This is a genomic window from Colwellia sp. SU-HH01172 (genome assembly GCF_057553355.1).
Window position 1 is genome coordinate 57672 of the sequence record NZ_BAAJMB010000008.1, and the last position, 57671, is coordinate 115342.

The 57671-nt window shown below is 38.5% G+C and carries 52 protein-coding genes (2 of these 52 cut by a window edge); 30 read left to right on the forward strand and 22 right to left on the reverse strand.

Annotated elements, in window-relative coordinates; all coding sequences use genetic code 11:
* Positions 1–106, forward strand: the end of a protein-coding gene (locus AC27JP_RS17750) for a hypothetical protein (RefSeq protein ID WP_487117265.1). Its footprint begins 3272 nt before the window's first position; the window shows 106 of its 3378 coding nt (coding positions 3273–3378); its start codon lies beyond the left edge, outside the window; it ends in the stop codon at positions 104–106.
* A gap of 83 nt (positions 107–189) precedes the next feature.
* Here the strand turns inward: AC27JP_RS17750 and AC27JP_RS17755 are convergent, their stop codons facing one another.
* Entirely contained in the window at positions 190–858 is a 669-nt protein-coding gene (locus AC27JP_RS17755; protein WP_487117266.1) for an alpha/beta hydrolase, read from the reverse strand.
* A gap of 63 nt (positions 859–921) precedes the next feature.
* A complete protein-coding gene (locus AC27JP_RS17760; RefSeq protein WP_487117267.1) occupies positions 922–1473 on the reverse strand; it encodes a TetR/AcrR family transcriptional regulator in 552 nt (183 codons plus the stop codon).
* A 110-nt stretch (positions 1474–1583) separates the two neighbouring features.
* Between AC27JP_RS17760 and AC27JP_RS17765 the strand changes: the two genes are divergently transcribed.
* From AC27JP_RS17765 to AC27JP_RS17775, 3 genes are all read left to right on the forward strand, one after another.
* A complete protein-coding gene (locus AC27JP_RS17765) occupies positions 1584–2042 on the forward strand; it encodes an HPP family protein (RefSeq protein WP_487117268.1) in 459 nt (152 codons plus the stop codon).
* Positions 2043–2297: 255 nt separating this feature from the next.
* Positions 2298–3971 carry an alpha-amylase family glycosyl hydrolase gene (locus tag AC27JP_RS17770; protein WP_487117269.1) on the forward strand — a complete coding sequence of 558 codons (1674 nt, stop codon included), beginning with the start codon at positions 2298–2300 and terminating at the stop codon, positions 3969–3971.
* Positions 3972–4115: 144 nt separating this feature from the next.
* A complete protein-coding gene (locus tag AC27JP_RS17775) occupies positions 4116–5666 on the forward strand; it encodes a winged helix-turn-helix domain-containing protein (protein ID WP_487117270.1) in 1551 nt (516 codons plus the stop codon).
* Here the strand turns inward: AC27JP_RS17775 and AC27JP_RS17780 are convergent.
* Positions 5633–6526 carry an AraC family transcriptional regulator gene (locus tag AC27JP_RS17780; protein ID WP_487117271.1) on the reverse strand — a complete coding sequence of 298 codons (894 nt, stop codon included), beginning with the start codon at positions 6524–6526 and terminating at the stop codon, positions 5633–5635. The genes AC27JP_RS17775 and AC27JP_RS17780 overlap by 34 nt on opposite strands.
* A 158-nt stretch (positions 6527–6684) precedes the next feature.
* On the opposite strand from AC27JP_RS17780, the gene AC27JP_RS17785 reads away from it, so the two are divergent.
* Positions 6685–7833: an iron-containing alcohol dehydrogenase gene (locus AC27JP_RS17785; RefSeq protein WP_487117272.1), complete on the forward strand. Its 1149-nt coding sequence runs from the start codon at positions 6685–6687 to the stop codon at positions 7831–7833.
* 9 nt (positions 7834–7842) lie between these two features.
* Here AC27JP_RS17785 and AC27JP_RS17790 read toward each other — a convergent pair whose 3' ends face one another.
* Positions 7843–9012 carry a helix-turn-helix transcriptional regulator gene (locus tag AC27JP_RS17790; RefSeq protein ID WP_487117405.1) on the reverse strand — a complete coding sequence of 390 codons (1170 nt, stop codon included), beginning with the start codon at positions 9010–9012 and terminating at the stop codon, positions 7843–7845.
* Between the two features lie 180 nt (positions 9013–9192).
* On the opposite strand from AC27JP_RS17790, the gene AC27JP_RS17795 reads away from it, so the two are divergent.
* On the forward strand, positions 9193–9879 hold the full coding sequence (locus AC27JP_RS17795) for a hypothetical protein (RefSeq protein ID WP_487117273.1): 687 nt from the start codon (positions 9193–9195) through the stop codon (positions 9877–9879).
* Positions 9880–9962: 83 nt separating this feature from the next.
* On the opposite strand, the gene AC27JP_RS17800 is transcribed toward AC27JP_RS17795, so the two are convergent.
* The 5 genes from AC27JP_RS17800 to AC27JP_RS17820 all read right to left on the reverse strand — a co-directional run bounded on the left by AC27JP_RS17800 (position 9963) and on the right by AC27JP_RS17820 (position 14285).
* Complete coding sequence (locus AC27JP_RS17800; protein ID WP_487117274.1) at positions 9963–10454, reverse strand: nuclear transport factor 2 family protein; 492 nt, start codon at positions 10452–10454, stop codon at positions 9963–9965.
* A gap of 96 nt (positions 10455–10550) precedes the next feature.
* Positions 10551–11459 carry a hypothetical protein gene (locus AC27JP_RS17805; RefSeq protein ID WP_487117275.1) on the reverse strand — a complete coding sequence of 303 codons (909 nt, stop codon included), beginning with the start codon at positions 11457–11459 and terminating at the stop codon, positions 10551–10553.
* Positions 11459–12316: an ABC transporter ATP-binding protein gene (locus AC27JP_RS17810; RefSeq protein WP_487117276.1), complete on the reverse strand. Its 858-nt coding sequence runs from the start codon at positions 12314–12316 to the stop codon at positions 11459–11461. Before AC27JP_RS17810 ends, AC27JP_RS17805 begins: the two co-directional genes overlap by 1 nt.
* Positions 12316–12678 carry a GntR family transcriptional regulator gene (locus AC27JP_RS17815; protein WP_487117277.1) on the reverse strand — a complete coding sequence of 121 codons (363 nt, stop codon included), beginning with the start codon at positions 12676–12678 and terminating at the stop codon, positions 12316–12318. The genes AC27JP_RS17810 and AC27JP_RS17815 overlap by 1 nt, the downstream gene beginning before the upstream one ends.
* Positions 12679–12923: 245 nt before the next feature.
* Complete coding sequence (locus AC27JP_RS17820) at positions 12924–14285, reverse strand: serine hydrolase domain-containing protein (RefSeq protein WP_487117278.1); 1362 nt, start codon at positions 14283–14285, stop codon at positions 12924–12926.
* A gap of 180 nt (positions 14286–14465) precedes the next feature.
* Here AC27JP_RS17820 and AC27JP_RS17825 point away from each other — a divergent pair, with 180 nt between their 5' ends.
* Positions 14466–15515 carry an AraC family transcriptional regulator gene (locus AC27JP_RS17825; RefSeq protein ID WP_487117279.1) on the forward strand — a complete coding sequence of 350 codons (1050 nt, stop codon included), beginning with the start codon at positions 14466–14468 and terminating at the stop codon, positions 15513–15515.
* 87 nt (positions 15516–15602) lie between these two features.
* On the forward strand, positions 15603–16721 hold the full coding sequence (locus AC27JP_RS17830) for a nuclear transport factor 2 family protein (protein WP_487117280.1): 1119 nt from the start codon (positions 15603–15605) through the stop codon (positions 16719–16721).
* 56 nt (positions 16722–16777) lie between these two features.
* On the opposite strand, the gene AC27JP_RS17835 is transcribed toward AC27JP_RS17830, so the two are convergent.
* Complete coding sequence (locus AC27JP_RS17835) at positions 16778–18124, reverse strand: LysM peptidoglycan-binding domain-containing protein (protein ID WP_487117281.1); 1347 nt, start codon at positions 18122–18124, stop codon at positions 16778–16780.
* Between the two features lie 151 nt (positions 18125–18275).
* Positions 18276–19325 (reverse strand): CNNM domain-containing protein, encoded by a 1050-nt coding sequence (locus AC27JP_RS17840; protein ID WP_487117282.1) that lies wholly within the window; start codon positions 19323–19325, stop codon positions 18276–18278.
* A gap of 218 nt (positions 19326–19543) precedes the next feature.
* Here AC27JP_RS17840 and AC27JP_RS17845 point away from each other — a divergent pair, with 218 nt between their 5' ends.
* Together AC27JP_RS17845 and AC27JP_RS17850 are read left to right on the forward strand one after the other, a co-directional pair.
* Positions 19544–19792 (forward strand): helix-turn-helix transcriptional regulator, encoded by a 249-nt coding sequence (locus tag AC27JP_RS17845; protein WP_487117283.1) that lies wholly within the window; start codon positions 19544–19546, stop codon positions 19790–19792.
* A gap of 867 nt (positions 19793–20659) precedes the next feature.
* Positions 20660–20803, forward strand: coding sequence for a hypothetical protein (locus tag AC27JP_RS17850; protein ID WP_487117284.1), 144 nt, complete (start codon positions 20660–20662; stop codon positions 20801–20803).
* Positions 20804–21165: 362 nt separating this feature from the next.
* Here AC27JP_RS17850 and AC27JP_RS17855 read toward each other — a convergent pair whose 3' ends face one another.
* A complete protein-coding gene (locus AC27JP_RS17855) occupies positions 21166–21456 on the reverse strand; it encodes a putative quinol monooxygenase (protein WP_487117285.1) in 291 nt (96 codons plus the stop codon).
* A gap of 61 nt (positions 21457–21517) precedes the next feature.
* A complete protein-coding gene (locus AC27JP_RS17860; RefSeq protein ID WP_487117286.1) occupies positions 21518–22558 on the reverse strand; it encodes a zinc-binding alcohol dehydrogenase family protein in 1041 nt (346 codons plus the stop codon).
* 129 nt (positions 22559–22687) lie between these two features.
* Between AC27JP_RS17860 and AC27JP_RS17865 the strand changes: the two genes are divergently transcribed.
* Positions 22688–23626: a LysR family transcriptional regulator gene (locus AC27JP_RS17865; RefSeq protein ID WP_487117287.1), complete on the forward strand. Its 939-nt coding sequence runs from the start codon at positions 22688–22690 to the stop codon at positions 23624–23626.
* 54 nt (positions 23627–23680) lie between these two features.
* Here AC27JP_RS17865 and AC27JP_RS17870 read toward each other — a convergent pair whose 3' ends face one another.
* Positions 23681–24055: a hypothetical protein gene (locus tag AC27JP_RS17870; RefSeq protein WP_487117288.1), complete on the reverse strand. Its 375-nt coding sequence runs from the start codon at positions 24053–24055 to the stop codon at positions 23681–23683.
* 286 nt (positions 24056–24341) lie between these two features.
* Between AC27JP_RS17870 and AC27JP_RS17875 the strand changes: the two genes are divergently transcribed.
* Both AC27JP_RS17875 and AC27JP_RS17880 read left to right on the forward strand, forming a co-directional pair.
* A complete protein-coding gene (locus AC27JP_RS17875; protein ID WP_487117289.1) occupies positions 24342–25991 on the forward strand; it encodes an SUMF1/EgtB/PvdO family nonheme iron enzyme in 1650 nt (549 codons plus the stop codon).
* A 92-nt stretch (positions 25992–26083) separates the two neighbouring features.
* Entirely contained in the window at positions 26084–26716 is a 633-nt protein-coding gene (locus tag AC27JP_RS17880) for a dioxygenase family protein (RefSeq protein ID WP_487117290.1), read from the forward strand.
* 31 nt (positions 26717–26747) lie between these two features.
* Here AC27JP_RS17880 and AC27JP_RS17885 read toward each other — a convergent pair whose 3' ends face one another.
* Positions 26748–28577, reverse strand: a complete 1830-nt coding sequence (locus tag AC27JP_RS17885; RefSeq protein ID WP_487117291.1) for a winged helix-turn-helix domain-containing protein — start codon at positions 28575–28577, stop codon at positions 26748–26750.
* A 300-nt stretch (positions 28578–28877) separates the two neighbouring features.
* Here AC27JP_RS17885 and AC27JP_RS17890 point away from each other — a divergent pair, with 300 nt between their 5' ends.
* From AC27JP_RS17890 to AC27JP_RS17910, 5 genes are all read left to right on the forward strand, one after another.
* On the forward strand, positions 28878–30080 hold the full coding sequence (locus tag AC27JP_RS17890) for an alpha/beta hydrolase (protein WP_487117292.1): 1203 nt from the start codon (positions 28878–28880) through the stop codon (positions 30078–30080).
* 375 nt (positions 30081–30455) lie between these two features.
* The gene (locus AC27JP_RS17895; RefSeq protein WP_487117293.1) at positions 30456–32804 is read left to right on the forward strand and encodes a YHYH protein; all 2349 of its coding nucleotides are present in this window, start codon (positions 30456–30458) and stop codon (positions 32802–32804) included.
* A gap of 10 nt (positions 32805–32814) precedes the next feature.
* On the forward strand, positions 32815–33354 hold the full coding sequence (locus AC27JP_RS17900; protein ID WP_487117294.1) for a hypothetical protein: 540 nt from the start codon (positions 32815–32817) through the stop codon (positions 33352–33354).
* A gap of 143 nt (positions 33355–33497) precedes the next feature.
* On the forward strand, positions 33498–34976 hold the full coding sequence (locus tag AC27JP_RS17905) for an ATP-binding protein (protein ID WP_487117295.1): 1479 nt from the start codon (positions 33498–33500) through the stop codon (positions 34974–34976).
* The gene (locus tag AC27JP_RS17910) at positions 34973–35659 is read left to right on the forward strand and encodes a response regulator (RefSeq protein ID WP_487117296.1); all 687 of its coding nucleotides are present in this window, start codon (positions 34973–34975) and stop codon (positions 35657–35659) included. Before AC27JP_RS17905 ends, AC27JP_RS17910 begins: the two co-directional genes overlap by 4 nt.
* A gap of 44 nt (positions 35660–35703) precedes the next feature.
* On the opposite strand, the gene AC27JP_RS17915 is transcribed toward AC27JP_RS17910, so the two are convergent.
* On the reverse strand, positions 35704–37791 hold the full coding sequence (locus AC27JP_RS17915; RefSeq protein WP_487117297.1) for a winged helix-turn-helix domain-containing protein: 2088 nt from the start codon (positions 37789–37791) through the stop codon (positions 35704–35706).
* Between the two features lie 229 nt (positions 37792–38020).
* Here AC27JP_RS17915 and AC27JP_RS17920 point away from each other — a divergent pair, with 229 nt between their 5' ends.
* The gene (locus AC27JP_RS17920) at positions 38021–40285 is read left to right on the forward strand and encodes a CocE/NonD family hydrolase (protein ID WP_487117298.1); all 2265 of its coding nucleotides are present in this window, start codon (positions 38021–38023) and stop codon (positions 40283–40285) included.
* A gap of 77 nt (positions 40286–40362) precedes the next feature.
* On the opposite strand, the gene AC27JP_RS17925 is transcribed toward AC27JP_RS17920, so the two are convergent.
* Positions 40363–41058 carry a DNA alkylation repair protein gene (locus AC27JP_RS17925; protein ID WP_487117299.1) on the reverse strand — a complete coding sequence of 232 codons (696 nt, stop codon included), beginning with the start codon at positions 41056–41058 and terminating at the stop codon, positions 40363–40365.
* Positions 41059–41229: 171 nt separating this feature from the next.
* Here AC27JP_RS17925 and AC27JP_RS17930 point away from each other — a divergent pair, with 171 nt between their 5' ends.
* Positions 41230–43212, forward strand: coding sequence for a winged helix-turn-helix domain-containing protein (locus AC27JP_RS17930; RefSeq protein WP_487117300.1), 1983 nt, complete (start codon positions 41230–41232; stop codon positions 43210–43212).
* A 12-nt stretch (positions 43213–43224) separates the two neighbouring features.
* Here AC27JP_RS17930 and AC27JP_RS17935 read toward each other — a convergent pair whose 3' ends face one another.
* Both AC27JP_RS17935 and AC27JP_RS17940 read right to left on the reverse strand, forming a co-directional pair.
* Positions 43225–44355, reverse strand: coding sequence for an alpha/beta hydrolase-fold protein (locus tag AC27JP_RS17935; RefSeq protein WP_487117301.1), 1131 nt, complete (start codon positions 44353–44355; stop codon positions 43225–43227).
* 248 nt (positions 44356–44603) lie between these two features.
* Positions 44604–45518, reverse strand: coding sequence for a permease (locus AC27JP_RS17940; RefSeq protein ID WP_487117302.1), 915 nt, complete (start codon positions 45516–45518; stop codon positions 44604–44606).
* Positions 45519–45642: 124 nt separating this feature from the next.
* Here AC27JP_RS17940 and AC27JP_RS17945 point away from each other — a divergent pair, with 124 nt between their 5' ends.
* Positions 45643–45933, forward strand: coding sequence for an ArsR/SmtB family transcription factor (locus AC27JP_RS17945; RefSeq protein WP_487117303.1), 291 nt, complete (start codon positions 45643–45645; stop codon positions 45931–45933).
* Positions 45934–45958: 25 nt separating this feature from the next.
* Positions 45959–46567: a DUF1294 domain-containing protein gene (locus tag AC27JP_RS17950; protein ID WP_487117304.1), complete on the forward strand. Its 609-nt coding sequence runs from the start codon at positions 45959–45961 to the stop codon at positions 46565–46567.
* 29 nt (positions 46568–46596) lie between these two features.
* Here the strand turns inward: AC27JP_RS17950 and AC27JP_RS17955 are convergent, their stop codons facing one another.
* Complete coding sequence (locus tag AC27JP_RS17955) at positions 46597–47286, reverse strand: DUF3667 domain-containing protein (protein WP_487117305.1); 690 nt, start codon at positions 47284–47286, stop codon at positions 46597–46599.
* 198 nt (positions 47287–47484) lie between these two features.
* Between AC27JP_RS17955 and AC27JP_RS17960 the strand changes: the two genes are divergently transcribed.
* Positions 47485–48435, forward strand: a complete 951-nt coding sequence (locus AC27JP_RS17960) for an MBL fold metallo-hydrolase (protein ID WP_487117306.1) — start codon at positions 47485–47487, stop codon at positions 48433–48435.
* A 165-nt stretch (positions 48436–48600) separates the two neighbouring features.
* Positions 48601–49839 carry an aspartyl protease family protein gene (locus tag AC27JP_RS17965; RefSeq protein ID WP_487117307.1) on the forward strand — a complete coding sequence of 413 codons (1239 nt, stop codon included), beginning with the start codon at positions 48601–48603 and terminating at the stop codon, positions 49837–49839.
* 139 nt (positions 49840–49978) lie between these two features.
* Here the strand turns inward: AC27JP_RS17965 and AC27JP_RS17970 are convergent, their stop codons facing one another.
* Entirely contained in the window at positions 49979–50761 is a 783-nt protein-coding gene (locus AC27JP_RS17970; RefSeq protein WP_487117308.1) for a phytanoyl-CoA dioxygenase family protein, read from the reverse strand.
* 209 nt (positions 50762–50970) lie between these two features.
* Between AC27JP_RS17970 and AC27JP_RS17975 the strand changes: the two genes are divergently transcribed.
* From AC27JP_RS17975 to msrA, 6 genes are all read left to right on the forward strand, one after another.
* The gene (locus AC27JP_RS17975; protein WP_487117309.1) at positions 50971–52047 is read left to right on the forward strand and encodes a DUF2157 domain-containing protein; all 1077 of its coding nucleotides are present in this window, start codon (positions 50971–50973) and stop codon (positions 52045–52047) included.
* Complete coding sequence (locus AC27JP_RS17980) at positions 52047–52847, forward strand: DUF4824 family protein (protein WP_487117310.1); 801 nt, start codon at positions 52047–52049, stop codon at positions 52845–52847. The genes AC27JP_RS17975 and AC27JP_RS17980 overlap by 1 nt, the downstream gene beginning before the upstream one ends.
* A 231-nt stretch (positions 52848–53078) precedes the next feature.
* Positions 53079–53858 (forward strand): nuclease-related domain-containing protein, encoded by a 780-nt coding sequence (locus AC27JP_RS17985; protein WP_487117311.1) that lies wholly within the window; start codon positions 53079–53081, stop codon positions 53856–53858.
* The gene (locus tag AC27JP_RS17990; RefSeq protein WP_487117312.1) at positions 53859–56279 is read left to right on the forward strand and encodes an SEC-C metal-binding domain-containing protein; all 2421 of its coding nucleotides are present in this window, start codon (positions 53859–53861) and stop codon (positions 56277–56279) included.
* Positions 56280–56683: 404 nt separating this feature from the next.
* Positions 56684–57127, forward strand: coding sequence for a peptide-methionine (R)-S-oxide reductase MsrB (msrB, locus tag AC27JP_RS17995; protein WP_487117313.1), 444 nt, complete (start codon positions 56684–56686; stop codon positions 57125–57127).
* A gap of 3 nt (positions 57128–57130) precedes the next feature.
* A complete protein-coding gene (msrA, locus tag AC27JP_RS18000) occupies positions 57131–57628 on the forward strand; it encodes a peptide-methionine (S)-S-oxide reductase MsrA (protein ID WP_487117314.1) in 498 nt (165 codons plus the stop codon).
* A 38-nt stretch (positions 57629–57666) separates the two neighbouring features.
* Here the strand turns inward: msrA and yihA are convergent, their stop codons facing one another.
* A protein-coding gene (gene yihA / locus AC27JP_RS18005; protein ID WP_487117315.1) for a ribosome biogenesis GTP-binding protein YihA/YsxC crosses the window boundary here: on the reverse strand, positions 57667–57671 show its end. The gene runs 643 nt beyond the window's last position; only the last 5 of its 648 coding nucleotides appear in the window; its start codon lies off the right edge, out of view — the gene reads right to left on this strand; it ends in the stop codon at positions 57667–57669.

Here is a 57671-nt window from a genome sequence, read left to right on the forward strand (position 1 = left end):
CAACCGTGGCGATCGATACGTTAATCGCTGTCAAAGCAATTTGGGTGCAGACAACGGCGGTGGTTTTTTCTTTTCTAAAGGCAATCCCCTGATCACCTTTCCATAGTATTTAATGATTTAAATACACAAAAGGACGCTGATATTAGCGTCCTTTTTATTATTTACCTGCATAATTCTACTTATATTAACTCACTTTATCGTGGTATTTTTCAGCCAACTTTTCAACGGTTCAACCCATTGTGGCATCGGCCGATAAAACGCACCATGTTCAAGGCCAGTAGAAATTGCTAGTTCTGAAAAATGTTGCACATTGGGGCTTCTATCGATAATAAATTGACACGAACCAACACCATCTGAGGTTTCATAAATAGAATAAACATTGCCATAAAGTTTGATGCTAGTATCCGCTTTTAGCAGGCCAGCACAGGCAGCTAGAATAATAGTATTCATGTCATTCGACGCGACAATGTTCGATGTGAGCGCCGTTATCTCACCGCCACGTGAAAAGCCTAATACGGTTATATTTTTATAAGGCACACCTTGTTTAACTAACTTATCTATATCAGCCGCTAACCTAATGGCAAATTCTCTTGGCTTTGTAGCTTTTGGTCGGTGGTAAGCAATAAGGTTATACGCATCATCTTGCAAGGCCTGTTTAACCGCAGGAAAGTCATATTTTCCCCAGCGGCCGTGTACAGGTGTTGGATTATCCCCTTCAACAATTAAACCATGAGAGTAAAATACGTAATGGTCATTGGCATCAATTTGTTCAGGGAACTCGCTGTATAGGTTACCTGCCCACCCGTTTAACGATAAATAAATACCCGTTAGTAATATCGCTAATTTTAGTTTCATCATATTGTCTACTTCACTTTAATTTTCAATACTTATCTTGCTCAGTAATCACTAAGCAGAGAGGTTTTAGCCGTCTATATAAGCTAATGCCCAACCAGTGCATTTTTCCGCAGCGTCTAAATCTTGGCTAATATAAGCCGATGTAATCGCCCCTTCTTTCAACATACAAATCAATTCAAATAATGATTGCTCAAAAATCGGCATTTGCGTCTTAAGCATCATTCGTACATTTTCTTTATGTTGTTGACAAAAATAGGAAATACTTTCATTTTTATAAGTAAATTCTGCTGCAGTATTAATAAAATAACAGCCTCTAAAGTCAATCAATGCCGGTACTTGATTATTAAACCACCGCGTTAAAGCGCTAAATAGTTTTTTTATGAACTCTTTATTATCAACTGAATTTTCTACCGATGATTCTAGCCAAGTAATAAAAATATTATGTCTCTGCTCAAGCGTCGCAATGATCAACGCGTCTTTACTGTCAAAATAACGATAAAGTGTTTTCTTAGCGACACCTGAAACTTTCAATACTTCATTTATACCAACCGAGTTGATGCCATTCTTATAAAATAAATCTAAGGCAGTGTTTATTAATAATTGTTGCTTATCACTCATGCTTTTCCTCACTAAATGCATCGATACCTTGACACATGTAGAACACTCTGTCTACCATAGATAAGTAGACAACTTGTTCTACTTATAAAATGATGAGGTAAAAGTTAACAATGAACAATATATTTACTGCGCTATACGCGGGTGTTGGCAGTGCATTGGCTATCGTTATTCTTGCATTTTTAGATAATGCCCAGCTTCAGCACATATGGATCATGGCACCATTTGGTGCAAGCGCAGTACTGGTTTTTGGTGTGCCAGATAGCCCATTGGCGCAGCCTAAAAATGTAATATTGGGGCATTTATTAACTGCCTTTATCGGATTAATTTTTCTAACAAATTTTAGTGTAACCCCTATAACATTAGCGTTAGCGACAGGACTTGGCGTCAGTGCCATGCTATTGAGCAAAACAACTCACCCGCCAGCAGGGGCGAATCCACTACTCATTATGCTCACAGGGCAAAGCTGGAGCTTTTTGCTCACACCGGTGCTTTCAGGTGCAATTGTTATTGTGCTATGTGGAATGTTAATGACAAAACTTAGAGGTAAATTTCTATCTCAAACTCAGTAACAACTTTATGCTGTTACTTAATTTAAATGTTGCGTTAAAAATGCCGTTAAATTCTCAAATAATAAATATAAGGCTGTTATAGCAACTAACTCGTTTACTTCACTGAATTATTTTTTACTTGCAATCAGAATAAAGACCTCGAACAATTACATTTAAAATCATGAGTTTAAGATTTATTAAGAAGTTTTAAGTTAGTTTTTTTGGCAATCGAGTGTAAAAACAGATCACTTTTAATCACTCTGGATTTTGAACATTATGTCATTGCAACACACAGCAAAAGTCTTAGCCTCATTATCAGTTTTAGCTCTTTTTCTAAGCAGTTTTTCGGTCGGTGCACAAACAAAAACCGCGCTATTTTGGCAAAATGCCACCGTCTATTTCATGTTAACTGACCGTTTTAACAACGCTGACCCAAGCAACGATCAGGCCTACAATCGTACAAAAGAAACAGCAAAATTACGGGGCTTCGAAGGTGGTGATATTAAAGGTATCACAGAGAAAATTGAGCAAGGTTACTTCAACCGCTTAGGGGTTGACGCCATTTGGATGACCCCTTTGATTGAACAAGTTCATGGTTATGACGACTCCGATGGGCTGACCTATTCTTATCATGGCTACTGGCCAAAAGACTGGACTGCCGTTGATGCAAATTTTGGTGATGAAAACGATTTAAAGCAGATGATCGAAACAGCTCATCAACAAGGTATTAAAGTATTGCTTGATGTCATCATTAATCATACCGGCCCAAAAACGCAAGCAGACTGGGCTTGGCCAGACAGTTGGATAAGAACGACACCCATTTGCCAATGGCACAATTATCAAGAAAACACCCAATGTGCGTTAGCAACTTCACTGACTGACATTAAAACAGAATCAGAAGCTGAGGTTGAATTACCCCCACAACTTATCAAAAAATGGCAAACAGAAGGCCGCTTAAAACAAGAACTGGCCGAACTAGATCGCTTTTTCGAGCGCACAAAGTACCCACGAGCACCAAAATATTACATAGTAAAATGGCTAACCGATTGGGTACGCGACTACGGCGTTGATGGCTTTCGAGTGGACACTGCAAAACATGTTGAAGCTGAAATTTGGGCAGCACTGAAAAAAGAAAGTGAATTTGCCTTAAAAACCTGGAAACAAAACAACCCACAACAAGTGCAAGATGACTTGCCATTTTATATGGTGGGTGAAGTATATCATTGGGGTATAAACGGTTATGGAAATACCGCAGACGACGGTATCTCTTATGACTATGGTGACAAGCAAGTGAACTTCTTTGAATACGGTTTTGATGCGTTAATCAATATGGGATTTGTTGCCGATGCTGGAAAGCCTATTGAACAAACATTCTCAAGCTACTCAAAAGCGTTGAATAACGAACTTAGTGGCAAAGGTGTTCTTAGTTACATCGGTTCTCATGATGATCAAAATTCATACGACCGCGAACGTAGCCAACCTTTTGAAACGGCCTTTAAATTAATGCTTGCCCCTGGTGGCGTGCAAATTTATTACGGTGATGAACTCGCTCGACCTATGTATGCAGAAAATTCCTATGGTGACGCTAATATGCGCACCCCGATGAATTGGCAGGATCTCAAAACACCAAAAACTCAAGCGATATCGGCACATTGGCAAAAGCTTGGCAGTTTTCGACAACACTATGATGCCGTTGGCTCAGGTACCCATAAACAATTAAGCCAAACACCTTATATTTTCAAACGTGAACTTAGCGGCAGCCCTTCAATACTGGTGGCAAAAGATTTACCTATTGGTGCTAAAACAATTTCAGTATACGAGCTATACGCAGACGGTGAGCAAGTATTTGATCACTACTCTAATACAGCACAGACCGTGCGCAACGGTAGCGTAAAACTTAATAATGAATTTACCTACGCACTTATTGCCAAAGCCAAGGTGAAGATGTAGCACAGGCTTAACAAAAGCGGCAGTTATCAATCAGCAATATTTGATGCTGCCCATTAGCTAAGCAAGAAAAATTGCGCTATTAATTCATAATGATTGTCCGCATAATATTGAATTAATAACTAAAAATTCACCTTATGCTATCGAATGCTTTATCAAATTAATCATTATGTTTTAAATTTACAAACCCGTACATTGTCAGATGCTGATGTCAGCCATCATATTCGCCCTAAAACATTGGCAGTATTAATGTATTTAGCTGAGAGAAGCGGACAAATTATTTCTAAAAATGAACTGCTCGAGGTAATTTGGGACGATGTTAATGTTGATGATGGAGTAATTTTTCAGTCGATAAGAGAAATTCGTCAGCTATTTGCCGACAGCAATATAATTCAAAATCACCCTCGTAAAGGCTATGCTTTCACAGCGGCACTAAATCCTTTGCCTATAGATGAGAACTCAAACGCTAAAAGTAACAACCCTGACGCAAACTCCTCAACAGTTTTTCAACTATATTGGCGTAGGTTCGCCATTGCCTTAACGGTTTTATGTTTGTTATTGCTCGTGTTAGCGCAAATGTTTAATAGTGATAGCCATATCCCTGACATTTCAACATCAGAGGCGGTCACAGCGTTTAAACAAAACATTATTGTGTTGCCGGTAAAACATAAAATTGCCTACGGCGAACATGATTGGGTTTACCTTGGCGGCATGGAACAACTTATCGCGAAACTAAAAGCGCTGCCGAGTACTATTTATATTCATGACGGTATCCGCATTCCGCAACTTATGCGAACCGCGGGGTTGAGCAGAAATTTTACCTCTGCAGAAACCACCAAGCTATTTACCACCACAGGGGCCACGCTGATTATTGAAAGTGAGTTACACGGCAATATTTCTGACTACAAATTAGTCTATAAATTTCATGTTAAAAACGATGTAAAACAAGGGATAATTTTAAATACCGACATTAAATCCGCGCTGGCAGAACTCGCACAAAAGGTTGCCGAATTTACCCAACACCCACTGCAACGTAATGCTGACGAACCAGCAAAAGAATTCAGTGACGCACTGTTTGCGCAAGCCATGATAAATTACGAAAAAGATTGGCATTCTTCTATTAGCTTTTTTGAAAGCTACTTGGCCTTAAACCCAAACTCAGTCATTGCCAGCATCTACCTCAGCAAATTATACCTGTGGAATAAACAATACCCACAAGCACAAACACTGATTAAACAGACGGAAAAAATTGATAACATTAGCCAGAAAAATAAAGCGGAGCTCTATTTAATTAAAGGCCGCATTGCCTCGCAACAAAAATCATGGCAACAAGCTGAGCAGTTTTTTAACCAAGCTAGCTCGGCAATCACAAACCAACCAGAATGGTATACTAAAGCGAGTATTGCTGAGGCTCGAGGTTTAAACTATTTGGCACAAAATTTACTGGTGGAGTCCACAATAGCATTTAACAAAGCGATTGAACTAAATCAAATCACACAAAGCCCAATCGGCACCAATTCAAACAAGCTTCACCTCGCCTATGTGCTACATCAACAAGGAAAACTTGTTGCAGCACAGCATGTTTATCAACAAGCAAAACAACAAATAGAAGCAACACAGCTAGAGTTTCTTTATTCTATGTTAGCAAGCTATAGCAACAAACTTCACACTAAAGATTTAGGCGTAGCATTAAAATGACGTTTAAATTCCCGGCTAAATTGTGATGGGCTAGTATAGCCAACACGCATCGCGGCTTCGGTAGCCTGCATGCCATCAGACGTCAGCAAGTCTTTTGCTTTGTTTAAGCGAATTTTCTTTAAATATTGCAACGGCGTTTCTTTGGTGACCTGACGAAAGGCTTTGTGAAAGCCTGAAACACTCATATGTGCTTGCTCAGCTAAATGTTCTACTGATATGGTTTCTGCGTATTGTTTGTGTAAGGTATCTAATACCCGTGCAATGCGTGCATAATGGCCATCGTGATGCGCTAAATCAAAAAGAATATGGCCATCTTTGCCTACCAATGCTCGATAAACAATTTCTTCAACAATGGCTGGTCCTAAAATGGCAGCCTCAGCATCGCTATGTAACACCGATAATAAGCGCATTACCGCCATATTAAAACTCTCATTTAAGGTGTTCGACTTAACGCCAAAATCTAGCTTACTTCGGTCAACGCTGCCTTCGAGTGCTATCTGCTTTTTCTGCTCGGTAATTTGATTCACTAATTTGTGCAAAGTGTGAGAATCAACATCAATGGCTAAACCTAAAATCGGTAAATTGTTATCGGCAAATGCCTCACACTCGAGTGGCATAGGCACACCAAGCACTAAGTAGTCACCAGGGCCATATTGCACACTATTATCAGCAATATATATTGTTTTTCGCCCTTGCCCCATAACAATAATGCCAGATTGATAAAGCAAAGGTTGGCGATCACTACTATCACTGCCGCGGTAAAACTTCACACCAGGAATCACAGTACGAAAAGAACCATTTAAGTCATTCAAAGACTTTAAGTCGGCATAAGATTGCATAAGCTGCGCCAAAGTTTGCATAATTCATCTAGCACCTAAAAAATTGAAGATTTATTGATTTTACACAAATAGGCAATAAATATCGACTAATTCGCTATTTGATAACCAATATTCAGAGTAATATGCAACACATAAAAGCAATTATGCTTTAACGACCCAATTATTATGTGAGGTAATTCATGGAATTTTCATACGTTAATCCAACTCAAATCCATTTTGGCCAAGGTAAAATTGCCAGCATTAGTGACGCGATTCCCGCTGACAGTAAAGTACTGGTTATTTACGGCGGCGGTTCAATCAAAAAAAATGGTGTTTACCAACAAGTACAAACCGCACTAACTAACCACACTTGGCTTGAATTCTCTGGTGTTGAACCAAATCCAACCATGGAAACACTTGATAAAGCCGTTAAAATTGTTAAAGCCGAAAAAATTGACTACATACTTGCTGTTGGCGGTGGTTCGGTGATCGACGGTGCCAAATATGTTGCCGCAGCAGCCTACTACGACGGTGCTGGTTGGGATATTTTATTAGGCAAGCACACAGTAAAAGAAGCTGTTGCTATAGGCGCAGTGCTTACGCTGCCTGCAACCGGTTCAGAATCAAATGCAGCCTCAGTGATCACTCGTGCTGAAAGCCAAGATAAACTACCGTTCTTTTCGCCAGCTGTACAACCTAAGTTCGCAGTACTTGATGCCGATGCCATGAAAACCTTACCAGAACGCCAACTGATTAACGGTTTAGTTGATGCTTGGGTACATATTTGTGAGCAATACTTAACACTCCCAACCGGTGCTATGGTACAAGACGGCTATGCAGAAGCGTTATTGAAGAATTTAATAGTATTGGCTGAGCAATATGATCAGCGTGAAACACTGCAATGGCGTGAAAACTTAATGTGGACAGCCAACCAAGCGCTAAATGGTTTAATTGGTGCTGGCGTACCGCACGATTGGGCGACACATATGATTGGTCATGAGTTAACGGCACTTTATGGTGTTGATCACGCCCGTTCATTAGCGATAGTTCAACCTTCACTTTTACGCAATCAATTGGCAGTGAAAAAAGACAAACTAGAACAGCTTGGGAAAAATGTTTTTGCTTTAGCTGCTGGCGACGACATGGCTGAGCGCACTATTGCGGCTATTGAAGCGTTTTATCATAGCCTAAATGTTGCAACGCAATTAACTGAACATGGCAGCGATAAGGCAAAAGCCATTGATGATGTTATCACGCAACTTGAAGCTCATAACATGGTTAAACTAGGTGAGCATCAGGCCATTACTTTAACGCAAAGCCGTGAGATATTGGAACTTGCGATAAGTTAATACTGCACCTTAAATAGCTGAGTGAGTATGACTTTTTCTATACTCACTTGGTGTCATACCGGTTTGTTTTTTAAAAACTTTATAAAACGAAGAACGAGCATTAAAACCAACCTGTAAAGATATATCTAAAACACTCGCACTTGATGTTACCAGCAGTGTTTTCGCCTCTTCAACACGCCAATGATTAATAAAATCAAAAAAGCTATAACCTAATGATTGATTAAGAGTTTGAGAAATATAATTTGCGGAAATAGTTAAATGCTTTGCCAATTTATGCAGTGAAATATTGGCATCTAAATATAACTTTTCTTGAACCATACTTGCAGTCAGCTTTTCGGCAATGCGCTGCGCCTGCTCTTGTGCTAATGCTGAACGTTGATATTTTTTATGCTCAACTGTCGTTATTCGCTCTGAGTCACCTGCCGGCAAGGTTTGAGTAAGGTACTGTTCAGTAAAGCCTGGTTTTTGCCGTAAGCCCCAATATGCCATGGTCCAGACAAGTATCAGTAGTAATAAAGCACCAAACCAATAACTAAATAAATCAATATCCCTAAGTAAGGTGAGCATTAAGCCTGAAAAGGCTAAGCACCAGATCATCACAACAATAAATAATACCCAGCTTAACCAAGCCAAATCTCTTTGTTCATGATTGGCAAAGTGCTGCTTTAGTTTAATGCGATAATTTAATAATCGCCGAATAATGCGCTGTAAATAGCACGCTGACTGTAATAACCACACCAACATTGATGAAAACATAAAGAGCACAACCACCAACAAGTATCCTTGTTCAATATCGCTGTCTTTCGCAAAAATCATCGCCATTTGCTCTGCAGATAAACTGATCAGTAAGCTTGTGGTTATTACCCCTAAAACAATCGGCATAATATCGATGAGGTGTTTACGATGCCAACACCAAGCTCTCATCGAGGTAATAGCCTCAACATATAGCCATAGCAAAGGAGCTAATGCCAGAAAAGCGGGAAAAATTAAGGCAATATATAAGTCGTAAAATTCCGGTAGCGCCGAAAAAATTATCGGCCCCAACGCAATCACACCGTTCGCCAGTAGAAATAATGCCAACGGTAAATAAGCCTTGCTTTCACTATATTTAGCCAGTAGTTGTGGAAACGAAAATAGTATTTGCCCAAGTGTCATCATCGTGATGGCTATCGCTAGCATTTCAAACAAATTAAGCCTCTTCGCATAACTAATAACATTCTATTTATACATTTCATTGTACGGCTTCTAATTGAAATAAAACATAATAATGTGTCCGTGCTTATAGTCTCGGACGACAATCGACTCATACATTTGCATGCTTTAGTTAAATTTTATAATAACGATATAAAAGAGGTAAACGTGAATAATTTACATAAGTGGGCAGCAATATCAGCATTAGTGGAAGCCAGTTTATATATTGGAGCTTTTATATTCTTCGGGGCTATTTGGGACTTTCCAAGCCATGGCAGCATAATAACAAAGCTTAGCTATCTCAGTGATAATCACACCAGCCTTTTTATGGTGCATGTGCTGTTATATCTATTATTCGGTGTGCTATTAGCAATTATCGTGCAGTCGATACAAGAACATCTAACTCCGAAGGCTGAGCGCTTAGCAAAGTTAGCCGCTGTGTTTGGCTATATTTGGGTGGCTCTCGTCATCACCAGCGGTATGCTTGCCAATATTGGTTTAGATGTAGTGATTGGCATGGCCGCGACAAAACCAGAGCAAGCATGGATGATATGGTTAGTCATTGATACCGTTGTTGAAGGCATTGGCGGCGGCAATGAAATTGTTGGTGGCTTATGGGTATTGATATTAAGTATCGCAGCAATAAAAACCAGTGAATTTTCTAGAGCCCTGAACTTACTAGGCATATTTGTTGGCGGAGCAGGCGTTATGACTATCTATCCAGCAGAGGTATTTACTGAGATATTTGGTTTAAGCCAAATAATTTGGTTTATTGCCTTAGCGATAGAGTTGTTAAAAAGTCATAAACTATCTACTCAGCTAACTCCTAACCCATCGCTAGTATCCAACGGCTAGCCTTCGCGAAAGCTATATATTGGGTGCTGCCAAATAACAGCACCCAATTTTAATAATGACTAAACCGATAAAATGCAAAGCTGCTATTTATTTTCTCTATGGCCATAGCTCAGTACTCGCGTTACCTGCCATTTTCCGTCATTTTGACGCCAAACCATAACGAAATCAGCCTTGCCGTCACATAGCTTTTTATCGTTTTTGTTTTTATCGCTAGCATATTCAATTTTGCTTTGACAAAAAGTATGCACTCCCTCGGTAATAGCGCCAAAATTTTTGATGGGATGAGCGCGGAAAGACTCTTTGTCAAGCTGACGAGTATAATTGCCACATGCATGTTTTTTAGTATTAGCAATCATGGAGTCACGATCCCAAGTGACACCACCATTATCATGATAAAACTCTACATCAGCTGAAAAATAGCTCGCATGTATAGCCAGCTGTTGCTCATCAGCACAAAGGTTAAAGGCATTAAATAAGTCAGTATCAAGTCGCTGCATTTTTTCCGTTAATGTTGTTTCGGCTGCAGATATCCCGGCCGAAATAATGCAACCAACAAACCATAGGTAATATTTCATCGTATTCCTATTTCCCTTTTCTTATCTAAATTGGACATATAAGCCAATGTAAAGCACTGATTAAAGTGCTTTAACTTGGCTTATATTTATGGGTTCTTAACCGTGGCTTCTATTCGCACGTAACCAATACGTTAAATACATTAAGCCCGCTCCCCCAGCAATAGCAATAATACTGACTTTCGACATCAGCACTTTAATTGGCATTAAGCGCATCGCGCCTTCATGAGTAAAATTATCGCGCAGCGTATCGTTATTAATACCAAAATAATCCGTTAATATTTGAATAAAGAATGATGAGTTTAAGTCAAAATAATGCACGACAAAAGCTTCCACCAAAACTAGCATAATAACGGGTAACACCGCCCATAGAAATGGAGCTTTATTGGCAAACATCGACATCAACATTAACCAAGCAAAAAGTGGAAATAACCATAAAACAAATGGCACTAAGCTTAGCCAAACTAACGCGACATTACTGAAAATATCTAAACCGCCCCAAATATGCCATAACGAAATATCAAAGCCTGCAGAAAGCACGATACAGAAAATAAAGGCTAATATTGCGGCAATAAACAGGGTAAATGTTGCGGCAAGCATAAATATTCCAGGAATAATAACTGCGCCAGTGAACAACTTAGTGCCTATTGTAACGGCATCAGAGATTGGCATTGAGCGCCAAAAGTAGATAGATAAATCTCGTCGCTCATCAAATAAACACACTAAAAAATAATAAAGCTGTATCAGTAAGGCTACGACCATAAACGGCATAAATAAACCTTGAATAGCGGCAAATGAAACGCGCGTAAGCCCTTCATCTATTGTTTGATGTTGTAATTGCGCTAAGAAATCAAGCAAACCACGCCATTGATACTCTTCAATTAAAACCATTTGCAGTAACGGGGCTGCCACCATCATGGCAATAATGATCACCGGCACCCAAAACAGCAGTTTATTAAATTCCCATACTTCCTTTTTAACGCTCATAGTTAATAATGAAATATTCATTACACTGCCTCCTTGGTCATTACCCCAATGAAAATATCAGCTAAGCTTGGAGAGCTGATACTGCCCAAAGGTTTCAATTCATCACTACTCAAACGATCAAACAACATAGTGGTTAAACCCATTAAGCTATTGGTATGTATTGGCTTTAGTTCTTTTGCTTGGCTTAAATGCTCATTAGTAACAGCCAATAATTTAAAGCGCTCACGCATTGCATCAACACTTTCATTCAACACCAGTTGGCCATTTTGTATAAAGGCCACGTCAGTCAAAATATGTTCTATCTCTTCAATTTGATGCGTGGTGACTATGATGCACTTCTCTTCCGAGTAAAAATCTTCCAGCAGATGGTTATAAAATTGATGGCGAGTAAGAATATCTAGCCCTAAAGTTGGCTCATCTAATACTAGTACTTTTGCATCTATGGCCAAAATAAGCGCTAAATGTAATTGCGTTATCATCCCCTTCGATAGGGTTTTTATTTTCGATGCCATATCTATATTAGTTTTTGCTAAGAAACCTTCGGCTTTTTCGCGATTAAAGTTTTTATGAACATCAGCCATATAAGTTAGCGCTTGTTCAACTTTAAGCCACTTAGGCAATACCGCAACATCTGAAATATAGGCAACCTCATTAAGCATTTCAGCACGTTGTGTACGCGGGTTATAACCCAATACATCTATATCACCACTAAAATTTGACAAGCCTAATATCGATTGTAAACAAGTGGTTTTGCCAGCGCCATTTGGCCCAACTAAACCTAATATTTGCCCCGTTTTTACGGTTAAATTTACGTCTGACACCACTTTTTTGCTGCCATAGGTTTTGGTTAAGCCATTAATAGAGATTAATGTTGTCATTATTTCGTCTCCGTTATCGGTTGCAATAAGTCTTCCGTTGATAATTTCAAACGGTTAATTTGCTCAAGAATTTTGGGCCACTGTGCAGATAAGAAGTTTTCTCGCTCACGATTTAAAATAGTGTCTTGCACACCATGTTTTACAAACAAACCTTTACCACGTTGTTTTTCTACAATGTTCTCATCCTGTAGCATCTGATACGCCTTAGAAATAGTAATTGGATTTAATTGGTATTCCGCTGCAACCTTTCTCACAGAAGGTAGCGGTTCGCCCTCGGTGATGTAACCGTCTAGAATTCGTGTGACCACCTGCTGGTACAACTGAATATAGATCGGAGTGTCTGGATCCCATTGTGTTGGCATTATTGTTCCCTTTGATTACTTTTCTATCACTATAGTGTTATACATCACCAACACACCTTGCGCAAATATTTGATTTTGCTTAAATGTAAATAAAGATTTCTAACACTTTGCCAAGACTTTAAATTTAACGCCTGTGCAAATTATCATTAATCTGAACTCAGGGTAATTAGCTTAGGGTTGCTCAGAAAGTAAAACACCGTTATCAACAAGGGTTGATAACGGTGTTAGTGGTGTTAAACCAGCAATTATTGCTTAACGGCAGTTTCCGGTGTTTCAGATAGATTGCTATAAAAATTCATCACTTGTTGGCCTTGAGTGTTTTCATCAATGGTGAAATAACTCAAGCTGCCATCATAATAAAAACCATTATCTGACATAGGGAAAATTTGCCATTTTCGCCCTTCGCCACGCACAGAATAAACTTTACCATCCTCCATAAAGATTTTACGAATATCTCCTGATGGCAACATATAGTCACCCATTAACGGTTGAAGTTGCGCTTTACTTAATGAAATGCTTTTAAAGCTAGGTAAAGGAATTTCAAGGGCAACTGCCGCTAGCATTCTTGCTATTTCGCCAGGATTACCTGAGTCGTAATTATTTAAGACCGCAACGTAAAGATCTTCCGATGGAATGTATAAAGCATTAGTGACAAAGCCATGAATACCGCCACCATGCCCTATTCCATCATATTTATTAAACTTAAACATTCCTAAACCAAAGCCATAATTTGACATACTGCCGTCATTTAATTTTACCGCTGAGGTCATCAGCTGATAGCCTTTTTTAGAAATAAGCTCGCCATTGCGTAATGCTTTAAACCATATATTTAAATCATCAACCGTCGATAGCAACGACCCAGCAGCATGTGGCCACATCATGTCTAGATACTCGGCATTAACATAACCATTTTCACTTTGAGAATAACCACTGGCTCGATTAGGAATAATTTGCAAGCCACCGAAACGACTGTTTTTCATGCCTAATTTGGCAAAAATATCTTGTTCAATAAATTCTGCATAAGTTTTGCCGCTAGCTACTTCAATAATTTTTCCGAGTAGTACATAAGCAGTATTTGAGTAACGATTCGCTTCCCCAACTTTTAATGCCATTGGATGTTCGGCGAAGCGCTTGATCATAGCGTCTAATGTTGTTGGTGTTTTAGACTCCTTTGCCATGATTTTTGCATCTTGCGTATAGTTTGCAATGCCTGACGTATGAGTTAATAAGTGCTTAATAGTGACTTTATTGCCTTCAGTGGGAAAATCAGGAACATATTTATGTAGGTCATCTGATAAAGACAATTTCCCTTGCTCTACCAACATCATGATAGCTGCACCAGTAAATTGCTTGGTAATTGAGCCTAAGCGAAATACGGTATCGGTTTTGATCGGTACTTGTAATTCAATGTTAGCTAAGCCTCGTGCCTGTTTATAAAGCGTGTCGCCATTTTTCGTGACAATAACTGCAACACCTGGTCCGGTGGTTTCAACGTACCTTGCTAATATTTCATCATAGTCTTTTTCATTCGCTGCATTAGCTTGCAGTAATGGTGCCGATATTAATATTGCCGTTAACGCTACTTTTTTTATTATATTAATTTTCATAACTATCCTTATTATAAAGCTTTTTCATACTAACCTAATTTTTCACTTCAACCACTAAATAGATTTTTATAAATGTAACATCTAATAAATAACTAGTAACACCGCCAGTATTTATCTACAGATTTAAGTTCACTCATTTTGAATTTTATCTTAAGATAAATACACTTAACATTTTGCCTAATGACAATGAATATTAGCCAACAACTACTTTTTTTCTTTAGCGCCATCGGGGCATTTAATGGTTTTTTGCTCGCTTTCTATTTGATGGCACAAAAGCCTTTTAAGGTTTCTAATCAGTTTTTAGCGGCTATGCTATTCATGTTAAGTGTAAGAATAGCGAAGTCAGTTTGGTTTTACTTTAACCCTGAATTAGCAAAGATTTTTTTACAGCTAGGTTTATCTGCCTGCTTATTTATTGGGCCTTTGTTGTACTTATATTGTCGGGCATTTTTTGGTCAGCTTAACGAAATGAAAGTTAAGTGGTACTTGCACTTAGCGGGAATTCTCATCACCTTAATAGTATTTGGTAGTCGTTTTCCGTATGAAAGCTACCCAGAACTGTGGGGGGCAATATTTTATAAGGCCATTAACTGGCTTTGGCTGGCCTATATCGTATTGGCAGGCATTCAGATTTACCCACTTTTTACCAAGATCCGCGCCAAACAACACTCACTTAATCACAATGAAATAATACTGCTCAGCAGTTTCATCGGCGTGTCGCTAATATGGCTGAGTTATTTTACTTCTTCCTACACCTCATACATTGCCGGCGCATTATCTTTTTCATTTGTATTGTATCTCTCGGTGATACTCGTCATAGCGCATTTAAAACAGCGACAAAGTAATAGCTACGTGAATAAGAAAATTGCTGCGGCATCAGCGAATGAACTCACCAATAAACTTTTGCATACCATGGAAACCGAGCAACTCTATTGCAATGCAAATTTAACCTTGCCGATGCTCGCGAAAAAACTCCACATACCGGCAGCTACTTTGTCGCAACTGTTGAATGATAACCTCGCGAAATCATTCAGTATTTTCATTAATGAGTACCGAATTACCGCAGCAAAACACTTGTTGTTATCTGATAAAAATTTAAATATGGAAGGTATCGCTGAGCAATGCGGATATAATTCTCAATCTACATTTTATAATGCTTTCAAAAAGTTAACTAATACGACCCCGGCTAAATACCGGCAAAACTTTAAAAAACAAGCTCCTGAATTATAATTTAGGAGTACGGTATTATCATCTGATAATGCTTTTTGTCTATTAATCGCTAACGTACTAGATAAATAAACTCGTTAAGGAAAATAGATGAAAAAACAATTGCTACTACTGTTGCTACTATTAACTTGCCTACCTACTCAAGCAAGTGAAGTGAATGACAGAAAACTCATAATTTCGACCCTAAATAATTACCTTGAAGGGACGTCATACAATAACCAACAGCAAATAAATACTGCGTTTCATCAAGATGCTAAACTCTATTTAGAGAAAAAATCACAACCACTTTGGATAGTTCCTGCGCTTGAATATGCTAGTTGGTTTAAAGAAGAAAATTTAGGTCAGTTTAACGGTCGAATCGGCGAAATATTAGCGATTGATGTTAGCAATAACATAGCGACAGCAAAAGTCGAAATTTTGATACCAGAAGCAAATTCTCGTTTTATTGATTTATTTTTACTAAAAAAACTCGACAACCGCTGGCAAATTATTAGTAAAAGTGCCACGAAACTTGAGAGTAATCGTTCAGGTAACAGAATTCTATTTATCGTTTCCAGTGCCCATTTTCACGGTAAATCAACACTGCCGGCCGGTGTCAGTTTTTCAGAGATAGTTAATGCTTACGAGACTTTCCTAAAAGCCGGTTATACCGTTGATTTCGTTAGCCCTGATGGCGGCGCAATTCCATTATCGTATATCAATACCTCTATGCCCATTCACAAAAAATATTTGTATTCAGCAGACTTTATGCATGCCATTGCCAACACCAAAAAACCAACAGAAATTAAGCCTGAAAACTACAAAGCCGTGCATTATATCGGTGGCAGTAATGCCATGTATGGCGTTGCTAATAACGAAGCGCTGCAAAAAATCACTATGACGATTTATGAAGAATATAACGGTATTATTTCTGCTGTCTGTCATGGCACTGCAGGCATTGTTAATTTAAAAACTAAAGCGGGTAACTATTTAGTGGCAAACAAACGAATAAGTGGCTATCCGGAGTCATACGAAAATCAATCTAGAGCCTACTTTAAAGAATTTCCGTTTTTGATTCAGCAAACCATAGAGCAACGCAAAGGTAAGTTTTTTCATGGCGAACGCAATCAACCCCATGTTGAAGTTGACGGCAGAGTTGTCACTGGTCAAAACCATTTATCTTCAGCGCTTGTTGCACAGCGAATAATTGAAATTCTTGCGAAAGGTTAACTCAGCTTTAATTCCTGCAATCAGCTAACAAACAAGTTAATTGCAGGAAACTCTCTTTACAGCGAAACCTTTAACTTTTGCTTCGGCTGCAGTAGTGAATTACCTGAAAGCTTATTCCAGCGCACTAAATCTTGTACTTTTACTTTATATTTACGGCTGATATCCCAAAGATTATCGCCACTTTTAACTACATGATATCGCCTTTTCGTGCCATATCGAGTAAATTCACTTAGATCAAGCACATGGCTCGTCAACGGTAAAACCAAAGTTTGACCAATGCGTATATTGTTTGAAGCTAATTGATTCAGCTGCTTAATTGCTGCCACTTTAACCGAATGTTTAGCTGATATCTCACTTAAAGTATCACCTGACTTAACAGTATATTGATGCCATCGTAGCCATTCTTTTTGCTTGGTAGACGCCAGTTTATTTTGCAAACTTAAGGCACTAGCTATTGGCACTAATAGTTGGTAATTGTCATCAGGAGGCGTTACCCCGCGATTCAAACCCGGGTTAAGGCGAATTAATTCTTTTGCTTCTATATTCGCCCATTTAGCAGCTAAAGTAATATCTAATTGGCTTTTCAGCGCAATAGTAGTAACCGCAGGAGCATTTTTTATTGGGCTAAAAACATAGTTCAGTTCATCGGCACGTTGTAAAATGTCCACAATGGCTAATAGCTTTGGCACATAGGCCGTGGTTTCTGCGGGTAAATCTAATGACCAAAAGTCATAAGCCTTTTTTGCTCGCTTATTTTTCGCTATCGCTCGACCAACTCGCCCTTCACCAGAATTAAATGCCGCCACGGCATTAAGCCAATCTTGCCCTAGTGTTCGATGAAAAAACTGAAAATAATCCAAGGCGGCATCAGTTGAGGTAACAATATCTCGTCTTCCGTCATACCACCAATTGCGCGTTAAGTTGAAACGCTTGGCGGCTACCGGCATAAATTGCCACAGCCCCGCAGCACTTTTATGTGAGACGCCATACGGTAAATAGGCACTTTCCACAATAGGAAGAAGCGCCAATTCAATTGGCATATTACGACGTTCTATTTCTTCAACTATGTAATAAAGAAAAGGTTCCGCGCGTTCAGATATGGTCACCATAAAGTTAGGGTGTCGTAAATAATAATTGCGCCACTTAGCGACTTCTTTGTTATCAGGAACAACCATGGTCAATTGGCTGCGAATACGTTGCCAAATATCTTTATAAACAATTGGTGCTAGTGTTGCTGCGTGTGGTTGTTTTTCCTCGATAGAATTAACTAATTCTCGATCTGGTGTGACATTTTTCAGCTGCGTCGCAGTATCTAACGATTTTGGTACTTGCTGACACCCAGTTATTAAAAAGATGGCAAGTAACGGTAGTATTTTATTGACTAGTTTCAGATTAAAGTTCATTTAAATACGTCATGATTATTGGCGATGATTTGAAGTGCAAACAATGTGCAGTAATTATCATAAGACAGTCAAGTTTTAAGATAATTATCGCGCAATGCAATTTCTTAGAAGACATCACTTTTAAGTTTTGCTAAAGGAAAAGTTCAATACGCTATTCGTCATCGCTTTGTTGTTTAATGGTACGCAGGCGATCACGATATTTGTCACGTGCTAAGGCTTGCATATCAGTTACCGCATCACTTTCGTCAACAATTTCGCGACCGAGTAATGTTTCAATTGCATCTTCTAAGGTAACGACACCTGACGTTTGGCCATATTCATCTTCCACTAAATACATATGTATATGGTTTTTAATAAACATATCTAACAATTGCTGCACCGGTAACTTTTCAGATACTCGTGTTAATGGAATAGCAAACTTTCCAATCGCCTCACTGCCTTGACCATTTCGCTCCGCTTCGTATAAATCACCTTTAATCACCTTACCTTTAATGTCATCAACGGTTGCGCCGTAAATCGGTATACGAGTAAATTGGCTGGTTTGTTCATGATTGAGTGCTTCGGTTACCGTAACGTCTTGATGAAGCATATGCACGACCGTACGAGGGGTAAATACTTGTCCTGTGCGCAATTCCCGTAATTTCAGCATATTTGATAAATATTCATTTTCTTGTGAAAACAGGCTGCCGTCTTTATGACTCAGTGAAGCAAGTGCAATAATTTCTTCGCGGGTAATTTCATTTTCCTTACCTTGCTTAAATAACCTGGTTAACCGTGTTGATATCCAAACTAAAGGATAGACAAGCCTCACCAACCAAGAAATAACATAAGCGGAAGGCGTTGCTAAAGCACGCCAAAATGTCGCGCCTAAAGTTTTTGGTATAATTTCTGAAAAGTATAAAATGGCCAATGTTAGTAATACCGCAATCAAGGTTTCCCATTGTTCACCAAATACTCGAATAGCTTGTGCACCAACACCTGCGGCGCCCATGGTATGAGCAAAAGTGTTTAAAATTAAAATACTGGAAAGCGATTCGTCTAAGCGTTTTTTGACCTTCGCTATTACCGCCCCTGCTCTAGGCTTTTTAGTTTGAATTTGTTCTACAAAGCTCGGTGTTATTGATAATAAAACCGCCTCTAATACTGAACATAAAAATGATACGCCAATGGCTATTGCTAAATAAATAAAAAGTAAGGTCACGTACTCATTCCAACCAGAAAGTAAATCTAAGTATATTTACCCCTAGCATATCACATGGTTACTAAATACTTAGGGCGAGAAAGCAGATAAATGTTGCAACATGATTGAATAAAGCACTATTTTTAGAAATTATTTTTACTTGATGTGGTTAAATCATTGCTCTATTCAATATTAGTTCTTAAAATATAACTAATTGTAGGTATTTTGAACGGTTTGTTATGGCACATTTTTCTGGTAAAGAGTTAAAAAGTTTAAGAAAAGAGGCTGGCTTTACACAAAAGGCTCTCGCAAGCGAAATTGGTATCAGCCGTGAAACGGTGGTGGCGATTGAAAATGAACACCCAAAAACCATCGACTCACTTAGTCTTGAAGTCGTCAATTCATGGTGGCTTACGTGTCGGCAGTCGGTATCAGAATCAAGTCAATTATCATTTAAAGTGCAGATTATGAAGTTCTTCGGCATGTAATATATGATATTACGGCAATATATTGGCAGTGCTACCACCAACATATTAGCCGTGGTATTTTTAACTATTGCGCTATTATCCTTCGGTTATGCGGAGTATTTTGATCGCCTTTTTATTATTTTTTTGCTTGGTTTAATACTCTTTAATCTTACCAATGCCAACATTGTCAGTATTGCTTTCATCTTTCTATTTGAACGCTCGTTAGAAGAGTTGGTTTTTTTCTTCAGTACCTACCTATACGTCAAACCACTCATTTACTTATTGTCTCTTTGGTTAATAAGGGCTTTGTGGTACGACAAACTTATCAAATACGTGATATTGCCAACAATAGTCACATGCATAATATGTGAATTATATTGGTACACAACGCTCTACAGTGCACCAAGAATTCATTCTTACATCGCGATGTTAATGCTCAATATGATCACCCGGCATTTAATATTTTTGCGAGTACCAATCTTCAAAAAATTTGAAAATTTATCATTTATTAAACAAATGCTAAGTCAGTCATTAAAACAAGTCTCTGTTGATCTTCAGCTATATTCGCTTGCTCGAATTAATATTTTAGTCATCATCATAATGATTGCAGAATACTTAATTCGCCACTTAACAGGCATAAATTCTATTCTTATGTATGAATATTACCCATATATTGTGCAATCCCTGACAGTTGCAATACTGTTTTTGCTCACTAATTTCCTCATAAAATCTACGTATAAAATTAACGCCTGATAGCTAAACTCGAACTGGTTAACACGCTACTCCACAAGTGTATCTCTAGTCACACTCAATTAATTTTCACTACAGTACAATTTCCTTAATAATACAAGTGGAAATCATTCCACCAAAATAAATTAAGGAAACAACATGAAAACTTTAAAAATTGTACTATTTATTTCTATACTTACTATTAGCTCAACTTCATTTGCTACAGGCAGCAAAAGAGAGCCACCTATGAAATCAACATTAATAGAGCAAATCATAGAAATTTTTACCATTAGTCAAAAGTAGGTTTACTTATGCTAATTTAAACGCTATGTTTTGCGTGAAATACAATCCACGCAAAACATTTTTAAAATTTTTAAACGAGATAAAAATGGCCCAGTATTATGTAAGCAAATTCCCACAAGCCAATGGTACCTATGAGGTTCACGTTGCAGATTGTAGCCACATACCGGCAGAAGAAAATAGAATTTTTTTAGGCGACTATCTCACATGCTACCCCGCAGTGGCTGTAGCACAAGAGATCTATAAACATTCTACCGGCTGTTTTTACTGTGCTGACGCCTGCCACATTGATTGATAACACTGAACGAGGCGACAATATCCATAAATTCTTTATACAGATTACCGTCACGCTCCACTCACTCAGGTTATTCTATATGGCTCATTTCGCTTAAAGTAAACTCCGCAACAGCCCCATCAGTGGCTCTCATGTATTCTGCTAAATGTTGATTATTCATATGAGCTTGCCATAACTCACGTGACTGCCAATTTTCATAAAACATGAAATGTGCTGTATTTTCATTATCTTGATGTAAATCGTAATTTATACACCCAGCTTCAGCACGTGTTACGGCAATTAGCTTCAATAGCTCAGCTTTTACCAGTTCTACTTTGTCAGCTTTAGCTGTAATATTCGCCACTATGGTTAATTTGGTCATGATAGTTCTCGCTTGTTAATTCAGTCGTTAAGTTAAAATTTTGCTAAATAGCATTCGTTTATCAAAAGCCTTGTAAAACCAGCTTGCCAATTGACGTGCCTGATTCTAGCTCTTGATGCGCGGCCCTTAAATTTTCAGCGTTAATAACACCTAAATTTTTACCTATTGTGGTTTGCAAATGGCCAGTATCGATAAGCTCAGCAAGCTGATTTAATAAGCGACTTTGTTCTTGCATATCAACAGCATTAAACATAGAGCGAGCGAACATAAACTCGATATGAAACGACAAGCTTTTTGCTTTTAATTTCATAATGTCTAGTGGCGTCTCTGGATCATCTATCATGGCAATTTTGCCAAATGGAGCTAACAACTCAATATAGCTATCAAAGTATGATGCGGTGCTATTTAGACTTGCCACATGAGTCACTTGGCCAATATCTTCATTTGCGATCAATGCTGATATTTGCGGCTCTAACGGCTGATTATGATTTACAACAAAATCGGCACCTAATCGCTGCACCCAAGCTTGTGAACTTTCACGTGACGCTGTGGCAATTATAGTAGCGCCGGTTATCGCTTTAGCTAATTGCACAAAGATAGAGCCCACACCTCCTGCCGCACCTACCACTAAAATCACTTCATTTGATTTCGCTGTACTTGTTGGCGACTGCTGCTTAATTGCCAAGTGCTCAAAAAGCATTTCCCAAGCCGTGATCGCGGTAAGCGGTAAAGCAGCGGCTTCGGCGTCAGATAAGCTTTTCGGCTTTTTACCGACAATGCGCTCATCAACTAACTGATATTCTGCATTGCTGCCTTGGCGAGTAATATCGCCAGCATAATAAACCATATCACCTGGAGAAAATTCACTCGCTGCTTCACCAACGGCAACAACTTCTCCTACCGCATCCCAACCTAAAACCTTAAATTCACCTGCAGTTGGTGCCGCATTTAACCGCACTTTGTAATCGACAGGGTTTACTGCAATTGCTTTTACTTTCACCAACAAGTCACGACCTTTGGCAATAGGTTGTGACAACTCGATGTCCACTAATGATTCAGGGTTTGTAATCGCCAATGATTGGCTATATCCGATCGCTTTCATTATCTTTCTCACTTTTAAATTTGTTGGTAGATTTATTTACTGCCTAAACTTGTTAAGAATGATAGCCCTTGATTTACCAGCAATAAACATCATAATAATTGAAACATTATCAAAAAATTTTTGACAATAATGCAAATTGAAGATCTAAAAGTCGTATTAAAAGTTGCAGAACAAAAAAGCATCACATCAGCCGCGGCGAGTTTAGATATGCAAACCGCAACCGCAAGTGCCGCCATTAAACGCGTTGAACGAACATTAGGCATTGAATTATTTACTCGCACCACGCGTAGTCTGAAAATAAGTCATGCCGGTGAGCGCTACCTGCCTCACTGCCAGCAAGCCATTGATATGTTGGAACAAGCAAAGCGCAATGTTAAAGACGATTTAGACATTGTAGATGGCGAGTTGCGAATCGGGATCTCGTCAGATTTAGGACGCAATGTTGTAACACCGTGGCTAGATGAATTTATGCAAAGCCATACCGGCATTACGTTAAAAGTAAACCTCACCGACAGCAATATTGATTTTTATCGTGACTCTATCGATATTTGTTTACGCTACGGTTCACCAACCGACGCTAATATGTATGGTTTTAAAATTTGTAATGTCCCACGATTATTGTGTGCCAGTCCCGGTTATTTAGCGCAACATGGCACACCTAATCATCCTCACGACTTAACTTCACATAATGGCCTTTTCTACCAACTTCACGACATAATTCACGACGTTTGGGATTTTTCTGCTGATAGTGATAAATTTAAAGTGAAAATGACCGGAAATAGAGCCGGTAACGACGGTGATTTAGTCCGACGTTGGTGCGTTGCTGGTCATGGCTTAGCGACGAAGTCTGCCCTAGATATAGCGGCGGATCTTCTCAACGGCACCTTAGTGAATGTGCTACCAGATTTTAAGCCCACCGACACCGAGCTTTGGCTTGTTTGTCCTAGTCGACAATCCATCACACCAGCGGTGCGACTGCTGCGTGACAATACTCGCACTAAGTGCCAAGCACTATTACAGCAATTGGTTGATCAAGATATTCTAGCAGCCGACGTATTAGAACATTAATTGTCTTTACTCCTACACACTTAACGAGCAAAGACTATTAACCTAGAATGAATTCTATTTTTTACCTAAGTCTTTCAGCGCTCTCAGTTCACTGCGTTCAATTTCTTGAGCATAAATTGCTGTTGGTGTTGTGGTTATATCGGTATATAGCACCACTTTACTTGTGGTGATTTGAATGCCGAATTCACCCGATGTGAGATAAACGCCACCAGAATATTTACCCGAGGTAGTAAGCCAGCCATCCTTATGCTCAGCTAACCATTTTTTTAGTAAGGCATGCTCAGCGTCAGTTTCACTAAGACGAATTGTTTTTTTGGTGTTTTCACTTAAAAACACTTCCACTTCTGGCTCTAGTTTCACTTCAACTGATTGGGTGCATCCCATCAATAGCATTAACATTGCTGATAAAACTAAAATATATTTCTTCATTTTATTTACCCTACTGGCTCGATTTGACGTTTAATACGTTAACTTTATCCTAATTAATATCCGCTATATTATACGATTCAAACATTTATGCTTTGATAATACGCAACTTTTTAACAATTTTCATTGTTAAAATAAAATCAAACAAAACACACTATAACAATAGCTTACGAAAGAAACGCGACTTTTTTTTCTATAATTTTTCTATTTACTACTACTTCTAGATTTTTCTTAGGATTTTTTCTCTGTGATTTTTCATGCTGATACCAACTTAGCAAAGGAAACTTATATGAAAATAAATAAACTCTTAGTTACTGCCTTGGCATTATCAAACAGCTCAGCCTTATACGCTGGCATTTCTTCGAAAGCGATCGAACCTGTGATGGTAACAATTCCCGCTGGCAGTTTTGAAATGGGCTCTTTAGCCCAAGAAAATTCTCAACCCTTACATAAGGTAAATATTAAACAATTTAGTTTGGCACAATACGAAGTAACCGTTGCGGAATTCAGACGATTTATTGAAGCAACCAACTATGCCGCTCCACAAGAATGCCGTCATGAATTAAATGGTTGGTTTCGCCCATACTCGAAAGGCAATTGGGAAACGAATGCCTTAAACACCAGTGAATATCAACCTGTAGTTTGCATTAACTGGCAAGCAGCAAACGCATACGCCAATTGGCTAGCGAAAGAAACAGGTAAACCTTATCGTTTACCGACAGAAGCAGAATGGGAGTATGCTGCCAGGGCTGGTACTAACACAGATTACTTTTTTGGTGACGACAAAGATATGAGCAAAGTTTGTGATTATGCCAATGTTGCCGAGCTTAGTGGTGAAAACATTCTGCAACGTGATGGTGATACGAGTTACTACAACTGGTCAGGGGAATTAGCAAATTGTGTCGACCATTCTGCATATGCCAGCATTGTTGGCATGTATAAACCTAATCAGTTTGGTTTATACGACATGTTAAGCAATGTTTTAGAATACTTAGCCGATTGCTATGCCGACAATTATAACCAAACACCTCGTGACGGCTCTGCTCATCTCAGTGAAAATTGTGAAAACCGCGCCACCCGTGGCGGCAGTTGGCATTGGAGCCATTGGCCATTAGCTCAGCGTGGCCGCATACCTGAAGACTTTGCCGGTGGCGTTGACGGCTTTAGGCTCGCGCTTGACGGTAAAGCGCCGGGGTTATCTCAGCATACTAAGGAGTTTATTGCGGACTTAACATTTGCTCAAGTAAAAGAAAGCAAGCGCCGCCAGGCTCACCCTGGCTTCCCCGAAAAAGTTAACAATGTAAAACTGACACAAAGCGACAAAGGCGTAACGCTAACATGGGACGCCAGCAAAGAAGATGACATTGAAAGCTACCGTGTTTACCGTAATCAAGTGTCAGGAAGCATGTTTAAATTACTTGCCGCTAACTTAACCGAAACTAAATTTGTTGATCACAACGTAAAACCGCTTAAATATGAATACTCAGTGGTGGCGGTCAAGCGTAACGTGCAAGGAAACTACAGTGAACCTGTGTCAACAAAAGCTGGCTGGGCCAATTTACCCGGACGAGTCGAAGCCCAATGGGCCGCTGAATATTCCGGCAGTTCATTAACTCAAACCTCAGACATTGATGGTGATTATAATTTAACGGGTGCAGGCGGTATCGCAAAAGATGCCGAGATTACCTATCAAATTGATGTTCCTAAAGCGGGACTTTATAGCCTGGAATATCGTGTTGCGGCGCCGCGCAATACTCAAGGTTTCGACGTTTTTTACAAGAATAAAAAAGTCGCGTCATCAAACGTTAAGCAAACCGGGGGTTACCACGAGTGGCAAACACAGCTTGGTACAAAAATTTTACTCGATAAAGGCAAAAATACTCTAACCTTAAAATCACGCGACAATAATTGGAAACTAAATTGGCTAGCGCTTAAATAACCCGAACTGAGGTTAGATAAGCGAATTTGGCAAATATATAACGATTAGCAATGGCGTCAACAATTGCTAATCGTTTAATTAAGGAAAAAGAAATGAAAAATATCAGTAGACGTGCAGTTATTAAAAATACCATTGCCGGCACATTAACCGCAGCAATCTCACTACCAGCAATCGCAAAAACCACAACGCCACGGGAAGTTGAAGGGCCGTTTTACCCGATAACGCCACAAAAAGATAAAGATGCCGACTTAACGAAAGTGGCTGGGCAAACAGGCACAGCAAAAGGCGAAGTGATTGAAATATTTGGTCAAGTGCTCGATCAAAATCTCCAACCAGTAGAAGATGTGACTATCGATCTTTGGCAAGCCAATCATTTTGGTAAATATCATCATCCACACGATACCAGTGACGCGCCTGTAGATAAAAACTTCCAAGCTTGGGCAATATTACAAAGTGGTCATAAAGGCCGTTATAAGTTTAAAACTATTATCCCAGGCGCTTACCCACTAGGTGATAACCAGCAAAGAACGCCACATATTCACCTGAAAATTAGTAAAAAAGGCTACGACTCATTGCTGACGCAAATGTATTTTCCTGATCAACCACTCAATCAACAAGATGGCTTATTTAAACGTAAATCTTCACAGGAACAAGCCTTGATGACAGCAAAGCGACAAGGTAACAGTAATCAATATCAATACGATATCATTATTGAAAAATTATAATGTTTACGGGGATCACACAGCAATAATGCGGCTAGTGATTTAATGCAAGTAACTTAACTTCATTATGACGACGCCATGATTTAGTCGCATTTTCATCAATATATTGTAAATAGAAATCATAATTCACCGGCGCATTAGGTGTACTACATAACAACAAGGCAATATCTAGACTTAAGGTTTTATCGCCGGCTAATTGTGCTTGTTCAAAGGTTCTTTGGGCAAAACGAGTAAAAGTGTCTTCAGGCTCATTTACTTGCGCTAACAGCGTTTTAAGATACGAATTTTGTGCGTTATCTGACTTAGCCGCGACAATAATACTTTGCGCCGCCTCAATACGGCCTTGCGATATGTAGAGTTTCACTAATTGTTCTCGACTACTTTGCGCCAACCAATGGTCGGGAGTTAGTTCACTAAGCTCCAACACTCGCTTTAAGTGTGGTTCTTTTGCCGCGGTATTATCGGTATAAATGGCATAGTGAAAAGGTATTTTGGCAAAGTAATAACTGGGCAATTGGTACTGCGTCATTTTCTCTTCAGCTTGACGTAAATACAGGTATTTATCTTTTTCCTCACGGTGCTTATGCGCCAAAACAGACAAATAAGTCAACGCATGTAATTCACGCGCTTTATCACTGGCTTGAAAAGACAAAGCTGCAGATTTAAGCAAACTTGCTTTTACTGCACTGTAATCTTTATTTTGATGATCGAGCCAAGACTGCGCGTTCCAAACATCAGCCTGACGCTTTAAATCATTGATCTTTTCAAACTCTACTAGCGCAAGTGATAATTTTTCAGCGCTTAAATCAAACAATTCTATACGCGTTAAAATTTCACTTTGAAATAAATAACTATTGGCAAGTTGCTGAGTATTGCCACTTGCTTGCGCGCTGTTCGCCAGTTTTTCCGCCATGACCATAGCTTTGTCAAATTCATTGAGCTGAATGTAATGACGAATAAGTTCGCTAAGTATCACTAAGTCTTCTGGTGCCGCTTGATGTGCTATAGCTAAGCTCGCCAGCACAATTTCCGGTGGTTTTTGTTCCGCCAGTAGTTGATAAATAAATGCTTGTTTTAGATGTTTTTTAAACTTTGAAATAAGCGCTATTTCTGACTGAGCTGATAGCTGCCCTTGCCATTGTGTAATTGGCCCTCGGATCAGAAAATCAAGATAGTACTGTTGCTGATATTCCCTTAACTCAGTTACTAAAATATAGGGATGCTGTATTTTTAGTTTAGGATATTCAATTTCAATGGCGCTTAAAAAGTCGCCACTACTGATACTTGCTAGCTGAGTAAAATCAAAATTTTCATCGTCAGCCAAGCGAATATTATTTAAATTATTCGTTTCCGTGTTTGATAAATAAGTTAATTCAACCCGAGTCGCACTTTCTTCAGAACTGCTGATTGAAAAATAACTGAACAAAATAATTACCAGCAAGGTAACAGCAATAACGATGGGCTTGCCAAGAAATGTTTTAGCCGTTGGCGCTTGAGCAACTGTTTGACTAATACCCGCAGAATTTACCAGCGTTTGCGCAGGTATGGCCGAGATTTTGTCGGTGATATTGTTTGAAGTAAACGCTAACTGCCACTGATATCCGCGCTTGGGAAATGTTTTTATCGCTCGGTTGCCAAAAATACTGCGCAGATGACTTATATTTTGGAAAACAGCTTGCTCTGATACCACTTTATCCTGCCAAATGTTTGCCAGAATATCTTCCTTGCTAAACACCTTGTCAGGTGATTTTAATAACAATGCCAATAACTTGGCTTCATTGTGACGAATAGCAATAGTTTCAGCTTCACAACTTAGCACTAAGCTTTCGCTATTAAATTCAAAATTGTTAATTGTGTATATCATAATTTTATTCAAAGCGGCATTTGCAACGCCATCTTAACTGATGAATAGCAATTAAGTCACTGATTAATCTGTATGTAAAAGTTACCAATTTAGCCAGAAAAGTGCGGTTAAAATATTAAGAATTTTCTGCTAAATAAAAAATTAATGCTTGTTTTAGCTGATAATTATCTAAACTTCACCAATTCTTCACCAAACCTACCCTAGTATTTTTTAACAATTTGCTATGGTAAATATCATCACTAATTAAAGACTGGTCATACAATAATGATAAAAATAAGCACTCTACTCTTTGCCACTTTCGTGTTTAATATTTCAAGCTTCGCGGCAACTAGCAACATTGAAAAAACAGCCATTATTTCAGGATACGAATTACAGCATCACTCCAAGGTTTTTAATGAAACACGACGCTATATGGTATCGCTTCCAGAACGCTATTTGATGAATAATCGTGATTATGCGAGCCTATTCGTCATAGACGCAGACTTCCAATTCCAGCACGTGTCGGCTGTGGTTAAAAACTTAACTCGCATGGGGAAAATACCACCCATGATTGTCGTCGGCATTGCCAACCAAGGCGGTGATGACTATTTAAAAACCACCACTTGGTCTGACCCTAAAGATCAAGCATTTGGTGACGCCAAAAAACTTCAACAATACCTAGTTGAAGAGTTATTGCCGTTAGTTGATCGGAGTTACCGAACCAATAAACAAAAAGCACTGTCAGGGTATTCGCTAGGTGGCTTATTCACCTTGTACAGCATGATGCAAGAAAACACGCCATTTAATGCTTTTTTATCAATGAGTCCAAGCGCGTGGTTCGATGACTTTAGTTTACCGGAAAAACTCACTCCGCTACTAAATGCCAACAAGCTACACGCACCTGTTTTTCTTTCAGTGGCAAACGAAGAAGACATGGGGGTTGATAAAGTTGTTGAGGTATTTAGCAATAATGCCGATAAAAATTTGAATTGGCGGTTCAAACACTATCCAAAAGAAAATCATTTCACCACAGCATTGCCAGCGCTTTATGATGGCTTACAGTTTTTAGCGCCAAACTACGCTTTAGACGGCACTGATATGCTAGCCATTGGTGATTATAAAGCAGTACTTCAACATTTTAAAACTCAGCAGCAATCTTGGGCTGGCTACCAGTTTGAATGGTTACAGGCTTACCAGTTTGCTAAATACATGTTTTGGTCAAAACAAATTGGGCAAGTCGATGAAATACTTGCCGCCATTAGCAGCGATTTTCCTGAGTCACTGGTTATGGTGACAATTCATTTGGCTAACGGCTTTAACAAAAAGAAAAATTATGCCAAAGCACTCGCGCTTTTACAGAGTATAAAAAGCTCAGGTCAAAGCTATCCAGGTTGGTATAAACAAATGAGCAAATATTATCAAGGAATTGAGCGACAAGACTTAGCCGAAAAGTACCAAGCTAAAGCAATAGCACTTGCAAAAGAGTACCAATTTGAGAGCTGGGAAATTTGGGAGTTGATGTAACTAATCATAACTTAAGCTAAATAGAAGTGTTGTTAGGGTTAATAACACTTCTACTATACAACTAATCTTAGTATCGCTTTTTCCAATCTACCTGCCCGATAAATATCACTAGCCAACTCGAACGGGATTTTAAACTTAAACTAATTGGCAACATCGACAATCTAGAGAACACTATTCATCTATTGTCATTGTGCCCAGCAATAACAACACATTTTCCACACATTTCAACAGAAAAACAAAAAACACATATAATAACAAATACTTAAAAACAGCAAAATCTTCATTTTTAATGCTCATTTCTTGTTCATAATCTTACTACAACAATTTAGTTACATTCACTATCTAGGATAATTAACAAAACATGAGGGCATTTTTATGCAAAAGCACTTACACCTAATAGTCAGTATATTAATTGGCTTCTCATTATCTGGCTGTGGCGGTGGGAGTGACTCAACCGAGAATACCAACGGCACGGACACCTCGGTTAATGAAGATGTTGCGGTTACTGGCATTACATTATCGACTAACGATATCACAATGGAAATAGGTAGTACGGTTACCTTACTTGCCTCAGTAACGCCAAGCACCGCAACTGACCAAACAGTAGCTTGGTCATCAAGCAATAGCAATGTCGCAAGCGTAGATAGTAGCGGCCTTGTTAATGCTGTTACGGCTGGTGATGCTATTGTCACTGCAACCACTAACGATAGCGCATTTTCCGTGCAAGCCAATATTACCGTAACTGAGCCATCAACTACCTTTACTTTAGCTAGCACTGTGATGGACGACGGTAGTAGTTTACCCATCACTTACACGTGTGATGGGAGCAGTTTCACTCCCCCTTTACATTGGAGCGGCATGCCGGAAGGTACTGCTGAATATGCGCTTATCATGCATCATACCGCCGCGGTGGATGACACACACTGGTACTGGGTAATGTACAATATTGACCAAAGTATCAATAACTTAGCAACTAACGAAATTCACGGAAATCTCGGTACAAATAGTGTTAATGGTCTCAATGAATATTCTGCCCCTTGCTCACAAGGTCCAGGTTTAAAAACCTATACTTTAACTCTGTATGCCTTATCTGACACGCCGGATTTGAGCAATGCAATATATGTCGATAGAGATTCTCTACTTACCGCAATGACAGGGCTAACAATAGCAACAGCTGAGCTTTCCGTGACTTATGAAAGAAACAGCACTACCGATTTAACTCGCTGCGAAACAATTCAACAATCAGTCACTAGCTCAGGGTTTAATGAAAGTGTTGACGTCTACTGTGATGATAACTATGCCTACATAAGCTCAGAGACTTACCCTGATCACGACTTAATGAACGGTATCATTGGTACTAATGAGCAAATTCCAGTTCCAGCAACAAATTATGCGGCGCCGATTAAGTTGTCACCACAATTAGCCAGCAATTTAACCACTATTGACGCCGCAGTGGGCGTGGCAATTAATGGTGTACCTATATACGACTATTCTGCACAAGGTGAGTTAGATATTTACAATTACGATGCCAATAGTGACACCGTTGCATTAGGACAATTGGATAATTGTGGCGGACACGCAGGACGTGGTGACGACTATCACTATCACGCAGCGCCTAACTGTATGATTGATAGTATGCTTAATGCTGCTGACGATGCCATTATCGGCTGGGGTTATGACGGTTATCCACTTTACGGAAACAACAACCCTGACGGTAGCACCATCACAGAAGGCGAACTAGATGTCTGCAATGGTCAAACTGATGATAATTTTGGCTATCGCTACCACACCTCAACAACCGCTCCGTACATCATTCAATGTTTAGTCGGCGAAGTTGATACTGAGATATTGCCGAGAGTCGCGCCATTAAGTGGCGACAGCACAGGTGCTCGGTCAAATCTTACTCCTCCACAAGGCGGTGTTGAGAATTTAAGCCACACTCTTGCTGAAAATGGTACCCGTACCATGACATATACCTATAACAGCAATGAGTACTACGTAACCTATACGCCTTCAACAACAGAAAGCTACTGTTACGAGTTTGAGCAAAAAACCGTGAGTAATGGCGGCATTATTGAAACCGGCACATTTTGTCGTGCCGCTCAAGAAGACAGCAACCAAGGCAACGAAGAAAAAACATTCAAATTAGAAGCTTGGTCTGATAACTGGTTTGCCGCTTATTTGGAAAGTGAGCTTATTATCGAAGACTCAGTTTCCATTGATACAGAAAGATCATTCAATGCTGAAACCACCACATTTTCTGCCAGCTACCCATTACAATTAAACTTCATTTTAAAAGACTATAAAGAAAATGATACCGGCTTAGAGTACATTGGCGAAAATAATCAACAAATGGGTGACGGTGGTTTTATCGCCCAAATTACCGACACCGAAAATAACCAAATCATCGCGGTCAGTAATGATGAGTGGAAATGTGAAGTGCTCCACAAAGCACCATTAGATCAATCCTGTGAGAGTAAAGCAAACCCTATTGCTGGCGTCGCACCATGTACTTTCTATAGTGCTGAAGAGCCAACTAATTGGCAAGATGCTAGCTTTAATGACTCATCTTGGGATTATGCTAGCCAGCATAGTGAGGCCGCCGTCAGTCCAAAAGACGGATATTATGAAATTAGCTGGGATGATAACGCCAAATTGATTTGGGGCAGCGACCTAGAAACAGATAACACCCTTATATGTCGTATCACAATAACGCAACCTTAAGTGAATAATTATGTTTATCAATATAAAAATGACAACAGTAATAATATCTATTAATAAATTGCTAATAGCACTATTACTGGTAATTGCCTTACCTGTTACAGCAAATGCCCATGCATTAAAAGAAACCACGGCTCGGATTACCCTAAGAGATGGTCAAGCTGAAGTGCGTGTTCGGTTAGATATAACGCGTTGGCAGACTAAATTACAAAACAGTCAAGCCTGGTTGCTCGGTGATATTCAACAGGTCATGCCATTAGATATCACAGCTAAAGAAAAGAAAATATTTATTGAAAACATTTTGACTAGTGAAACTTTACTTATCTTAAATAATCAAAAAGTACCTTTGACCTTGCTATCAATTTCAGCGCCGAAAAATAGCAAAGACCATCATGACTATAGTGAGCTGATACTGAGCTCTAGCCATAATATCGCTGTTATTGAAAAATTAAAAATACGCTTTCCAAAAAGTTTAGGTGCCGTTCATAGCAGCGTAGTTAAACCAAAATATCAGCTAATTCCAGCAGGGCAAAGCGCTGAAATTTCACTATAAATTTGCTAAAACTGCCGTTGAATATTTGGCATAATTCAGCGGCAGTTACTCAACAACTAAAACAATGTGAAACCTCACTGCATGCTATGATAAAAATTATGCCGAAGCCAACAACGAGCTAAAGAACAAAAGGACATCTACGTTTGAAGTTACTGTATAAATTCTTTTTTGCTTTCTTTGTGACTAACCTAACACTCGTCGCGCTGATATTAATGTTAACTGCTGCCAACTTATCTTCCGGCTTCAATGATTTTATTGCCCAAGCAGAAAATAAGCATTTAGCTGAGACTCAACAGCAACTAATAACCTTATACCAACAAAACAATAGCTGGCAACCAATTATAAATAACGAGCAAGTTTGGCGAGACATTGCTAACCCTGCATCAAAACGCCCTCCTCCACGCAATTCGGCTAAAGACTATCGCAAGCCAAAACCTAGGAATGAGCGACCGAGAAAGGAGCATAACAACCATAGAAAGCAAAGTCATGATGCGACTAATCCAAGTGAATTTCTGCAAACTGGCAAACGATTGAGTTTATACGATAAAAATAAAAAGGTAATTGTTGGCAAACGCAACTTAGCTGACAATCCACACACAGTTGCCATAGAAATGAATGGCGAAATTATCGGTTGGTTAGGCTTAAAGTCATCTAAATTTACCGACAACTCAGAAAACGAGTTCCTAACACAACAATATGAGAATTATTACTTAATCGCTTCAGTTGCAATATCACTCGCTTTTATCATGGCATTGATATTTTCTCAGCATTTAATCGCACCAATAAAAAGACTGATAAATGGCACCAACCGGCTGATAGAAGGCAAATACCAAAACCGCATTAACAAAACAACACAGGATGAAATAGGCGTGCTATCTAATAACGTCAATATACTCGCCGAGACATTAGAAAAAAACCAAAAAAATCGCTTTCAATGGATGTCTGATACGTCCCATGAATTGAGAACACCACTAACCGTACTTCGAGCTCAACTTACCGCCATACAAGACGGAATTTTTGCCGCTGATAAACAAAGGGTGCAATTATTAGTTGATGAAGTTGACACACTAAGTCACTTAGTTAACGACCTCTATCAACTATCAAGCTCAGATGCCGGTGGCTTAACCTACCAAAAAGTTTCGCTAAATCCAATTGCCATACTGATGAATGTCATCGAAAATTTTACCGCTAAATTTGAGCAAAGCTCAATAACCATTGATTACCTTTCATTAGAGAGTTTACTAAACGATAACCGTTGTATTATGCTGGCAGATAAAGAAAGGTTAAGGCAATTATTTGCAAATCTACTAGAAAATTGCTGTCGTTATACCCATTGGCCCGGAAAAATAACGGTATCAAGCCATTATAATCGAGAGGTTTCGAATATCATTATTGAAGATTCCGCCCCCGGAGTGCCTAGAGAATCACAAGAAAAGTTATTTGAACGTTTTTATCGAGTAGAACAGTCACGTAACCGAAATCATGGTGGTTCAGGGTTAGGCTTGGCGTTATGCAAACAAATAGTAGAAGCACATCAAGGTACTATCACAGCCTTTGACTCGTTGCTCGGTGGCCTCTGTATAAAAATGACCTTCCCAACGCAAAAGAAGCCTGCGGAATGACAAAACAAAAAATCTTAATTGTAGAAGACGAAAAAAACATTGCTGAAGTGCTCATTGCCTATTGCCAAAACAACGGCTTTGATGTGCACCATTTAGACAGCGGTACTAACGTAGTCAATTACCTAAAAGCCAATACGGTTGATTTAATGTTATTAGATCTTATGCTTCCCGACATTAATGGCTTAGATATCTGTAAGAAAATAAGATTATTTTCGCGACTGCCTATCATTATGGTCACGGCTAAAAATGAAGAAATTGATCGGCTTTTAGGCCTAGAATTTGGCGCTGATGATTATATCTGTAAGCCTTTTAGTCCAAGAGAAGTTATTGCGCGAATCAAAGCGGTTTTACGACGTGTGGATGTTCATGAAAATAAAAAAGTTATTGAGCAATTTGATTTCATCATCTCACTTGAAGAATATACCGCAACATTTAAAGGTAGCTGTTTGGACCTAACACCGATTGAATTTAAAGTGTTAGCTTTATTCTTAAAAAATATCGACCGTGTTCTTACTCGCGATGAAATACTTAATCAGGTCTATACCGACACCATAGATATTTCCGATCGCAATATAGACACCCACATTAAAAATATTCGTAAAAAAATCCACCAAGTTTCCATAAACTCAAATCCAATAAAGTCAGTTTATGGCATAGGGTATAAATGCACGCAATACGACTAATAACTGGCGTTTTTTTACCAATACCAACTTGAACCAAACACTCTTTAATGATCTTCAATTGATTGGGTTTGATAAATATCCGCATCAACTTGCTGAGTTTTACCAAATAATAGATTGCTGCCGTTAATATCAAAATGTCCGACGTTAGTCTGTAGCAAAGTTTTAGGTATGCCCAAGTGTTCACTATAACTTTGTATTTTATTGTTGCTGCCGCGCTCAAACCAATACCAAGTATTCCCTCGTTTTTTTAAATTAAATTGTCGACCATCAATAAATTTATCATTAGGAATTTTTGCATCAACTACGGCTTGCTGTTTATCGCCAAAATATAATTGGTTATTTTGATCTAACCACAATGTATTTTCTGATGGTTGCTGATATTGAATAAACTGCCATTGGCTATCTTCAGCAAGCAATTGTTGTTTATCTAACAAATACGAATAGGCCTGCCATTGTTGCTTTACTTGGATACTGAATGAAATAACTGATGACGACTTAAATGAAACAGCACGTATTTCAGTTTGCGGAATTTTCACACGTTCAAACAAGCCGGTTTCGACATCAATAAGATGAATTTCATTCAGTGTTAATGCCAATAAATGCTCATCATTCGGTGACCAAATTAAATCAATATAGTGGCGACTATCTGCAAATTTTGTCAGCTTGTTAGGTTGCGTTCCTTCAATATCCGTTAACCATATTTCTTCAGCATCATTTCCTAAACCGACATAGGCAATTCGATGGCCTGAATGCGAAAACGTTGCTAGTCGCTCCTCAACAGAGGTATTGGCAACCACATGCTGATTTTTCGTCTCTATATCTAACAGATAAACGTTACTGTTACCTTTACCAGAAGAAAATAAATAATCAAAACCATTGCTGTGCCTAGTTGGCCTTCTAATTTGGCGGCTACCTGAATAAAGTACTTGTTTATCATTACCTGACAGGTCATAACTAAGCAATTGATAAGCAGGATGTTCTCCCATTAATACAACGCGATTGCCATCATGACTCCATATACCGCAGCAAATATAAGCGTCTTGTTTAAACAGTAAACTTAACTGCTCTGTTTCTAAATCCAGAGCATAAAAACCTTCCCATTGTTGCTTATCAGGAGATGAGATAAGCAGCTTGTTCTCTGTTGGATGTAAATCAAATTGACTATTACCGCCAAGAAACAATTCTGGCTGATGTAAGCGCTTGATTTTATTACTTGTTAAGTTAAGTTCAAATAAAACATATGGGCCATCTCTTCCTTCACTTTCACTATAAATCAACCGATCATTTTGATGAGTAAAAGCAATTTGTCCGTAACTCCCTGCAGGACAATTGTGAATTAGCCTTGGTTCACTAACGTCTAAGCCTTCAACTTTACTGATAAAATATTGGCAACGCTTACTGTTTGCCATCAAATATACTAATAACTTGCCATCTGCACTCCAGTTGGCGGGACCAACACCAACGTCATCGCCATGCACTATTTCGACAGTGCGTTCATCAACCAAGCTTTTAAGCTTTAATCGCATTTTACCTTGATGAACGGACATATACGCGACACGGTTACCGTCTGGAGAAACAGCAGGGAAAAACTCATCTCCGGCATCAGTTGTTATCGCTTTGGCATACTGAGGTAGTTTTTGCGTGCTAGGTAAAAAGTATTGCCAAGCGACATAAAAAGCTGCAAGTGCAATAAAAACCAGCAGCGTAGCTGTATTTGGTACCTGCTTAATCTTTGAAGGTTCTGAGCGCTCGATATTCTGTGAGGCAGATGCAGTCTGAGCAGCTGATTTTTCATGTATAGCAGATGATAAACCACTCTCATTGATAGCCTTAACACTGGCAATAAATTTGTAGCCTTTTTTAGGGAGCGTTGCGATAAACCTAGGTTGACGGGCATCGTCATTAAACACTTTTCTTAGTTTAGTGATCAGTTTACTTACCGCATTATCACTGACTATTCTTCCCAACCACACTTGTTCAATTAGCCGATCTTTGCTGAGCACCATATCAGGATGTTGGCAAAAGTAACTCAACAGCTCAACCATCATAGGCTCTAGCTGCTGAGAGCTACCATCAAGTGTTAATGTTTGTTGTTGATCACAGAAAATGTACTGTGCTATCTGCCAACGCATGCAAAAGCCCAAAAATAAGTTAAGTGCTTGGAAAATAGCATATAACGCCATATTGGTCATCAAAAGTCACAAGAAGTCAGACGCTATTCACGACAAATTTCATATGACTCATTAACCTCTTGCCATCAGAAATACAAAAACATCGTACCAACAACAAGGGATCAAAATGTATCAAAAGCAGTCCAAATCACTCAATAAAAAATATCGAACCTTCCTAAGGTTATCGCTTATGTTTGTGATACTGATGGTGGCCATTAGTGCTCAGGCAGAAACTCATCAGCCAACATTCAAAACACCGGCGTCATTATCAAAAGCAACATTAATCACTAAGGAAGACAGCTTGCCACTATTATTAAATAAAGACTTTCAAAACGAATTGTTTACCTTAGCGCAACAGTTTTCTGCAGAGTCAATTAGCCAAGAAAATATGTTCAATAGAGTTGCATTACTTTCAATTAGAAAACAGCATGAAAATTTGCTAAAAATCGTTACCAACTTTACAAATGCTATTTCTTATCATCATTATGTACTCGATAGCCAAACTCACTTAGCACTGACTAAATTTTCACAAGACTCATTCAATCTGCTGCTGACCAGCATGCTAAATTCAACCTTAATGAACTTAAGTGATGAAGAACTGTATCAAATGCAGCAAGCACTTGGTTGGTCAGTCAGTAGAGCTCAAAGCTATGTTCACAATATTTTCAAGCAATACCAAAACTTAGCAACATTAACGCAAACACAAGCAGTTAATTTGGTTGTTAATAGTCATTTATATCATGTCTTAGCAAGAGTAATCCCGACGGCAACGCAGTTGATTAATAGCGAAACCCAGAAGCGTTATATTATTGAACCTGAGCAACTTATCACGACCGCTGAAGGCATTGAATTAGCTGCAACCATTGTCAGAAAAAGAAACATTAATAAAAAAACTGCCACAGCATTACAGTTTACAATTTACGCTGATGAAAGCGCTCATATAAAAACCGCAATACATGCCGCTTCACATGGTTATATCGGTATTGTTGCTAACTCACGTGGCAAGCGTTCAAGTAGAAATAGCATTACCCCATGGGAATATGAAGGCAAAGATGTCACTAGTGTTATTGACTGGATTGGCAAACAACCTTGGAGTGATAAGAATGTTGTGATGTATGGTGGCAGCTATAACGGCTTTACACAATGGGCAGCCGCTAAACATATGCACCCAAATTTAAAAGCGATAGCTCCTTACACCGCGGCAAGCTTAATAACGGGGCTACCTTATGAGAACAATATCGTTTTAACGGGTAATTACCCTTGGGCCTTTCATGTCACTAATAACAAGACGATGGATCACAGTGTATATGCCAACTGGCAAAAAAATAATCAGTTAACGGAAGACTTTTATAAAAGTGGCCGTGCCATCAATGAAATTGATGCGCTCGATGGTAAAGCTAACCCTTGGTTTCAAAAGTGGTTAAAGCACCCAAGTTTTGATCACTATTATCAAGCAATGGTGCCTGTTAAGCAGGAATACGCCAATATTAATATTCCGGTGTTAAGCGTTACTGGTTATTTTGACGGTGGGCAAATATCGTCTATCGACTATTTAAAGCGGCATTATAAATATAACAAAGATGCCAATCATACATTACTTATTGGTCCTTATAATCATGGAACAGCACAAGGTAAGCCTCGCTCTCATCACAGTAACTACAAACTTGATAACGTTGCGTTAGAAAAAGATACCGAAGAAATAGTTTTTTCTTGGTTTGATCACCTGCTATTCAACAAAAGCAAACCTAAGTTATTGCAGAATAAAGTTAACTATCAACTTATGGGCAGCAATACTTGGCAACATCACCCTTCATTAGAAAAAATGAATCAGCAATCAAAGGCATTTTATCTCGCGACAGTTGAAAACAAACAAGCAACCTTTGAACTAAAACCAAAACAGGAGCAAGAATTAGCCTATCTCAGTCAAACTATCGATTTAGCAGATAGAACAACAGAACATAACATTGAGCCTTGGCCTGTAATTAACTCACAACTTAATGAAGCCAACGGTTTAGTTTTTATGACAGATGTTTTTGAGCAAGCACAGGAGCTCGCTGGTTCCATTACCGGCCACTTTTCCATTGCAATTAATAAGAAAGACGTCGATATCGGCTACAATTTTTACGAAATTGACGAAAACGGCAAGGCCTTTCACCTAAACAATTATCGCAGTAGAGCAAGTTATGCTGAAAATATGTCAAAGCGGCAGTTACTAACGCCTAATATGAAAACTACGATACCTATTGTCAATGCAAGGTTTACCGCCAAACTTATTAATAAAGGTAGTCGATTAGCTATTGTGCTAAATGTTAATAAGAATAAAAATGCGCAAGTAAATATGGGTTCTGGTAAAGATGTGAATACGGAATCAATAAATGAAGCAGGAGATAAGCTCGTAATAAAATGGTTTAATGATAGTCAGATTAATATGCCATTACGTGCTTGGAAAGGCTAAGCATGACACCACTCTTAGTATAAAAAAACGATATCTCCATCATCTAAGCGATCAATCACAGTAAATGTTGATCGCTTTTATGCTTTCAGTTTTTTAATTAATACGGGGTTATCTATATGTTTAAGTACATTAAACGGCTCACAATGGCCATCACCAAATGAAATCGGGCCAATAACTTTCGCTACTTTTACGGCGGCAGTGTTTAATAGCAAATTCCGCTTGCCTATTCCCATTAATGCGCCACCCATCGCCATACGAACACTAGAGTTTTCTTGCGTGATTTGCTGCTCGATTAAAGTTATACATTCAAGAAAGAAATCATCAGTGAATTGTTTGTTGCGTTTGTTTTTAGAAAACTCATATATCAAGCCATAACTACATTGACGCCGAATAGAATCGTCACTTTCTCGCCACTGTTTCGCAAGTTCAAAAGCAAATGGGGCTTTTGCCAACGTTGCATCGCATGAACTAAATACATGCGTTAACAGGCCAATACCTAGCCCTTCAACTTGTTGTTCCACTTGTGCTTGGGTAATTTTTTTAGGTTCATCAATAAGTAAACTAATAACCTTGGCATCATAATTATTACTATCCCATAGTGCTAAGGCAAGTTCATGACTTTTACCTATTTTCTTTGCCAGTTTTCGCAACTTAGTTAAGCCAATACCAAAACTTTCTAACCCTTGGGTATCATCAAGCTTGTGCCAATTCGCTATGCCTCGCTCATGCTTATTTGTCGCCAGTAAATTAAATACCTCAGATTCATTCATCATAAATTTCCTATATTTAAACCTAAAAACAACAAACAAATTATCGACCACTAATGCTAGCGGCAAATTCAACCATATCCAAAACTAATCAAGATTACCATATTGATCTCCCCTACAGAATCAAGCAGACTAACTCGCTGAAACAAGGAAGCCAAGGGGCTAAAAGGTATTGTATTGGAACAAATAGTCATTAACGGTTATCAGGTCAACTGGCCGAGAGCAGAGTTAGTTAAAGGCGATACTATTAAGCCAATTGAAGCAAAACATCTGGCTATGCTAAAACTATTAGCACAGGCAAATGGTAATATTGTTTCTCAGCAGCAAATGCTTGATGTTGTATGGGAAAGTACGATAGTTAGCCCCAACACCATTCAACAAGCGATTACTCAATTGCGTAAACTGCTCGATGACGATGGTCGTAACCAAAAAGCCATTAAAACCCACCCCAAATTAGGTTACAGTTTAATTTTTCAAGCTGCCCACTCACCAACAAAAACTAAAACAACAAATAAAAAACTACCAACTATATTTTTAATGGTGATGGCATTACTCGTTTTATTGATGACCTTATTTATGTTCAGTCATCAAACCACACAAAAAAAGCGAAGTGTAGAAAAAGTCGTACCAATTACGGTTCAAGGTGAAGTAGTAAAAAGTGTTGCTTTGAACAAGCAAAGTCATGATATTTACTATTTAGTAAAAAATAATAATTATCAAAGTTTGCGTAAACAAAATATCAACACTGCTAACTTTGCAACGTTAGCCAATAACTTAAATGTTTTTGGCACCATTGCACTAGCAAGTGATAACAAACATTTAGCATTTGGCCAAATTTCATTGCGCCACACAGAGAATAAAAAGTGTATTACTCTGACAATATTCAATCTTGAAAACAACAGAGAAAAGACATTGTTACCTTGTAGTAATAGCTTTCATCACTCACCGACATGGCTAAATGGCGAAACACTTATTTATACCTCGACAGATAAAAATAGAAGCAACACGTTACATACATTAAATACGCAAACACTTGTACAAGCGCCGCTCATATTAAATACCCGTCATGTAAATAGCTACGACGCCGCCAATAACAAATTAGCGATAATTGCTGACGATAGCCTGTTAGTACTCAAATTAGCAGACAATAACAACAAACCTGCCCTTATCACATCAATCGCTTTAGCTGAAAACTTTCACCATGCTAAGGTTCGCTGGTTAAGCGACAATTCCTTAGCTATTTTTAATGAAAACACAGTCAAAACTATGGTCTTAAATGGTGACTCACGGCAATTTTCTCTACCGGAATTACAGCAAGTAAATGACATAATCGCACTTAGCGAACACCACTATATTGCCATTATTGGCCAACAAAATTGGAGTACGAGAGAAAGGAACTTATTCAACCAAATAGACACTGAAATAGGTGCCAGTAATTACCGTGAATCTAAAGCAAAATACAGTGCGGCTGGTGATAGCATTTATTATCTCTCTGATCGCTCTGGCTCCCAGCAAATATGGCAACAAACAGACGAACGTGTTACTCAAATAACAGATGTATCGTCAGCTGTTGATGACTACATCTCGGTATTTAATGGCGATTCCTTATTATTTGTCAGTAACAACAAACTTTGGTTACAAGCACAAGGTTTAGATGCAGTCGACTTAAATATAAAAATTACCCCAGTACGTCTTTACCAAGCCGATAATCAACAAGTATTACTTAGCGCAAAAGTTAATAATATGCATCAGCTGATCAGACTTAACCTGAAAACAAAGCAGTGGCATGTTTTGTTAAACAAAGAAGTCAATTGGGCGCAATATATTAGTCACGAGATCTTCATCACCAATAATGCCACCGGCCAACTTGAAAAATATCAACATGGCAAGTTAACTAAAATAAACGCATTACCTTCGCTGACATTGCAATGGCGATATTTCTGGCGGGCTGGCAACCAAGGTGCATTCGCACTTTACTTTCAAGATAAAAAGCTCAATATCTGGCGGTATGAGCCGCTGAATGACACTGCTAAAATCGTAGGGCGTTACGATATCAACGCCCTTTTTATGACGGACTACTCAGCCATAAAACACCACATGCTAAGTGATAACTTTGTCGCTGAGCAACAGCAATTAGTTCAGCTAAAAACGACTAATTAACTCAAGCTAAGGTTAATTAAGACTCGACATTATATTGTTGATATAAGATTGCGCTTCAGCATTATTTTCTTGTTGCGCTAATTCATACGCCTTAGTTAATGACAATTTTGCTTCTTCATGGTGATTTGCTTTAATTTGCACTTGCGCTAGTCGTAAGTTTAGCAAAGTATTGTTTGGCTTTTTTGCCACTACGCGTTTCATCACGGCAATCGCTTGAGTAAATTTTTCATGTTCCGCATATGAAAACGCCAAATCAACGAGTTTATTTGTTATCTCAATATTCTCACTATATTTGATGTTTAATTGCTGAAAATACTGCGTTAACGCCAACTCGCCTTGTTCATGAAACATCTGGTAATCAGGCTGTAGGTCTGAAAAAGCCGATTGTGACGCATTAACCAAACCAATATTAGGTGCTGATAAATAATTGTCTTTGCTGTAATCAGCAAATTCTAGCTGCAATTGTTGGCTTTTAGCGAGTTTATTCAGTGATCGCTTGGCTTGCTCGAAAAGTGGCCTATTTTCAACAAAAGAACCCAAACTCAAAAATACATAGTGTTGCCTTTTTGCCGAAAGTTGCCAATCATCAGCTAAAGAATCAATAAGCCCAGATTTATCAAGCCCTAACGCTGGACTGAAAATAAAAAAGGCATTGATCAGGTCGGAATGATGGCGAAACATGTAAAGTGGGAAATTACCAAAACTAGAAAAGCCCTCAATCATTCGATAACCTGTCGTGCGATAAGTACTGTCGATATATGGCAATACCTCATCAGCTAATACCGACGCTAAAACTGTACTTTCTTGCCCCGCTGCCGAAGTAAATTTATCTTTGTTTTCATATTTGATATCAGGAATCGTCATAATGATAACTTGCGGGATCGGTGCAAAATTTACGTGACTTAACCACTTTACTTGCGCTATAACACTGTCTATACGACTACCGCCAGCGGTAGTAATAAAAACCGGATAGTGTTTATCAACATTATCTTTGTAGTCGCGCGGCAAGCTCACTTTAACGCTTAATTTTTGCTTAGTTATCTTTGAATCAATACTTACCTCAATTAACTCATCTTCGCCCATTGCCAAAACTTTGTAGCTGAAACTAAATAGCAAAATTAATATCAAATAATTTACATTCATCTAATTATTCCTTTTTATAAGAGAGCCTTTACACTGCCGATAAAAATCGATAATTAATTGAATTGAATATGAAAAAAACCTGAAGTTTTGCTGAATTTGTCTCAATATGATGAGTTTAAAGTGCATAATTGCGCAATAACTTATTGAGTAACTTTATTTAAAGCCAAGCGTGGCGGAAGCAACATCCGCGTTTTTCAACACGGATGTCGGTAGATAAGTATTCAGTAATAAGAGTACCCATATGCAATTTAAAAGAGAATTGAATATAGGTAACCAGCACCAACTGCCATAGATAAAATAACCGCTAAAAATGCCATTATCATTTGGTTTTTAAAAATGGATTTTAGTAAAACTACTTCCGTTAAACTGGCACCAGCACTACCAATAATCAACGCCATTACGGCACCAAGTCCCATACCTTTTGCCGCTAACGCAGCACTTAATGGAATAACCGCTTCAGCGCGAATATAAAGTGGAATACCAATCACCGCAGCAACGGGAATCGCAAAAGGATTGTCATCACTAGCCACACTAGCAACGAGTTCTGTTGGCATAAAGCCATAAATTATCGAGCCTATCGCGATGCCACCAATAAGATAAGGCAATACCTTTTTAAAATCACTCCAAGTACTATGCCAAATTCTTAACCACTTGCTAGTTTTTGTAGCTTCTCCGCCACAACTGCTGGCACAACCTTTATTTGCGGGCTCTATATAGGCTTCATGTTTAATGTATTGTTCAAAACCTAGTATTTCTAAAAGATAACCTGCAGTAATTGAAACCCCCATAGCGATAACAAAATAGAACAGGGTAACTTTAATGCCAAAGGTCACGGCAAATAGTCCAATGATGATCGGGTTTAATAATGGACTAGCAAACAGAAACACCATCATAGTGCCAAATCCGGCTTTTGCTCTCAGTAAACCTTTTAAAAAAGGAATGGTTGAGCAAGAACAAAAAGGGGTAATTGCCCCCAAAAATCCGGCCACTATATAACCTTTACCATTTTTACTACTCAATATACTTTGAATTTTACTCGGCGGAATATACTCCTGTAAAACGCCAACCAAATAACTAATCAATAAAAAAAGTATCGTTAATTCAACCGCCAAAAAAGCAAACATATTTAAGGTATCAAAGACCATTTCTTCTGTAATATTCATAACAAATCACCATAAAACTATAATTCTAGATTTGTCGAATTATAAACTTCAAGCTTTCCATGTCAATATATTTCTAGTAATATGGAAATATATTGACGATTCACACTATTAAGAGAATGCTATTATGGAAATCGAAGTTGTTGCAAAAGCCCTAAAAGAGCTAGGCCACCCTACTCGTCTTGCCATATTTAAACGCCTAGTAAAATCAGGTCAGCAAGGTATTGCTGTTGGCGTGGTACAAGAAGAATTATCTATTCCTGGTTCAACATTGTCCCACCACATTTCGAGTTTAGCTTCTGCCGGACTCATTAAGCAGCGTCGCGAAGGTAGAACACTTTTTTGTGTCGTTGAATACGATAAATTCCTATCTGTGATCTCATTTTTAGAAGATGAATGCTGTAGTGATGAGCAATAAAGCCGCTTTGTAGGCCAACTAATTTATGCGTTTAAAGGGCAAATTAAAAAAATGGGATAATGACAAAGCTTTTGGTTTTATCACCCCCAATAACGGTGGCGAGCAAGTTTTTATTCATAAAAACGCTTTTGCAAATCGTAAGCGTACTCCTCAGCTTAACGACATTATTGCTTTCGCTATCACCAAAGACAAACAAGGTCGATATTGTGCTGACCAAGCAACCTTTTCCGGAGAAAAACTAAGGAAGAAGCAAGCTAAGCGTATTAACAAGTTTTCAATCTACCTTGCTATCACCTTTCTCGGAGCAATCATGGCTGCTATGGCAATGGGTTACTTACCAAATATTTTGCTATTAAGCTACTTAGTACTCAGCGTGATCACTTTTACTGCCTATGCTTTCGACAAAGCAAAAGCGAAGCGCAATGCTAGGCGAACGCCTGAGTCCACGTTACATTTTCTCGCCTTAATCGGTGGTTGGCCTGGCGCAGCAATTGCCCAACAAACCTTAAGACATAAATCCCAAAAGCAAAAGTTTAGAATGGTGTTTTGGCTCACCGTCATTATAAACTGTGCCGTCTTAGCATGGTTGATGTCAGAACACGGAGTAAGCGTACTCAAGTCACTGACATTGTGATAACAAACCTCACTATAGTCCAAATATTGCTAAAAAATATTCTTCATCACCACATCAAAAACAATGCCTAGCATCGCAATGTATATAATATAAATGGCAACTACTTTGCTAAATGTAATTAGCCAGGTTTGCTTAAACACGGTTTTAAAAGCAGTTAAAATATACCAAATTAAATATAGAGAAGCGGGCACCTGCAGCAACAAAAATATCACATGGTTTTTTTCCATAACTTCCAGCGGCGCAATCACCATCAGCATTAAATACACTATGCTATGCAAGTGCATAGAAAGTACTAAATTGCCAATATAGAAGCTTTGCCGGAAAAACAATTGCACAACCAAAGCAAACACCGGAAAAAGCACAAACATAGCTTTCGAGTAATAGCTAATCATCGAATCCGTTAAAACACTACTCGGGTCGTAAACTTGATATATTCTAGAAAAAAGCACGAAAAAGAGAATGCTGATCACAAGATACAAACGCAGTGGTGGCGTATATTTTACTTGCTTACCTTGGTTGAATTCATCCGTCAATTGACCGGGCTTGGTGAGCAGAGTACGAAGCGTCAGCCACAATCGACCGTCTGTATCTAATAACTCATGCCCCATATCTTTAACCACTTCTGCAAATGGCCGACGTAAACTCGTCGTGTTTTGTCCACATTGAAGACAAAATCGTGCATCGGCTTGTAGCCTTGTTTGGCAGTTTTTACAGTTCATTAGCCAATCATAAAACTAACTTACAGTACGATGCAATAAACTAGTTGGTATCGAACATACAAGTAGAACAAATGAAAAGCCAACTTAATAAATCGCGCATTCATCTCAAACGCATATATTTTAAACAACGACCTTGCTATAAAAAATTAACGACGTCAAAGCGCTAGGTTTTGATAATTAATAAATTTATAGGAAGTCATGTTGAAACGATTTAAAAAAATTCTATTCACCGCGGCCTTAACAAGCTTGTTCAACAATGGTGCATGGGCAAAAAACAGCAATTTCGATTTCTCAGCAACAGCCATTTCCAACAATGTTTATAGCATTATGTCACCTTCGTTTGGCTTACCTACCGAAGAAAATAAAGGTTGGAATTCTAATAGCTACTTTGTCATTACCGAACAAGGCGTATTGGTATTTGATACAGGCTCTTCAGAAGCCATAGGTAAAGGCATTAGAAGCGCTATTAAGTCGATAACAGATCAACCTGTTCGTTGGGTAGTAAACTCACACAGCCATGCTGACCATTGGCTTGGTAATGCCGGAGTATCCGATGCTGCCACTGAAATTATTGCGCATCAAAGTGCTGCAACAACCATGAACAAGTATGGCAAAGACGATGTCAAAGCCTTTTCTCGTATGACCAAAGGTGCAACGGGAACTAGCCAGTTAGCAGAACCATTATTGCTGCTAACTCAAGCTGAAAAGCGTAACTTAGGCGGCATGAATGTTGAGTTTATATTTTCTGGTGATGGCCATTCTCAAGGTGATGTTTTAATGTGGTTACCAAAACAAAAAATTATCTTCGGCGGCGATGTCTTGAGCTCAGATTGGATGCCAATTATTACTCCAAACGCTAACGTGCCTAATTTAATTGCAACCTTAAACAAAGTAGTAAAATTGAAGCCTAGTGTGGTATTAACTGGCCATGGTAGTGCTACCACCCTAAAGTCAGTCAAACGCGATGCAAATTTATTAGCCAGTGTTTGGCAATCGGTAAAAGATGGCTACAAAACGGGCAAAAAGCTTGATGATATTATTTCACAAGCGAGTACTGAGCTTGCACCAACGTACAAGCTATTATATAAAAACTTCGATACTGCAATTAAAGAGCAAGTAAGCTCCATGTATAAAATGCAGATATCATAAGTTTTATCAGCATCAAATATTTACCGCAAGCCAAGGATGGCGAAATAAAATATCGATTAAAAATATGAGGTGTAAGTTAGTTTCAGCACGACTTAGCGTTTCACAAAAATTTCACAGTAAAAGGAGTAACTTATCACCTAACATCCACAATTTTTAGGTAAACCAATGCTAAGGAAATTACTTTACGGCACATTACTTATCTCCTTACTGATTTCAATAACAGGCTGTGACACCCTTAACTCGTTACGAATGTTGCAAATAAATTCTAATGTAGAGCCCGTTATTAACAGCCCTCAACCCGTTGCGTTGAAGGCAAGATTTATCGGAGAGAAGCCTTACATTTATGCCAAGGTAAACAACGAAGAGTTATTATTTCTAATAGATACTGGCGCCAGCTTTTTGATACTTTTTGACACCCCAAAAGTTAAAGAGCTTAATTTACCCGAAGGCTTTAAATTATCACTATCGGGTTGGGGAGAAGAGGAAGGTACCAAAGCATATCAAACAGATGTTGATAGTCTCGATATGGCCGGTGTGCAATTCAATGGCATGAAGGCCGCTTACATCCCAATATCAACCAGTCCATATTTTTTACGCGAAGATGAAGCATTTGTCGACGGCGTTATAGGTCACGACATGATGAAGCACTTTGTTTGGCAATTCGATAAGTCGAAAAAGCAAGTCATCGTCAGCCAAAGTCCATATCAAGCAGGAAAAAATGCAGAGTCATTTAACTTAGACACTTTCCTCAGCAAAATATCCATTGAAGGTGAACTGTCATTTAACGACACAGACAGTGCAGCGGGGGAATTTATTATCGACACCGGTAGTCGGCATTATTTGAAAATATCCTCTCAGTTTACCCAAAATCGAAATATCACCATTGATTCGGCAAAAATAATCGCCGCAGACTTTGGCCTAAGCGGCAAAGTGGAGCATGAACGGGTTACCTTACCAGAGCTTAAACTTGGGAGTCTTAAAATACCGAATATTAAAACCAACCTGATCCCCAGTAAAGATGACGACGAAGACGATTTCTGGGTCATCGGCAATGCGCTATTAAACCAATACAAAACGGTAATTGATTATCCCAGCGACAAAATGTACTTAGAGCCACAGCAGCAAATAAGTGTTAGTTATAACTTGCTGGGGTTAGAGCTACGTAAAATACGTAGTGGTGAATTTGTCATTCGCTATGTCTCCCCTAGTTTTTCAGTCAGCGACTATGATTTAAAAGCAGGAGACTTAGTAACTAAACTTGACGGTATTCCGACAACAGAACTTTCTATGTCAGAAGTGTTAGCAATATCCGCATCACCAGGAATAAAGCAAGTATGTGTAGAACGAGAAGCCAAGTGTTTCAACATTCCTATTCAGCATATTGAAGGTTATTCGACACCTTAACTGGCTGTTCAATAGGCTAACTATATTTTTGAAGTACGCATATCCGAATTTTCGGGTGTGTGTGTACTTGCTAGAAATGCTATGGCTTGCTCAATTAAAACTCTGCGGCGTATACCTGATAATCCACTCGGTTAAATAATCAGCTCATCGCTTTTAGTGAAAGTGTATTGTTAAATAATCTAGGATCGGCAATTTTTTCCAATATTGCCAAATCTGGTAAGCAATCATCATCAACATAGTCGACATAATCTGCTGCTGAATCGAAGACTAATATATCTAGCGCTAATCTATCCATTCCGTATAGCCCACGATGTATCATATCAGCCGAAAAAACTAACAAGTCGCCTGCTGCTAACTTAATTGCCTTGCCTGTTGAAAGGTCATCGCTACTTAATTTTCCCTTTCTTTCCTCACGTACATCAAATTCTTCTTCATTGTCCCAGCGCTTATGCGTGCCAGGAACTAGCTCCATGCCTAGCTCGTCAAATAGCGGCACTCGAAGATGTAATACTTGCGTCTCAAAAATCACCTTTTTTTGTGCTTCAACGTCATGGTCATACTGACAATCTCGATGCCAGAAATCTTTAAGTTGAGGATTAACCGGATTAAAAAATAATTGCGTATTCATAAACGCCGGCTTAGTAGCTATAACCGAATCAATAATATTCATCATTTTTTTAGAGCTGATAAAATTAAAAAGCGCCACACGGTCATCCGACGCTAAATATTTACTGCCGGTAATTAAAGAAGAATTAAAAGCCTCTTCTTGATAGAAAGTCGCATTATCTTGCTTCCATAATTCATGAAACTTTAATATCACTTTTCTAAGAGATGAAATTTCAGCGCTATTAAGAAAATCTCTAATAACAAAATAGCCGTGCTCGTTATAGTCGCTACTGAACTGGCTTGAATTACCCAACATTTACTACCTGTGCCTCAAGTGTTTATATAAATTACATTGACTGAATAGCGGTATTTTACATCATCGTTATTGATCTAATCTATGCCTATTGAAATATGTAGAATACTTGGAATGAAAAATCTTTAAGCACATAGTCATGAAAAATCTGTTTTTGTTTGTTTTTATCATTAAATGCGGCAGAATGAGAATCTATTTAGGAGAATGTCCACATGGAAGAAAAGCTGTTTTCTCAAGCAGATGCGCAACACCGCGTTGATCAAATTCATGCATTTCAACAGGAAATGCTTGAACTAGAAAATGATGGTATATTGGCTATTCCACCTGTTCAGACAAGCAAAATTCAGGATTATCATCGTCAGCTACTACAAAAGTTATCTTCCACTTATGACGTAGACACCAGTATCCAATCCAAACAATTAACGCTAGGTATGAAAATAGCGTCACTGTTTGGTGCTTTAGCCATGGCGATAAGTATCTTCTTTTTGTTCTATCAGTTTTGGGGATATATTAGCACTCCAATTCAAGTGGGCATTTTAATTATTGCACCCGTTTTATTGTTTTTGTTGTCATTACACCTTACTCAAAAAGAAAAAGGTTCTTACTTCTCTAAAATCGCAGCTTTGGTAAGTTTGTCATGCTTTGTATTGAATCTTTCCATGCTAGGACAAATTTTTAATATTACCCCTTCACCCAATGCTTTTGTTGTATGGGCTGCTTTTGCTTTCTTACTCGCATACGCCTGCAATGCACGATTGCTATTATTTTTTGGCATAGTCAGTATCAGTAGTTTTATTGCTATGAAAATTGGCACTTGGAGTGGCATGTATTGGATCAGCTTTGGCGAAAGACCTGAAAACTTTTTCATCCCTAGCCTGCTTATATTCATGCTTCCGCAATTGGTTAATCACAAACGCTTTTCTGGCTTTGAAGTTATCTATCGAGTTATGGCGATGATAATGATATTCCTGCCAATATTAATACTCTCTAATTGGGGGAGAATAAGTTATTTAAGCTGGTCTTCCAATACAATAGAAGGCTTTTACCAACTTATTGGTTTTGTATTGTCTGCATCAGCAATTTGGTTAGGTATTAAACGCCATTGGGGAGAAGTAACAAAAACAGGTAATGTATTTTTTATCTTATTCCTCTACACAAAATTCTTTGATTGGTGGTGGGATTGGATGCCTAAATATATCTTCTTTTTCGTATTAGGCTTATCTGCATTGCTTGCCTTGATGATATTTAAACGAATTCGCCTAAGCAATCTAAGCGAAGGAGTCGCATAATGAAAAAGTATTTATTAGTCGGCTTAACTATTCTTATTGGCACTAATTTGGTGACTTTAGCTGGTGTTGCCTATAACCGAATGGGTGAAGCAACAGCACAATTAACACTCACCGAAAGGGAGCTTTCTCTTCCATACAATAGCAGTGCTCGAAAAGAGAACTCTGGTATGTCACTTTCCATCAATTGGCGAACGCCTACGAAGAGCAACGAAACCTATTATCCTTATAACTCTAGAGACATAAGCTTGACTAAAGATGAACTATTAGCCCTTGGCTTTACTCAAGCTGATGACAAAGACAATTACTGGGTTGAGTCGCGAGAACTGTATTGGGCCTTCGAGTTTGACGGAGCTCTACACAAAGCGGAAATCATAAAAGCGGAAGATAAATATCAAACCGCTATGGTGGCTTTGAAAGAAAACCCAAATAACACAAGCAGTCGTAAGAAAAAGGAATATAGTGAAAGCTTAGAAAGAGAAAAAACAACTAACAGCCGTTTATTTTTTATTGAAGCATCTGCCGATTATGAGTCATTGACCAATAAATTTTCTGATAAGAAAAATATACTTATTGTTAAAGGTTTAACCCAGCCTTATTACAACAATAACAAAACCTATAGTCTGCTGTTAAAGCACTTATCAGTAAGGAATATTATGGTTCCCGCAGAGCACGTGGAAGTTCTCTCTAAATTAAAAAGAATTGATCGACAAGATCTTACGCCACCTCGATATGCTGTTGATATCAGCTGGGGTAGTCGCTTAGAACCTTGGGTTGTTGATGTAAAAGAATTAACTGATTAATGCCATTTACGCCAATACATACGGGAGCTGAAATCTCGATTAAATCATTACTGCAAGGCGGTTTTAGTTTCACGATATTTGGCTGTACTTAATTTGTTATGGATATTCAGCCACACATGGTTTTGCTTTCAGGCGAAGGTCATTTCCATGGTTTACCTGTACCTTTTTAGGCGCGATATTAATCGCCATTTTTACCGCGCTAACAAGTAGTTTTCAATAGGGATGTAACAAATGGATTTGTCAATTTACCTTAACATGATATTCAATGCCGCATGGTATCTGATACCAATATTCATATTTTCTGTCATGGTAAAATCAGCATGGTTCAAAGGTGTGCTGGGTGAGTGGCAAGTAAACTTACTCATCAAATTCTTCTTAGACAAAAATCATTACCATCTTATTAAAAATGTAACACTGCCAACCGAAGATGGCACCACTCAAATAGATCACGTCATCGTCTCAAAATACGGAATTTTTGTTGTTGAAACTAAGAACATGAAAGGATGGATTTTTGGTAGTACAAACCAAAAACAATGGACGCAAAAGATCTACAAGCATACATCGAAGTTTCAAAACCCCTTGCATCAAAACTATAAGCACGTCAAAACATTAGAAACTTGTCTAAGCACAAAGAAAGAGAGCGTTTTTTCCGTCATTATCTTCATTGGTGATAGTGCCTTTAAAACAAAAATGCCTGATAACGTAAGATTTGCGCGAGGCGGTATTGACTACATAAAAAGTAAACGTGAAATTGCTTTTAGTGAAAGCGAAGTTACAGACATTGTTGAACAAATTGAAAGTGGTCGGTTAGAGAGAAGTATTAAAACCAACCATCAACACGTTAAGCATGTTAAAGAAATAGTGAAGGAGAAATCTGACACTAAATCTTGCTCAAAGTGTGGTGCTGATATGGTATTACGTAAGGCTTCCAAAGGTAAGAATGCAGGCTATGAATTTTGGGGCTGTAGTGCATTTCCCAATTGTAGAAATATATTAAATAAGGCTCCTTAAATGTCTAAAAGAATTGAAAAACCAGACGATTACTTTTCTGCTGGTCCATTGAAAATGGCACGGTATGGTAAAAATACAGTTATGGAGACAAACTGGGAAAAAGATCAATTTGAAGAATTCCAACAAAAATTACAGGATCAATTCCCAATAATAGTTGATGAGATTGATGCTTTAATTACATCTATTGTTTCGCTAGTCATTACTTTACCAGCAGAACAACTGTTATTGAGAGCACGTACTCTAGTGACAGCTAGTTGCTTAGGCAAGAAAAGTGAAGCTGAGTATGGTAGTGATGATTCAATAGCTTTTCGGATGGTTGATTATATTCAGAGTATCATAGCTTCAGCCAATCCAGCAGCAACCCAAAAAAACGAAGTTTCAGAGGAAGACTGGCAACAATTATATGGCTTAGTAGAAAAATTATTCAATAAACTCAATCTTGAATATCAAATTTGTAGTACTGCAAAACGAAGAGAAATTAACCCAAATTTGGATATGGAAGTTGAAGAGTTTTATTATAAAGCTCAAATGTATTGGTGCAATGTACGAGGACACCGTTACCTTGTACATGAAGAGGTTTCGTTAAGAGAGTTATTGTCATCGCATTCAGACATATTAGATGAAATTTATGGGATAAAAGCCGATCAGTTAATAGTTGAAATGTCCAAAATTATTTATTCGATGACGTTTGGCCTAAGTGACGCTATTACCCATATGGATAAATTTAGACATGCAACATTAGAGAAACTAGATGAATCATTTATCAGAGAGCACCCTACACTGGATATGCCTCAATTGATGGCGAAAGTAATTAAGGACAATGATTGGCAAAATTGGCAAGAGAGAGTTTTTGGTCAATGCTTTGGCTTTGACCTTTACGATTTGAATAAGACAACTAATTTACCCTCAAAGTTGTTAAACGAACTATCTTGGGAGGTAGGCCAAGATTCCGACTTTTTTGCTGATGGTGAATTCAGTGGCTGGCCGTTACGCATTTGGCCTATCTTCAAAAGACCTTTCATAAAAATAAACAATACATATTATTGTTTCGATCTACATAATTTATTAGACCATTTATACAGAGTATTACAGAGAGCAATCTGTTCTCACAAACCAGAATACAAGCCGACTTGGAATAAAAAACAAAAAGAAGTTTCAGAGCAATTACCGTTTACTTATTTTAAAAAACTCCTACCAACAGCAGATGTATATCATTCTGTCTATTACAGGTGGTACACAGGAAAACAAGGGGGCAAACAATGGTGTGAAGCAGACGGACTTATTATATTTGATGGTCATCTCTTTATATTAGAAATTAAGGCAGGTGCATTTACCTATACATCCCCAGCTACTGACTTTCCTGCTTATGTTAAATCTCTACAAAATTTAATTCTAAAACCTGCCATGCAGGGAAGTCGATTTGTTGAATATTTAAATAGCCAAGGTTCGGTTGAGATATTCGATGAAAATCATAAGAAGATTAGCGAACTTTCTGTTAATGATTATAGTGGCATTACTATTTGTCCAATTACATTAGATAGCTTTACAGAACTAGCATCACAATCACAGCACCTTAAGCCACTAAATATTGATGTTGGTGAAGTACCTGTTTGGGCAATATCGATAGATGATTTAAGAGTTTATGCTGATATTTTTACAAACCCTTTAATATTTATGCATTTCATTAAGCAAAGAATGAGATCTTTTGCTTCAGAAGTAATTCAAACGGATGATGAGTTAGATCATGTTGGTCTTTACCTGAAACACAATTCATACGTTCAACATGCAAAAAACTTGCAGGGAAATTCTGAAGCTGCGATAAACTTCAACGGCTATAGAACCGATGTGGATATATTCTTTTCAGATAAATTGGAAAACCCTTCAATAGAGTCCCCTTTACAGCAGGAAATGCCCCAACTTTTATTTGATATTATTGAGTTAATTGCAAAAAGTGCTAAGCCACAACGAACTGAAATAGTCAGTGATTTACTTGACTTAAGTGGTGATTGGAGAAGCAGTTTAACTGAAGGTGTTGAAAAAGCGCTAATAAAGCAAATGAGTTCTAAGCAATTGCAGCCACTTTCAACATATGGTGAATCAAGAATCACAGTGTGCTGTTGGCATGCCCTTTATGTAGACCATGATCCTAAACTTGCGGTTGAACATACCAAAGCTTCAATGTTGGTTACACAAGATAAGAATCGAATACTTCTTGAATTATTTTATGATGAACACGGGAAGCTAAACGATGTTGAGTGGTCATATATTATTATCGATGAAAAGGAACCAGATATAGAGCGCCTACTAGTGCTAGCAGAGAAGCTTAGAACTAAGCGACTGGCTGCATCTGGAAAAATAGGGCGAAACCAACATTGTCCTTGTGGAAGTGGTAAGAAATATAAGCAATGTTGCAGGGAATAACTACCCTATCGTGCACAGCATTTTTTATGACACCTCCACAAATGCCAATAAATAATAAATTTACATTTTTACAATGTATTTTAGAGTAAAGGCTTTACTTTTATAGAGTTGTTGCTCTATACTAAATTTGTTCTCGTTAGAACACCTGTTGTATTAATTTTGTATTCTAGCTTCCCCAAGCTAATTATGCCGATGGCCACTTTGTCATCGGTTTTTTTATGCCCGAAATTCACCTAGCAACACTTGTACTTATGCCGGCAATTCAAATACCTTGAAATCTTCTTGTCGACGAATTTATCATTAATTGTCCGGTCTATTGTTAGGCAGTGCGTATATCGATATATTTATCTTGCGGCTTGCAACTATATTCAATAAATCTGCTATCAAAAGATTAAGGAGTACTTATGTCATCATACAAAAAATCGAGTGAAGCTATTGCGGCATTAACCGCTGAGCAATATCGGGTAACGCAAGAAAGTGGCACCGAGCACCCTTGGACTGGTGAGTTATTAGAAAATACCGCGGTGGGCATTTATGTTGATGTGGTATCAGGTGAGCCTTTATTTGCTTCGGCCGATAAGTTTGATTCAGGTTGTGGTTGGCCTAGCTTTAGTAAACCCATTGAAAAAGCCAATGTTAATGAACTTACCGACGAAACTCACGGCATGGTGCGCACAGAAGTTCGCTCAACGCATGGTGATAGTCATTTAGGGCATGTGTTTCCAGATGGCCCCGTTGCACAAGGTGGCTTACGTTATTGCATTAATTCTGCTTCACTTAAGTTTATTCATCGCGACAATATGATCGCCGAGGGTTATGAAGCATATTTGGCACAAGTGGAAGGATAAGATATGGCTATTGAACGAGCAGTTTTGGCGGGTGGTTGCTTTTGGGGCATGCAAGATCTAATTCGCAAACTTCCTGGCGTAACAGAAACTAAGGTGGGCTATACCGGTGGTGATATAGAAAACGCTACCTACCGAAATCATGGCAACCATGCTGAAGGCATTGAGATATATTTTGATAATGCGGTGATCGGGTATCGAAAAATTCTAGAGTATTTTTTCCAAATACATGATCCTACAACAGAAAACCAACAAGGCAATGACAGAGGTAGTTCATATCGTTCAGCCATTTACTATACCAGCGCCGAACAAAAAGCGATGGCAGAAAAAACCATTGATGATGTTAATGCCTCGGGACTATGGCCAGGTAAGGTAGTTACTGAAGTAGCCCCGGCCACTGACTTTTGGCAAGCTGAGCCGGAACATCAAGATTATTTGCAGCAGGTGCCTTATGGTTACACCTGCCACTTTCCAAGAGCCGATTGGGTACTGCCTGAAAAGTAGTTGACGCTTGAAAACAAAAAAAGCCGAGTGTTTATCGGCTAAT

Coding starts and splice junctions, on each gene's coding strand:
- AC27JP_RS17870 (WP_487117288.1), bottom strand. CDS start 24,055: ATGAAGAAATATATTTTAGTTTTATCAGCAATGTTAATGCTATTGATG.
- AC27JP_RS17975 (WP_487117309.1), top strand. CDS start 50,971: ATGGAAGAAAAGCTGTTTTCTCAAGCAGATGCGCAACACCGCGTTGAT.
- AC27JP_RS17790 (WP_487117405.1), bottom strand. CDS start 9,012: ATGCTAGCGATAGCCATCACGATGATGACACTTGGGCAAATACTATTT.
- AC27JP_RS17915 (WP_487117297.1), bottom strand. CDS start 37,791: ATGCGTTGGCAGATAGCACAGTACATTTTCTGTGATCAACAACAAACA.
- AC27JP_RS17770 (WP_487117269.1), top strand. CDS start 2,298: ATGTCATTGCAACACACAGCAAAAGTCTTAGCCTCATTATCAGTTTTA.
- AC27JP_RS17955 (WP_487117305.1), bottom strand. CDS start 47,286: ATGAACTGTAAAAACTGCCAAACAAGGCTACAAGCCGATGCACGATTT.
- AC27JP_RS17805 (WP_487117275.1), bottom strand. CDS start 11,459: ATGAATATTTCATTATTAACTATGAGCGTTAAAAAGGAAGTATGGGAA.
- AC27JP_RS17825 (WP_487117279.1), top strand. CDS start 14,466: ATGACAATGAATATTAGCCAACAACTACTTTTTTTCTTTAGCGCCATC.
- AC27JP_RS17755 (WP_487117266.1), bottom strand. CDS start 858: ATGATGAAACTAAAATTAGCGATATTACTAACGGGTATTTATTTATCG.
- AC27JP_RS17965 (WP_487117307.1), top strand. CDS start 48,601: ATGCTAAGGAAATTACTTTACGGCACATTACTTATCTCCTTACTGATT.
- AC27JP_RS17970 (WP_487117308.1), bottom strand. CDS start 50,761: ATGTTGGGTAATTCAAGCCAGTTCAGTAGCGACTATAACGAGCACGGC.
- AC27JP_RS17880 (WP_487117290.1), top strand. CDS start 26,084: ATGAAAAATATCAGTAGACGTGCAGTTATTAAAAATACCATTGCCGGC.
- AC27JP_RS17810 (WP_487117276.1), bottom strand. CDS start 12,316: ATGACAACATTAATCTCTATTAATGGCTTAACCAAAACCTATGGCAGC.
- AC27JP_RS17860 (WP_487117286.1), bottom strand. CDS start 22,558: ATGAAAGCGATCGGATATAGCCAATCATTGGCGATTACAAACCCTGAA.
- AC27JP_RS17980 (WP_487117310.1), top strand. CDS start 52,047: ATGAAAAAGTATTTATTAGTCGGCTTAACTATTCTTATTGGCACTAAT.
- AC27JP_RS17815 (WP_487117277.1), bottom strand. CDS start 12,678: ATGCCAACACAATGGGATCCAGACACTCCGATCTATATTCAGTTGTAC.
- AC27JP_RS17925 (WP_487117299.1), bottom strand. CDS start 41,058: ATGATGAATGAATCTGAGGTATTTAATTTACTGGCGACAAATAAGCAT.
- AC27JP_RS17855 (WP_487117285.1), bottom strand. CDS start 21,456: ATGACCAAATTAACCATAGTGGCGAATATTACAGCTAAAGCTGACAAA.
- AC27JP_RS17950 (WP_487117304.1), top strand. CDS start 45,959: ATGCGTTTAAAGGGCAAATTAAAAAAATGGGATAATGACAAAGCTTTT.
- AC27JP_RS17820 (WP_487117278.1), bottom strand. CDS start 14,285: ATGAAAATTAATATAATAAAAAAAGTAGCGTTAACGGCAATATTAATA.
- AC27JP_RS17780 (WP_487117271.1), bottom strand. CDS start 6,526: ATGCAAACTTTGGCGCAGCTTATGCAATCTTATGCCGACTTAAAGTCT.
- AC27JP_RS17935 (WP_487117301.1), bottom strand. CDS start 44,355: ATGAATGTAAATTATTTGATATTAATTTTGCTATTTAGTTTCAGCTAC.
- AC27JP_RS17830 (WP_487117280.1), top strand. CDS start 15,603: ATGAAAAAACAATTGCTACTACTGTTGCTACTATTAACTTGCCTACCT.
- AC27JP_RS17875 (WP_487117289.1), top strand. CDS start 24,342: ATGAAAATAAATAAACTCTTAGTTACTGCCTTGGCATTATCAAACAGC.
- AC27JP_RS17960 (WP_487117306.1), top strand. CDS start 47,485: ATGTTGAAACGATTTAAAAAAATTCTATTCACCGCGGCCTTAACAAGC.
- AC27JP_RS17775 (WP_487117270.1), top strand. CDS start 4,116: ATGCTTTATCAAATTAATCATTATGTTTTAAATTTACAAACCCGTACA.
- AC27JP_RS17945 (WP_487117303.1), top strand. CDS start 45,643: ATGGAAATCGAAGTTGTTGCAAAAGCCCTAAAAGAGCTAGGCCACCCT.
- AC27JP_RS17885 (WP_487117291.1), bottom strand. CDS start 28,577: ATGATATACACAATTAACAATTTTGAATTTAATAGCGAAAGCTTAGTG.
- AC27JP_RS17850 (WP_487117284.1), top strand. CDS start 20,660: ATGAAAACTTTAAAAATTGTACTATTTATTTCTATACTTACTATTAGC.
- AC27JP_RS17985 (WP_487117311.1), top strand. CDS start 53,079: ATGGATTTGTCAATTTACCTTAACATGATATTCAATGCCGCATGGTAT.
- AC27JP_RS17800 (WP_487117274.1), bottom strand. CDS start 10,454: ATGAAATATTACCTATGGTTTGTTGGTTGCATTATTTCGGCCGGGATA.
- AC27JP_RS17990 (WP_487117312.1), top strand. CDS start 53,859: ATGTCTAAAAGAATTGAAAAACCAGACGATTACTTTTCTGCTGGTCCA.
- msrA (WP_487117314.1), top strand. CDS start 57,131: ATGGCTATTGAACGAGCAGTTTTGGCGGGTGGTTGCTTTTGGGGCATG.
- AC27JP_RS17835 (WP_487117281.1), bottom strand. CDS start 18,124: ATGAACTTTAATCTGAAACTAGTCAATAAAATACTACCGTTACTTGCC.
- AC27JP_RS17940 (WP_487117302.1), bottom strand. CDS start 45,518: ATGAATATTACAGAAGAAATGGTCTTTGATACCTTAAATATGTTTGCT.
- AC27JP_RS17760 (WP_487117267.1), bottom strand. CDS start 1,473: ATGAGTGATAAGCAACAATTATTAATAAACACTGCCTTAGATTTATTT.
- AC27JP_RS17785 (WP_487117272.1), top strand. CDS start 6,685: ATGGAATTTTCATACGTTAATCCAACTCAAATCCATTTTGGCCAAGGT.
- AC27JP_RS17865 (WP_487117287.1), top strand. CDS start 22,688: ATGCAAATTGAAGATCTAAAAGTCGTATTAAAAGTTGCAGAACAAAAA.
- AC27JP_RS17845 (WP_487117283.1), top strand. CDS start 19,544: ATGGCACATTTTTCTGGTAAAGAGTTAAAAAGTTTAAGAAAAGAGGCT.
- AC27JP_RS17895 (WP_487117293.1), top strand. CDS start 30,456: ATGCAAAAGCACTTACACCTAATAGTCAGTATATTAATTGGCTTCTCA.
- AC27JP_RS17920 (WP_487117298.1), top strand. CDS start 38,021: ATGTTTGTGATACTGATGGTGGCCATTAGTGCTCAGGCAGAAACTCAT.
- AC27JP_RS17765 (WP_487117268.1), top strand. CDS start 1,584: ATGAACAATATATTTACTGCGCTATACGCGGGTGTTGGCAGTGCATTG.
- AC27JP_RS17910 (WP_487117296.1), top strand. CDS start 34,973: ATGACAAAACAAAAAATCTTAATTGTAGAAGACGAAAAAAACATTGCT.
- AC27JP_RS17900 (WP_487117294.1), top strand. CDS start 32,815: ATGTTTATCAATATAAAAATGACAACAGTAATAATATCTATTAATAAA.
- msrB (WP_487117313.1), top strand. CDS start 56,684: ATGTCATCATACAAAAAATCGAGTGAAGCTATTGCGGCATTAACCGCT.